This window comes from Phyllobacterium lublinensis (genome assembly GCF_020164435.1).
In the GTDB taxonomy this organism is placed as follows: Bacteria; Pseudomonadota; Alphaproteobacteria; order Rhizobiales; family Rhizobiaceae; genus Phyllobacterium; species Phyllobacterium lublinensis.
Map to the genome: position 1 here is coordinate 172682 of NZ_JAIUDQ010000001.1, position 56027 is coordinate 228708.

At 57.2% G+C, this 56027-nt stretch carries 60 protein-coding genes (3 of these 60 only partly in view); 36 read left to right on the forward strand and 24 right to left on the reverse strand.

Annotated elements, in window-relative coordinates; translation table 11 throughout:
* Positions 1 to 545: the 3' portion of a pyridoxamine 5'-phosphate oxidase family protein gene (locus K9U38_RS00810; protein ID WP_224492437.1), read on the forward strand. 67 nt of this gene lie to the left of the window's left edge; only the last 545 of its 612 coding nucleotides appear in the window; its start codon lies off the left edge, out of view; the stop codon is at positions 543 to 545.
* 3 nt (positions 546 to 548) lie between these two features.
* Here the strand turns inward: K9U38_RS00810 and phnF are convergent, their stop codons facing one another.
* Positions 549 to 1295 (reverse strand): phosphonate metabolism transcriptional regulator PhnF, encoded by a 747-nt coding sequence (gene phnF / locus K9U38_RS00815; protein ID WP_224492438.1) that lies wholly within the window; start codon positions 1293 to 1295, stop codon positions 549 to 551.
* Between the two features lie 102 nt (positions 1296 to 1397).
* Between phnF and phnG the strand changes: the two genes are divergently transcribed.
* From phnG to phnN, 14 genes are all read left to right on the forward strand, one after another.
* Positions 1398 to 1868, forward strand: a complete 471-nt coding sequence (gene phnG / locus K9U38_RS00820) for a phosphonate C-P lyase system protein PhnG (protein ID WP_370631810.1) — start codon at positions 1398 to 1400, stop codon at positions 1866 to 1868.
* Entirely contained in the window at positions 1868 to 2479 is a 612-nt protein-coding gene (gene phnH, locus K9U38_RS00825; protein ID WP_224492440.1) for a phosphonate C-P lyase system protein PhnH, read from the forward strand. Before phnG ends, phnH begins: the two co-directional genes overlap by 1 nt.
* A gap of 3 nt (positions 2480 to 2482) precedes the next feature.
* Positions 2483 to 3589, forward strand: a complete 1107-nt coding sequence (locus tag K9U38_RS00830) for a carbon-phosphorus lyase complex subunit (RefSeq protein ID WP_224492441.1) — start codon at positions 2483 to 2485, stop codon at positions 3587 to 3589.
* Positions 3586 to 4467, forward strand: a complete 882-nt coding sequence (locus K9U38_RS00835) for an alpha-D-ribose 1-methylphosphonate 5-phosphate C-P-lyase PhnJ (RefSeq protein ID WP_224492442.1) — start codon at positions 3586 to 3588, stop codon at positions 4465 to 4467. Before K9U38_RS00830 ends, K9U38_RS00835 begins: the two co-directional genes overlap by 4 nt.
* On the forward strand, positions 4464 to 5240 hold the full coding sequence (phnK, locus tag K9U38_RS00840) for a phosphonate C-P lyase system protein PhnK (RefSeq protein WP_224492443.1): 777 nt from the start codon (positions 4464 to 4466) through the stop codon (positions 5238 to 5240). Before K9U38_RS00835 ends, phnK begins: the two co-directional genes overlap by 4 nt.
* Before the next feature lie 68 nt (positions 5241 to 5308).
* Positions 5309 to 6019 carry a phosphonate C-P lyase system protein PhnL gene (gene phnL, locus K9U38_RS00845; protein ID WP_224492444.1) on the forward strand — a complete coding sequence of 237 codons (711 nt, stop codon included), beginning with the start codon at positions 5309 to 5311 and terminating at the stop codon, positions 6017 to 6019.
* On the forward strand, positions 6016 to 6630 hold the full coding sequence (locus tag K9U38_RS00850) for a DapH/DapD/GlmU-related protein (RefSeq protein WP_224492445.1): 615 nt from the start codon (positions 6016 to 6018) through the stop codon (positions 6628 to 6630). Before phnL ends, K9U38_RS00850 begins: the two co-directional genes overlap by 4 nt.
* Before the next feature lie 98 nt (positions 6631 to 6728).
* Positions 6729 to 7562, forward strand: a complete 834-nt coding sequence (gene phnC, locus K9U38_RS00855) for a phosphonate ABC transporter ATP-binding protein (protein ID WP_224492446.1) — start codon at positions 6729 to 6731, stop codon at positions 7560 to 7562.
* 82 nt (positions 7563 to 7644) lie between these two features.
* Positions 7645 to 8556: a phosphonate ABC transporter substrate-binding protein gene (phnD, locus tag K9U38_RS00860; protein ID WP_224492846.1), complete on the forward strand. Its 912-nt coding sequence runs from the start codon at positions 7645 to 7647 to the stop codon at positions 8554 to 8556.
* 68 nt (positions 8557 to 8624) lie between these two features.
* Positions 8625 to 9593 (forward strand): phosphonate ABC transporter, permease protein PhnE, encoded by a 969-nt coding sequence (gene phnE, locus K9U38_RS00865; RefSeq protein WP_224492447.1) that lies wholly within the window; start codon positions 8625 to 8627, stop codon positions 9591 to 9593.
* On the forward strand, positions 9590 to 10924 hold the full coding sequence (gene phnE / locus K9U38_RS00870) for a phosphonate ABC transporter, permease protein PhnE (RefSeq protein ID WP_224492448.1): 1335 nt from the start codon (positions 9590 to 9592) through the stop codon (positions 10922 to 10924). Before phnE (K9U38_RS00865) ends, phnE (K9U38_RS00870) begins: the two co-directional genes overlap by 4 nt.
* A gap of 66 nt (positions 10925 to 10990) precedes the next feature.
* Positions 10991 to 11698 (forward strand): DUF1045 domain-containing protein, encoded by a 708-nt coding sequence (locus tag K9U38_RS00875; RefSeq protein WP_224492449.1) that lies wholly within the window; start codon positions 10991 to 10993, stop codon positions 11696 to 11698.
* Between the two features lies 1 nt (position 11699).
* Positions 11700 to 12839, forward strand: coding sequence for an alpha-D-ribose 1-methylphosphonate 5-triphosphate diphosphatase (locus K9U38_RS00880; protein ID WP_224492450.1), 1140 nt, complete (start codon positions 11700 to 11702; stop codon positions 12837 to 12839).
* 11 nt (positions 12840 to 12850) lie between these two features.
* The gene (gene phnN / locus K9U38_RS00885; RefSeq protein WP_224492451.1) at positions 12851 to 13465 is read left to right on the forward strand and encodes a phosphonate metabolism protein/1,5-bisphosphokinase (PRPP-forming) PhnN; all 615 of its coding nucleotides are present in this window, start codon (positions 12851 to 12853) and stop codon (positions 13463 to 13465) included.
* 74 nt (positions 13466 to 13539) lie between these two features.
* Here the strand turns inward: phnN and K9U38_RS00890 are convergent, their stop codons facing one another.
* The gene (locus K9U38_RS00890) at positions 13540 to 14583 is read right to left on the reverse strand and encodes a porin (RefSeq protein WP_224492452.1); all 1044 of its coding nucleotides are present in this window, start codon (positions 14581 to 14583) and stop codon (positions 13540 to 13542) included.
* Positions 14584 to 14847: 264 nt separating this feature from the next.
* On the opposite strand from K9U38_RS00890, the gene dusA reads away from it, so the two are divergent.
* The gene (dusA, locus tag K9U38_RS00895; RefSeq protein ID WP_370631796.1) at positions 14848 to 15873 is read left to right on the forward strand and encodes a tRNA dihydrouridine(20/20a) synthase DusA; all 1026 of its coding nucleotides are present in this window, start codon (positions 14848 to 14850) and stop codon (positions 15871 to 15873) included.
* Here dusA and K9U38_RS00900 read toward each other — a convergent pair.
* From K9U38_RS00900 to K9U38_RS00910, 3 genes are read right to left on the reverse strand one after another with little or no spacing between them, the layout of a single operon-like run.
* Positions 15870 to 16574: a TIGR02281 family clan AA aspartic protease gene (locus K9U38_RS00900; RefSeq protein WP_224492454.1), complete on the reverse strand. Its 705-nt coding sequence runs from the start codon at positions 16572 to 16574 to the stop codon at positions 15870 to 15872. The two genes, dusA and K9U38_RS00900, sit on opposite strands and share 4 nt — an antisense overlap.
* Before the next feature lie 6 nt (positions 16575 to 16580).
* Positions 16581 to 16814 (reverse strand): DUF1289 domain-containing protein, encoded by a 234-nt coding sequence (locus K9U38_RS00905; protein ID WP_224492455.1) that lies wholly within the window; start codon positions 16812 to 16814, stop codon positions 16581 to 16583.
* Positions 16815 to 16832: 18 nt separating this feature from the next.
* On the reverse strand, positions 16833 to 17606 hold the full coding sequence (locus tag K9U38_RS00910; protein WP_224492456.1) for an adenosylcobinamide-GDP ribazoletransferase: 774 nt from the start codon (positions 17604 to 17606) through the stop codon (positions 16833 to 16835).
* Between the two features lie 123 nt (positions 17607 to 17729).
* Between K9U38_RS00910 and cobT the strand changes: the two genes are divergently transcribed.
* Positions 17730 to 18746: a nicotinate-nucleotide--dimethylbenzimidazole phosphoribosyltransferase gene (gene cobT / locus K9U38_RS00915; protein ID WP_224492847.1), complete on the forward strand. Its 1017-nt coding sequence runs from the start codon at positions 17730 to 17732 to the stop codon at positions 18744 to 18746.
* 44 nt (positions 18747 to 18790) lie between these two features.
* Here cobT and K9U38_RS00920 read toward each other — a convergent pair whose 3' ends face one another.
* On the reverse strand, positions 18791 to 19237 hold the full coding sequence (locus tag K9U38_RS00920) for a DoxX family protein (RefSeq protein WP_224492457.1): 447 nt from the start codon (positions 19235 to 19237) through the stop codon (positions 18791 to 18793).
* Positions 19238 to 19323: 86 nt separating this feature from the next.
* The gene (locus K9U38_RS00925; RefSeq protein ID WP_224492458.1) at positions 19324 to 20847 is read right to left on the reverse strand and encodes a sensor histidine kinase; all 1524 of its coding nucleotides are present in this window, start codon (positions 20845 to 20847) and stop codon (positions 19324 to 19326) included.
* Between the two features lie 223 nt (positions 20848 to 21070).
* Between K9U38_RS00925 and K9U38_RS00930 the strand changes: the two genes are divergently transcribed.
* The 4 genes from K9U38_RS00930 (at position 21071) to K9U38_RS00945 (ending at position 23472) form a co-directional block, all read left to right on the forward strand.
* A complete protein-coding gene (locus K9U38_RS00930; RefSeq protein ID WP_224492459.1) occupies positions 21071 to 21646 on the forward strand; it encodes a thermonuclease family protein in 576 nt (191 codons plus the stop codon).
* The gene (locus tag K9U38_RS00935) at positions 21643 to 22254 is read left to right on the forward strand and encodes a glutathione S-transferase (protein WP_224492460.1); all 612 of its coding nucleotides are present in this window, start codon (positions 21643 to 21645) and stop codon (positions 22252 to 22254) included. Before K9U38_RS00930 ends, K9U38_RS00935 begins: the two co-directional genes overlap by 4 nt.
* 2 nt (positions 22255 to 22256) lie before the next feature.
* Positions 22257 to 22889 carry a uracil-DNA glycosylase family protein gene (locus K9U38_RS00940; RefSeq protein ID WP_224492461.1) on the forward strand — a complete coding sequence of 211 codons (633 nt, stop codon included), beginning with the start codon at positions 22257 to 22259 and terminating at the stop codon, positions 22887 to 22889.
* Between the two features lie 103 nt (positions 22890 to 22992).
* The gene (locus K9U38_RS00945) at positions 22993 to 23472 is read left to right on the forward strand and encodes an Lrp/AsnC family transcriptional regulator (RefSeq protein WP_224492462.1); all 480 of its coding nucleotides are present in this window, start codon (positions 22993 to 22995) and stop codon (positions 23470 to 23472) included.
* Positions 23473 to 23493: 21 nt separating this feature from the next.
* Here K9U38_RS00945 and K9U38_RS00950 read toward each other — a convergent pair whose 3' ends face one another.
* Positions 23494 to 24363, reverse strand: coding sequence for an NAD(P)-dependent oxidoreductase (locus tag K9U38_RS00950; protein ID WP_224492463.1), 870 nt, complete (start codon positions 24361 to 24363; stop codon positions 23494 to 23496).
* Between the two features lie 64 nt (positions 24364 to 24427).
* Here K9U38_RS00950 and K9U38_RS00955 point away from each other — a divergent pair, with 64 nt between their 5' ends.
* Positions 24428 to 26896 (forward strand): penicillin acylase family protein, encoded by a 2469-nt coding sequence (locus K9U38_RS00955; protein ID WP_224492464.1) that lies wholly within the window; start codon positions 24428 to 24430, stop codon positions 26894 to 26896.
* On the opposite strand, the gene K9U38_RS00960 is transcribed toward K9U38_RS00955, so the two are convergent.
* The 8 genes from K9U38_RS00960 to moaA form a co-directional block, all read right to left on the reverse strand.
* A complete protein-coding gene (locus K9U38_RS00960; protein ID WP_224492465.1) occupies positions 26889 to 27509 on the reverse strand; it encodes a glutathione S-transferase family protein in 621 nt (206 codons plus the stop codon). The genes K9U38_RS00955 and K9U38_RS00960 overlap by 8 nt on opposite strands.
* Before the next feature lie 30 nt (positions 27510 to 27539).
* A complete protein-coding gene (locus K9U38_RS00965; RefSeq protein WP_224492466.1) occupies positions 27540 to 28376 on the reverse strand; it encodes an ABC transporter permease in 837 nt (278 codons plus the stop codon).
* A complete protein-coding gene (locus K9U38_RS00970; RefSeq protein ID WP_224492467.1) occupies positions 28373 to 29086 on the reverse strand; it encodes an ABC transporter permease in 714 nt (237 codons plus the stop codon). The genes K9U38_RS00965 and K9U38_RS00970 overlap by 4 nt, the downstream gene beginning before the upstream one ends.
* 129 nt (positions 29087 to 29215) lie before the next feature.
* Positions 29216 to 30007 (reverse strand): ABC transporter substrate-binding protein, encoded by a 792-nt coding sequence (locus K9U38_RS00975; protein ID WP_224492468.1) that lies wholly within the window; start codon positions 30005 to 30007, stop codon positions 29216 to 29218.
* A gap of 231 nt (positions 30008 to 30238) precedes the next feature.
* Positions 30239 to 30760: a molybdopterin-guanine dinucleotide biosynthesis protein B gene (gene mobB, locus K9U38_RS00980; RefSeq protein WP_224492469.1), complete on the reverse strand. Its 522-nt coding sequence runs from the start codon at positions 30758 to 30760 to the stop codon at positions 30239 to 30241.
* A complete protein-coding gene (gene mobA, locus K9U38_RS00985) occupies positions 30757 to 31386 on the reverse strand; it encodes a molybdenum cofactor guanylyltransferase MobA (protein ID WP_370631797.1) in 630 nt (209 codons plus the stop codon). The genes mobB and mobA overlap by 4 nt, the downstream gene beginning before the upstream one ends.
* A 2-nt stretch (positions 31387 to 31388) precedes the next feature.
* Entirely contained in the window at positions 31389 to 32312 is a 924-nt protein-coding gene (locus tag K9U38_RS00990; RefSeq protein ID WP_224492471.1) for a DMT family transporter, read from the reverse strand.
* 105 nt (positions 32313 to 32417) lie between these two features.
* Positions 32418 to 33407, reverse strand: coding sequence for a GTP 3',8-cyclase MoaA (gene moaA, locus K9U38_RS00995; RefSeq protein WP_224492848.1), 990 nt, complete (start codon positions 33405 to 33407; stop codon positions 32418 to 32420).
* Between the two features lie 191 nt (positions 33408 to 33598).
* Between moaA and K9U38_RS01000 the strand changes: the two genes are divergently transcribed.
* Entirely contained in the window at positions 33599 to 33979 is a 381-nt protein-coding gene (locus tag K9U38_RS01000; protein WP_224492472.1) for a gamma-butyrobetaine hydroxylase family protein, read from the forward strand.
* A 245-nt stretch (positions 33980 to 34224) separates the two neighbouring features.
* Positions 34225 to 36141, forward strand: coding sequence for a L,D-transpeptidase family protein (locus K9U38_RS01005; protein WP_224492473.1), 1917 nt, complete (start codon positions 34225 to 34227; stop codon positions 36139 to 36141).
* A gap of 2 nt (positions 36142 to 36143) precedes the next feature.
* On the opposite strand, the gene K9U38_RS01010 is transcribed toward K9U38_RS01005, so the two are convergent.
* The 6 genes from K9U38_RS01010 to K9U38_RS01035 all read right to left on the reverse strand — a co-directional run bounded on the left by K9U38_RS01010 (position 36144) and on the right by K9U38_RS01035 (position 41691).
* The gene (locus K9U38_RS01010) at positions 36144 to 36884 is read right to left on the reverse strand and encodes a proteasome-type protease (RefSeq protein ID WP_224492474.1); all 741 of its coding nucleotides are present in this window, start codon (positions 36882 to 36884) and stop codon (positions 36144 to 36146) included.
* A 32-nt stretch (positions 36885 to 36916) separates the two neighbouring features.
* Complete coding sequence (locus K9U38_RS01015) at positions 36917 to 37714, reverse strand: transglutaminase family protein (RefSeq protein WP_224492475.1); 798 nt, start codon at positions 37712 to 37714, stop codon at positions 36917 to 36919.
* A gap of 5 nt (positions 37715 to 37719) precedes the next feature.
* A complete protein-coding gene (locus K9U38_RS01020) occupies positions 37720 to 38661 on the reverse strand; it encodes an alpha-E domain-containing protein (RefSeq protein WP_224492476.1) in 942 nt (313 codons plus the stop codon).
* A 68-nt stretch (positions 38662 to 38729) separates the two neighbouring features.
* On the reverse strand, positions 38730 to 40142 hold the full coding sequence (locus K9U38_RS01025; RefSeq protein ID WP_224492477.1) for a circularly permuted type 2 ATP-grasp protein: 1413 nt from the start codon (positions 40140 to 40142) through the stop codon (positions 38730 to 38732).
* A gap of 226 nt (positions 40143 to 40368) precedes the next feature.
* Positions 40369 to 40920, reverse strand: a complete 552-nt coding sequence (locus K9U38_RS01030) for a BA14K family protein (protein WP_224492478.1) — start codon at positions 40918 to 40920, stop codon at positions 40369 to 40371.
* Positions 40921 to 41007: 87 nt separating this feature from the next.
* Positions 41008 to 41691 (reverse strand): HAD family hydrolase, encoded by a 684-nt coding sequence (locus K9U38_RS01035; protein WP_224492479.1) that lies wholly within the window; start codon positions 41689 to 41691, stop codon positions 41008 to 41010.
* 187 nt (positions 41692 to 41878) lie between these two features.
* Here K9U38_RS01035 and rpiA point away from each other — a divergent pair, with 187 nt between their 5' ends.
* From rpiA to gor, 3 genes are all read left to right on the forward strand, one after another.
* The gene (gene rpiA, locus K9U38_RS01040; protein WP_224492480.1) at positions 41879 to 42583 is read left to right on the forward strand and encodes a ribose-5-phosphate isomerase RpiA; all 705 of its coding nucleotides are present in this window, start codon (positions 41879 to 41881) and stop codon (positions 42581 to 42583) included.
* Between the two features lie 4 nt (positions 42584 to 42587).
* Positions 42588 to 43142: a DUF2059 domain-containing protein gene (locus K9U38_RS01045; RefSeq protein WP_224492481.1), complete on the forward strand. Its 555-nt coding sequence runs from the start codon at positions 42588 to 42590 to the stop codon at positions 43140 to 43142.
* 115 nt (positions 43143 to 43257) lie between these two features.
* Complete coding sequence (gor, locus tag K9U38_RS01050; RefSeq protein WP_224492482.1) at positions 43258 to 44649, forward strand: glutathione-disulfide reductase; 1392 nt, start codon at positions 43258 to 43260, stop codon at positions 44647 to 44649.
* 21 nt (positions 44650 to 44670) lie between these two features.
* On the opposite strand, the gene K9U38_RS01055 is transcribed toward gor, so the two are convergent.
* Positions 44671 to 45546 (reverse strand): alpha/beta hydrolase family protein, encoded by an 876-nt coding sequence (locus K9U38_RS01055; protein WP_224492483.1) that lies wholly within the window; start codon positions 45544 to 45546, stop codon positions 44671 to 44673.
* Positions 45547 to 45754: 208 nt separating this feature from the next.
* Here K9U38_RS01055 and K9U38_RS01060 point away from each other — a divergent pair, with 208 nt between their 5' ends.
* The 9 genes from K9U38_RS01060 to gltX form a co-directional block, all read left to right on the forward strand.
* Positions 45755 to 47134, forward strand: coding sequence for a class II 3-deoxy-7-phosphoheptulonate synthase (locus K9U38_RS01060; RefSeq protein ID WP_224492484.1), 1380 nt, complete (start codon positions 45755 to 45757; stop codon positions 47132 to 47134).
* Between the two features lie 147 nt (positions 47135 to 47281).
* The gene (locus K9U38_RS01065; protein WP_224492485.1) at positions 47282 to 47860 is read left to right on the forward strand and encodes an ester cyclase; all 579 of its coding nucleotides are present in this window, start codon (positions 47282 to 47284) and stop codon (positions 47858 to 47860) included.
* Between the two features lie 132 nt (positions 47861 to 47992).
* Complete coding sequence (gene nhaA / locus K9U38_RS01070; protein ID WP_224492486.1) at positions 47993 to 49168, forward strand: Na+/H+ antiporter NhaA; 1176 nt, start codon at positions 47993 to 47995, stop codon at positions 49166 to 49168.
* Positions 49169 to 49232: 64 nt separating this feature from the next.
* Entirely contained in the window at positions 49233 to 49652 is a 420-nt protein-coding gene (locus tag K9U38_RS01075; protein WP_224492487.1) for a GFA family protein, read from the forward strand.
* Positions 49653 to 49722: 70 nt separating this feature from the next.
* Positions 49723 to 50073, forward strand: a complete 351-nt coding sequence (locus tag K9U38_RS01080; protein WP_224492488.1) for a diacylglycerol kinase — start codon at positions 49723 to 49725, stop codon at positions 50071 to 50073.
* A gap of 325 nt (positions 50074 to 50398) precedes the next feature.
* Positions 50399 to 52072 (forward strand): NAD+ synthase, encoded by a 1674-nt coding sequence (locus K9U38_RS01085; protein WP_224492489.1) that lies wholly within the window; start codon positions 50399 to 50401, stop codon positions 52070 to 52072.
* A 188-nt stretch (positions 52073 to 52260) separates the two neighbouring features.
* On the forward strand, positions 52261 to 52449 hold the full coding sequence (locus K9U38_RS01090; RefSeq protein ID WP_370631811.1) for a DUF2442 domain-containing protein: 189 nt from the start codon (positions 52261 to 52263) through the stop codon (positions 52447 to 52449).
* A gap of 360 nt (positions 52450 to 52809) precedes the next feature.
* Positions 52810 to 54624 carry an ABC transporter ATP-binding protein gene (locus tag K9U38_RS01095; protein ID WP_224492490.1) on the forward strand — a complete coding sequence of 605 codons (1815 nt, stop codon included), beginning with the start codon at positions 52810 to 52812 and terminating at the stop codon, positions 54622 to 54624.
* A 66-nt stretch (positions 54625 to 54690) separates the two neighbouring features.
* On the forward strand, positions 54691 to 56027 hold the 5' portion of the coding sequence (gltX, locus tag K9U38_RS01100; protein ID WP_224492491.1) for a glutamate--tRNA ligase. The gene runs 37 nt beyond the window's last position; the window shows 1337 of its 1374 coding nt (coding positions 1–1337); the start codon lies at positions 54691 to 54693; its stop codon lies off the right edge, out of view.
* Positions 55982 to 56027 carry the 3' end of a DUF2865 domain-containing protein gene (locus tag K9U38_RS01105; protein ID WP_224492492.1) on the reverse strand. Its footprint extends 998 nt past the window's final position, so the window shows 46 of its 1044 coding nt (coding positions 999–1044); its start codon lies off the right edge, out of view; its stop codon occupies positions 55982 to 55984. The two genes, gltX and K9U38_RS01105, sit on opposite strands and share 83 nt — an antisense overlap.

Genomic DNA, 56027 nt, shown 5'->3' on the forward strand with positions numbered 1-56027 from the left:
CAAAGGTGACCGACCGAATCACACCGGAATACCGGCAATTGATAGAGGGATCGCCATTTGTGGCCCTTGCTACGAGTGGTCCGGAAGGGCTGGATTGCTCGCCGCGCGGGGATATTGCAGGCTTTGTTCGGGTTCATGACGATCGGACATTAATGATGCCGGACCGCCGCGGCAACAACCGTGTCGATTCATTGCGCAATATTGTCCGCGACCCCCGCGTGGCCATGCTTTTCTTTATTCCGGGCCTCACCACGACATTCAGGGTGAACGGCAGGGCATACCTCGATACCGACCAGGCATTGCTGGACAGCTTCATGGTCGACGACAAGGCGCCTCGTGCAGTCATGGTGGTCAACGTTGAGGAAGCCTATTTTCAGTGTGCCCGCGCGCTGATCCGCTCGGAATTGTGGAATCCGGTGAAGCATCGATCGCCGAAGGACTTCCCGACGCCTGGCCAAATTCTCGCTGCACTCAGTGAGGACCGGGTCGGCGGCGAAGACTATGATCGTGAATGGCCCGAGCGGGCTGCAAAGACCATGTGGTAGCTCTCAGCCCAGGGTGTTGTTGTCGATGGCGATTTCCATGCGGTCGGCAGCAAAACGGGTCTTGCCATATTCGACGGGACGCCCGTCCATGTCGACATTGATTGCAGTGGCGACAAGGACGATGGCGCCGGGCGACAGACGCAGATGCCGCAGATCCTCTGCGTCGGCATGGCGGGCGGCTATCACCGTCGATTTGCGCAAGTAGTCGTCTATTCCCGCGGATTTGAGTGCAACAGTTATCGAGCCAGAAGCGCGATAGTCTTCAACGATATTCGGCACGCGTTCCGCTTCGAACCAGGCCGTCGCGCATGATACCGGATTACCGTCTGCGGTGTGCATGGTGTCTATCCTGATGACCTGGCCGGATCGCATTGCCAATGCCTCGGCGATTTCCGGCGTTGGATCCTCAAGCCGATGCGCGAGCAGGATGCCTTTGGTCTCGCGGACCTGGGCTGCAAGGATCTGCGAAAAGCGCGTGCGCTCGCCGATGCGATAGGTAAGCTTCTTGCTGTTGGCAACGAAAGTCCCGCGCCCCTGTTCGGTCCGCAGCACGCCTTCCTTGGTGAGTGCTGCAATAGCACTGCGGATCGTATGGCGATTGACTGCAAAGCGGGTCGCCAGTTCAACCTCCGGCGGCAGGCGAGAGCCACTTGCCATCTTGCCTGCCGAGATATCGCCGCGGATCTGATCTGCAATCTGACGCCAGACAGCGACGCCGCTATTGCGAGTGATGAATCTGGCTGAAACCACGTTTTGTCATGCTCCTGTCATTTACCGATCCTATACAACAGTATATTGTCTAGTTGTATAGACGAATAGACAAATTGGAGCGAGGTGTCAATGAGCGATGAAATTCTCGAAGCTTCCCGAAAGGATGATGGCTCCGACGGCGGGCGCAAGGCCGCCATGGCGTTGCTTGCCCAGGCGACCTCGCAAGAATTGCAGGCATTCTGGTCGCAGTGGAACGAAAAGCCTGAAGTCGAGACATTGCGCGGACCCGAAACAGGTCTCGTGATGGTCCGGGGACGGATCGGCGGCGGCGGCGAGCCCTTCAATTTTGGAGAAGCGACAGTCACCCGCGCTACGGTCAGGCTCGGCAATGGCGCGGTTGGCCATGCCTATGCGCTTGGACGCCAGGGTGAAAAGGTCCGGCTGGCGGCGGTTTTTGATGCCCTCTGGCAAGGAGAGACCGAACGTCGGGCTGTCGAGGACAAGGTGCTTGCGCCAATCGCGCGGCGCTTGAGCGACGATCTCGAAAGCAAGCGCTCCGAAACAGCTGCGACCAAGGTCGATTTCTTCACAATGGTACGGGGTGACGATTGATGCGTGCGGCGACACAGGTTTTCGAAGGCGGGTTCAGCGATGCCGTTCTGAATTCGCAAGAAGTATTCCGGGCTCTCATGGACGCCATGGCGAATCCCGGACGGATCATGCTGGTCCGCGATCTCGTCAATGCGCCGGCGCCGTTGACGCCGGTGATGGCTGCAATCGCCGCCACCCTGTTCGATCACGACTCGACAGTGTGGTGTGACAGGGCAATTGCCGGTTCCACGGCTGCAATGGGCTGGCTCAAGTTTCAAACCGGCCTCAAGTTGACATCGGATCCATCGGGCGCGCAGTTTGCCCTTGTTCATGACATCGACGTCATGCCCTCGCTCGAGGCTTTCGCAAAAGGTTCGTCGGAATACCCTGATCGCTCTACGACAATCATTCTGCAGATCGCAGGGTTTTCTGGAGTGGAAGCCCTGACGCTGGAGGGACCTGGCATAGAGAACGCGACATCGTTCACGCCCAGCAATCTGCCGAAGCTCTTCATCGACCAATGGACTGCCAACCGCGCCACATTTCCGCGCGGCGTCGATCTGGTTTTTGCCGGAAGGGGCGCTCTCGCGGCCTTGCCGCGCACGACGCGTGTTTCCAGAGGGGAGGTCTGAACCATGTATGTTGCAGTCAAAGGCGGTGAAGCCGCTATTCGCAATGCGCACACGCTTCTGGCCGATCGACGCCGTGGAGACCGTTCGGTACCGGCCATCCGGTTGGATCAGATCGTTGAGCAGTTGGCACTGGCCGTGGACCGGGTCATGGCCGAGGGCTCCCTTTATGATACGGAACTTGCAGCCCTTGCAGTGAAGCAGGCGCGTGGAGACATGATCGAGGCCATTTTCCTGGTTCGGGCCTACCGAACCACGCTGCCGCGCTTCGGCTATACCAGGCCAGTCGACACGGGGCGCATGGCCATCGAGCGGCGAATTTCGGCCACATTCAAAGACCTGCCGGGTGGACAACTGCTTGGGCCGACATTCGACTATACGCACCGCTTGCTCGATCCCGCACTTGCTGAAGAAACGCCGGTCGAAACGCCCGCTCGCCGTGTCGAGGCACCTGAACAGACACCACGTGTCACGGACATTCTGGGGCAGGACGGCATGATCGAGGCCGATGGTGAATTGCCGGAAGGTTCGGAAACGGGAGACCTCACCCGGGAACCGTTGTCATTTCCGCTGGAGCGTGACTTGCGGCTGCAAGCGCTGTCGCGGGGTGATGAGGGGTTCCTGCTCGGCCTGGCCTATTCGACACAGCGTGGCTATGCGCGCAGCCATCCGTTCGCTGGTGAAATCCGCATCGGGGAAGTCGAAGTGGAATTGGAGGTTGCCGAACTCGATTTCCCGCTGACACTCGGTCGCATCCGCGTCACCGAGTGCCAGATGGTCAACCAGTTCAAGGGGTCATCCAGGCAACCGCCACAATTCACGCGGGGGTACGGCCTGGTCTTCGGTCAGAGCGAACGAAAGTCGATGTCGATGGCTTTGTGCGACAGGGCGTTGCGGGCGCGGGAACTTGGCGAAGACATCACTGCTCCTGCCCAGGACGAGGAATTCGTCATCTCCCACAGCGACAATGTGCAGTCGACCGGTTTCGTCGAACACCTGAAGTTGCCGCATTACGTCGACTTCCAGGCAGAACTTGATTTGGTCAGGCGCATGCGCGCCGAGCACGAGCGCCGCGATGGCGAAACCAGCGATACTCAAGAGGCTGCAGAATGACCGAGCTTGCGACTTACAATTTCGCTTATCTGGACGAGCAGACCAAGCGGATGATCCGCCGAGCGATACTCAAGGCAATCGCCATACCGGGATATCAGGTACCGTTCGCTTCCCGCGAAATGCCGATGCCCTATGGCTGGGGAACTGGCGGAGTACAAGTGACGGCTGCGGTAATCGGGCCGGACGATACGCTCAAGGTGATCGATCAGGGCGCTGATGATACGACCAATGCCGTTTCCATCCGCGCCTTCTTCCAGAAGACTGCAAACGTAGCCGTGACCACCCGCACCGCTGCGGCAACAATCATCCAGACCCGTCATCGCATCCCAGAGGCTGCCTTGCAGACGGGACAGACGCTTGTCTACCAGGTACCGATCCCCGAGCCATTGCGGTTTCTTGAGCCTCGCGAAACGGAAACGCGAAAGATGCATGCGCTCGAAGAGTATGGCTTGATGCATGTCAAGCTCTACGAAGACATAGCGCGTCACGGCCACATCGCGACCACCTATGCGTACCCGGTGAAGGTGGAAGGTCGCTACGTGATGGATCCGTCGCCGACACCGAAATTCGACAATCCGAAAATGCATAATTCGCCGGCACTGCAGTTGTTCGGGGCGGGCCGGGAAAAGCGCATCTATGCCATACCACCCTATACCGAAGTCGTGAGCCTCGACTTCGAGGACCATCCCTTCGAGATACAGACATTTTCCCAGCCCTGCGCGTTGTGCGGCGCCAAGGGCAGCTATCTCGACGAGGTCATCCTCGATGACAAGGGCGGCAGCATGTTTGTCTGCTCGGATACCGATTTTTGTGAAGACCGGCAGGCAAAAGGCCATCGCGGCCACCTTTCGGCCAACCCGGCGGAGGCTGCAGAATGAGCGATCTACCACTCTTGAAAGTCAGTGCGCTGTCGAAATTCTATGGCAGCCGGATCGGATGCCAGAATGTGACGTTCGAACTCTGGCCGGGCGAAGTCCTGGCGATCGTGGGGGAGTCCGGCTCTGGCAAGACAACCCTGCTCAATTGCTTGGCGACGCGGCTTGCGCCATCCGCGGGCTGTGTGGAGTACCGCATGCGCGACGGCCAGTTCCGCGATCTCTATCGTCTGAGTGAGGCTGAACGGCGTTTCCTGATGCGTACAGACTGGGGCTTCGTGCACCAGAACCCCGCCGATGGCCTTCGCATGACGGTTTCGGCGGGTGCCAATGTGGGCGAGCGGCTAATGGCCGTCGGCGACCGGCATTATGGCAAGATCCGGGCGACTGCCACCGATTGGCTGGGACGCGTCGAAATTGCCGAAGACCGGATCGACGACCAACCACGTGCTTTTTCCGGTGGCATGCGTCAACGGTTGCAAATTGCACGCAATCTGGTGACCAATCCGCGTCTTGTCTTCATGGATGAACCGACCGGTGGGCTCGATGTTTCCGTGCAGGCGCGGTTGCTCGATCTCCTGCGTGGCCTTGTCAGCGACCTTGGTCTCGCCGCGATCGTGGTGACGCACGACCTTGCTGTGGCGCGTCTGCTTTCGCACCGGATGATGGTCATGAAGGACGGCCACATCGTCGAGACCGGTCTGACTGATCGGGTGCTTGATGATCCGCAGGCGCCGTACACGCAGCTTCTCGTCTCTTCCATCCTGCAGGTCTGAAAATGCAATTCCTGGAAAAGTGCAGCGGTTTTCCGTCCGGAATTGCGATAAAACAAAGGTTATAAACCATGCCGACACCTCTCGTCGTATCCGACGTCGCCAAGAGTTTTACCATGCACCTGCGCGACGGAATTCGCTTGCCCGTGGTCGCCAATGTGTCCTTTTCGATCAAGGCGGGCGAATGCGCCGTCCTTGGGGGTCCGTCTGGCGCCGGCAAAAGCTCGATCCTGAAGATGGTCTATGGCAACTATGCCGTGGATGGAGGGCAGATCATCATTCCCTATCGTGATCGCCTTGTTGATGTGGCCACCGCTGATCCGCGAACAATGCTCGGCATACGCCGTGACATGATCGGTTATGTCAGCCAGTTCCTCCGCACCGTGCCACGCGTGTCTGCCCTTGATGTGGTCGCCGAACCGCTCGTTGCGCGCGGCACGGATCGCAACGACGCGCGCGACAAGGCAGCATCCCTGTTGGGAGGATTGAACCTGCCGGAACGTTTGTGGTCGTTGCCGCCCGCAACCTTTTCAGGGGGCGAGCAGCAGCGGGTGAATATCGCCCGCGGCTTCATCACCGATCATCCGATCTTGCTGCTTGATGAGCCAACGGCCTCGCTCGATGCCAGAAACCGCGAAGTTGTCGTCTCTATGATCCGGCAGAAGAAGGCGGCCGGCGTTGCCATGCTCGGCATTTTTCATGACGAAGATGTCCGGGAAGCCGTTGCTGACCGCATTATTGACGTCACGGCGTTTTCGGTGTCCGGGGAGGCAGCAGCATGACCCGGCTTTCGGAGACACCACTGGTTCACGAGACCGCCTCGGTGCATGACTGCGAACTCGGGCGCTATACGGAAATATCCGAACGTTGCCGCATCAGCGAGGCGACTCTCGGCGATTACTCCTACATCATGCAGGATGGCTCCGTCTGGTGCGCCCGGATCGGCAAGTTCGCCAATATCGCCTCAAATGTCCGCATCAATGCACCCAACCATCCCACATGGCGTCCGACCCTGCACCATTTCACCTATCGGTCCGGAGACTATTGGGACGGTGCCGGCATCGATGAAGATTTCTTTGAATGGCGCCGCACAAACCTCGTCACCATTGGTCACGACGTATGGATCGGCCACGGAGCAACTGTCCTGCCAGGCGTGAATGTGGGTGATGGCGCAGTCATCGGGGCAGGGGCGGTCGTGTCCAAGGATGTCCCTGCCTACACGATTGTCGGTGGTGTCCCGGCCCGCACGATCCGTGATCGCTTTGATCGGAGAACCGCCGAGCGCCTGCAAGCCTTGGCCTGGTGGGATTGGGATCACGCAAGATTGCGCGATGCTCTCGGAGATTTCCGCAAGCTGGATATCGAGGCCTTCCTCGAGAAACATGCGGGTTGAGCCATCCGTTACACGCTTGTCACGCAACTGAAATGAAACTGCCATCGCACCTTCACACAGGTGTCCTAGGACTGAGCGGCGCCAACAGGGATTGTCTGATGCTGAAGATTGAAAATGTGACACGGCGGTTTGGCAAGTTCACTGCCATCGACGACGTCAGTTTGGAGATCCCGCAAGGCCAGATGGTCGGCGTTATCGGGCGGTCCGGCGCAGGCAAATCCACACTTTTGCGCATGATCAACCGGCTGGTCGATCCGTCAGAAGGATCCATCCTTTTCGAGGGCACGAATGTGGCCCAATTGAAGGGCGCAGCACTGCGCAACTGGCAACGCGACTGCGCGATGATCTTCCAGCAGTTCAATCTTGTGCCGCGCCTCGACGTGTTGACCAATGTCCTTCTAGGCAGGCTCAATCATCGATCCACGTTCAAGAGTTTGCTTGGGATGTTTTCGCGCGAGGAACGTGCGATGGCCATCGCCGCCCTCGAGCGGCTCGACATCGTCAAGACGGCGTTGCAGCGGGCCGGAACCCTGTCGGGCGGGCAGCAGCAACGTGTCGCCATTGCCCGTGCCCTGATGCAGAATCCAAGGATCATTCTCGCCGATGAACCTATCGCATCGCTCGATCCGCGCAATGCACAGGTTGTAATGGAATCGCTGCGTGACATCAACGAGAGGGAAGGCCTGACGGTCATTACCAATCTGCATACGCTTGATACGGCAAGACATTTTTGCTCGCGCATTATCGGCATGCAAGGTGGCAAGGTCGTTTTCGACGGCACGCCCGATGATCTGACCGAGCTTGCCGCGCGTCGGATTTACGGTGCCGACGGTATCAAGGATGCATTTTCAGAAGCCATCACATCGACGAGCATCGGCCGTGGCGCCCCAAAGCCAATTCCCGAGCTTGAGGCCATTCTGGCCGCGCGTTAGCTGCGAGGATCGGCTCGCCCACGTACGGGCCTACATGAACAAAAAACAAACCCATCTGGACGTTTGACAGGAGAGAACTATGTTGCTCAAGAAAGCCCTTCTCGGCGCCATCGCAATTGGCGCCATGCTGGCCGGTTCGATGGCCCGCGCGGAAAATCTCGAAACATTCCGCGTTGGCATCATCGGCGGCGAAAATGAAGCCGACCGCCTGCGCAATTACCAGTGCGTGGTCGACCAGCTTCCGAAAGTTCTCGGCGTAAAGGACGTCAAGCTTTTCCCGGCTACCGACTATGACGGCGTCATCCAGGGTCTTCTCGGCGGCACGCTCGACTATGCTGAGCTCGGCGCATCCGGTTTCGCAAAGATCTACCTCACCAATCCCAAGGCGGTAGAACCGATCCTCACCACAATTCAGACCGATGGCGCGACCGGCTATTATTCCATCATGGTCGCCCGCAAGGACAGCGGCATCAAGACCCTCGCCGACATGAAGGGCAAGAAGCTCGGATTTGCCGATCCGGATTCAACCTCGGGCTATCTCATTCCGGTGACATCGCTGCCGAAGGACATCAAGACTTCGGTCAAGGATTATTTCAGTGAAACCGGGTTCGGCGGCGGTCACGAGAACCTCGTACTGGCCGTCAAGGACGGCAAGTTCGATGCCGGCACCACATTCGGCTCGGGCGTTGGTACATTCGATGAAGGCTATACATCGGGCAATCTGCGCAAGATGGTCGACAAGGGCCTGATCGACATGAAGGACTTTGTAGAACTGTGGAAGTCGCCGCTCATTCCGAACGGCCCCATTGTTGTCCGCACCTCCCTCGACAGCGATCTCAAGGCCAAGTTCAAAGACTATATGATAAACCTGCCGAAGACCGATCCCGCCTGCTTCGCCTCGACGATGGGCGGTGATTTCAAAGGTTATACGGAAGTGAACACCGAATTCTATCAGCCCATCATCGATGCCCGCAAGGCACAGATCGGCGGATAATTTCCGAAGCCTGAGCACGGCCGGCCTCTGGGGGCTGGCCGTGATTTATTGCCCGGAAGGACAATTTGATGAGCCGCGCCATTTCCACCAATCTTTCACCGGATGGCATCCAGATCGAACGGCACTGGCAGGAACTTGCCGGGCGTCGTCGTGCCTATTCCTGGCTGATTTCGATCTGCCTCCTTGTCGCAGTGGCCGGCTCGCTCTGGTTTGCCAATGAATCGAATGCAGGCAAGTTCTTCGATCGCTTGCCGCATTTCTTTGATTTCGCTGGCGATCTCATTCCGCGGGACGGCCGGGAGGTCTGGCGCGCCCTGTTCGACCTGCCGTCACCCTATTTCGATGGAAGTCTGAAATATGATTATCCGGAGGGCCGCGTTTATCTGTTCGCAGGCCTCTACTTTCCGGAATATTTCTACAAGATGCTGGAAACGCTGAACATTGCGATCCTCTCCACGTTGATTGGATTCATCTTCGGTTTCCTTCTCTGCTTTCTCGCCGCCAGGAATCTGGTGAAGAACAGGCTGGTCCGGTGGGTGGTTCGCCGCTACATGGAAATTCTGCGTGCGTTCCCTGAAATCGTCATCGCCGGCTTCTTTGCGGCAATATTGTCGCTTGGACCGATCCCTGCAATGTTCGCCGTGGCCATCCATACGATCGGCGCGCTTGGAAAACTGTTTTTCGAAGTGGTGGAAAATGCCGACATGAGGGCCGATGAGGGGCTTCGGGCTGTTGGGGCCAATTGGTTCGAGCGGGTCGGCTTCGGCATTGTTCCTCAGGTCATGCCAAACTTCATGTCATACGCCTTGCTTCGCCTGGAGATCAATGTTCGCGCCTCGACGATCATCGGTGCTGTCGGAGGCGGCGGTATCGGTGAAGAGTTGCGCTTGTCGATCGGTCGTGGTCACCAGGCAAAGACCCTTGCGATCGTGCTGTTGCTACTGGTTACGGTCATAGCGGTTGATCAGTTTTCTGCGTGGTTGCGTCGCCGCCTGGTCGGCAATCAGGCATTCGCCTTCGGTGGGAAACAATCATGAACACCATTTCTGCCGCGGCCATTGGGGATTTCGAATCCCGATATCCAATGGTCTTCAACCCGCCCGCCTGGAAGCGCCTCATGCCGCTGATGATCGGTGGAGGTGTGGTCCTCTACATTCTCTATTGCTGGTGGTTCTTCTCCATTGGCACCGTTCTTGCGGGCGGCCAATGGCAGCGCGCTGAACTCTATGCTCGCGACTGGGTATCCTACGCAATCAGGACAACCATCCGCATGACACCGGCAGGGACGACCGTATCCTATCCGAGGTTTTCGGAGCTTGGAGATAATCCGAATCCGGACTGGGTAATCCGTAACGGCAATGATGTGACAGTGTTGTTTGGAAGCGCGAAATCGCTTGATATCAATGGCGAGCGTGTGATTGCGACCCGCAATGGCGAGAGCCTGACCATCATGATCGAGGATGACGGCGTGAAGCCTCAGGGGGCGCTGCCCAAATGGGCGATGCTGAAAGAGGACCAGGTGACGGTCGACTTCGGTTTTGCCGGACAGGCGGATATCATACCCGAGCGCGTCGTGGTGAGCCGTCGCTTTCTCGGATGGGCGAATTTCGTCTTCGATACCAGTTCGCCGTTCTGGAACAAATCCTTCAGCGAAGTGGCTTCGCTGATCGTCAGCGGTGAGCGTATCAAGCCGGAAATGTCCAATGCAGCTCTGGCATTCAATAATATCTGGTACAATTCATCGTGGCAGCACGGCGATGTCTGGACGAAGTTGATGCAGACCATCGTCATGGCTTTCATGGGAACCTTGCTGGCATCAGCGGTTGCGTTTCCCCTGGCCTTTGTCGCTGCCCGCAACATCATGCCGAATGTCTTTGCCAATCAGATCACCAAGCGTTTCTTCGATTTTCTGCGATCAGTCGACATGCTCATCTGGGCGCTGTTTTTCACCCGCGCGTTCGGGCCGGGACCGCTTGCCGGTATTGCGGCGATCTTCTTCACCGATACGGGCACGCTCGGAAAGGTCTATTCCGAAACCCTTGAAAACATTGATGACAGGCAGCGCGAGGGTGTCAAGTCTGTAGGAGCCTCGCCCATGAACGTCCAGCGTTACGGCGTCGTGCCGCAGGTTCTGCCGGTCTTTGCAAGCCAGGCGCTCTATTTCTGGGAATCAAACACGCGGTCGGCGACCATCATCGGCGCTGTCGGGGCGGGCGGCATCGGTCTGAAGCTGTGGGAAGCCATGCGCACTAATACCAACTGGCACAATGTTGCCTACATGGTCGTGCTCATACTGGCCGTGATCTTCGTTTTCGACACCATATCCAACGCACTCCGCTCGCGCTTGATGGGAAAGCAACAGCATTGATCCACGATCGGCTCAAAGGCTTGTCATAATCGGACGGTAACGCGAGAGTGCTCTGGAGGAATCAAAATGCGCTATGCAATCTATTTCACACCGCCTTCTAGTGATCCGCTGCTCAAGGTAGCGGCGAACTGGCTCGGCCGGAACGCGTTTACAGGTCAACCGGTAAGGGCGCCGCAGATCCGTGATCTGGCGCATGATGATTTCGCACAGTTGACCGAATCGCCGCGCCGCTATGGCTTCCACGCGACACTGAAAGCGCCGTTCCACCTCGCCGAAGGCGTGGAGGAGCGTGAACTCCTGTCGGCCTTGATGCATTTCGCGTCTTCAATTGATCCTGTAGAAATCCCGAAACTGGAAATCAAATATCTGGACGGGTTTTTCGCGCTGGTTCCGTCCGAGCCGCTCGACAGTCTCAATCAATTGGCGAACGACGTCGTGGTCGCCTTCGATCGCTTCAGGGCCCCGCCCAGTGAACGCGAGATTGCGCGCCGCAATCCGGAAGCCATGACTGTCGTGCAGCGCCGAAATCTTGAACAGTGGGGTTATCCCTATGTTTTTGAAGAGTTCCGTTTTCATATGACGTTGACGGGTCCTGTTCCCGAACGTGACCGTGCGAAGATAGAACACATCCTTGGCGAATTCCTTGAGCCGGTTCTTGAGGAGCCGGTCGAAATAAACAATCTTGCGCTGTTTACGGAAGCGGAACCGGGATTTCCGTTTGAAATCCACTCGCTGCATCCGCTCGCAGGAACCAACCGAAGAAAGACTGCATAACATGTCCGCCGAACTGGTCTTGAACAACGCGAAAATCGTTCTCGAAGATGAGGTAATCTCTGGATCGATCCTGATCCGGGACGGAAAGATTGCCGACATATCGGAACGTTCAGCTACGGGCGGGGAGAATTTCGAGGGCGATTACCTCATTCCGGGGTTGATCGAGCTGCATACGGATCATCTGGAGGGCCATTACGTGCCGCGTCCGCGGGTGCGCTGGAATCCGATTGCCGCGGTGCTCGCCCATGACGCGCAAATCGCGACGTCAGGCATAACGACTGTGCTGGACGCCCTGCGGGTTGGACTGGACGAGGATGCGGAGGTGTCGGCGCCCGAAGTTCGCAAGCTCGCTGATGCCGTCGAGGATAGCGTCAAGCAGGGGCGCCTGCGCGCGGATCATTATTTCCACCTGCGTTGTGAAGTATCTGTTCCGGATTGCCTCGAGGGTTTCCATTATTTCGATGGCGACGACCGCGTGCGGCTGGCATCGCTCATGGATCACGCACCGGGACAGCGCCAATTCGTCAACCTGGAAACATACGCCTATTATTACCAGCGCAAGCTCAAGCTCAGCGACCATGATTTCAATCTCTATTGCGACAGGCGCATGGCCGAGTCGGCGACGAATTCGGCAGTCCAGCGCAAGGCCATATCCGATTTGTGCCGTGAGCGAGGTATCAGGCTCGCGAGCCATGACGATGCAACCATTGCGCATGTGGATGAAGCGGTTGAACAGGGCATTCATGTCGCCGAATTCCCGACGACCCTTGAGGCCGCGGCAGCTTCAAAGCAGGCGGGCATGTCGGTATTGATGGGCGCCCCGAATGTCGTGCGTGGCGGATCGCACTCAGGCAATGTGTCCGCGCGGGAGTTGGCCGAGCAGGGTCATCTCGATATCCTGTCGTCCGATTACATCCCCTTCAGCCTGATACAGTCGACGTTCTTCCTGAGTGAGGCCGTCGACAGCATTAGTTTGCCCGACGCAGTGCGCCTGGTGACGAAGAATCCTGCGCAGGCGATCGGGTTCGATGATCGCGGTGTGATCGAAATCGGCAAGCGGGCGGATCTCGTGCGGGTCCGGGTCGACGAGCACATTCCGGTAGTGCGTACAGTCTGGCGGGAAGGCCGCCGGGTCGTATGATGGCGTCCGCCATGATTGACAAAGTATCAGACGCTGCGCCGGCGCTGTTGGGCAAAGGTGTTTTCGTTGCAGTGGTCGGCCCCAGTGGTGCGGGCAAGGATACGATCATCGATTACGCGCGCACGGCACTCACGGGGCAGTCGGGTTATCATTTCGTGCGCCGCGTGGTGACGCGCCCGTCATCGGCGGACGCGGAAGACCACGATAGTCTGAGCGAGGCGGAATTTTCGGCGGCCAAGCGGGCAGGGGCATTCTGCCACTCCTGGGAAGCCCATGGCTTGCACTATGGGTTGCCAAAGTCCGTCAATATCGAAATTGAACGCGGAGCCGTTGCGATTGCCAACGTTTCTCGGGGAGTGCTGCCCGCGCTTCGCCAGGCCTACGCCAACCTTCTGGTCGTACACATTACGGCTTCGCACGACGCTCTCGCCCGACGACTTGCTTCGCGTGGGCGCGAAAGTGCCGATGATATCCGGCGCCGCCTGATGCGTGCCGCCCCCAATCCGTGTGATCCGTCCGATGCCGTCATGATCGATAATTCGGGCGCAATCAGCGATGCAGGTGAGGCGTTCATTGCCGTGTTGAAAAAGTCGGCAGAACTGGCAGCTGTTTCGGACCGAGCCTGATCGTTCGATTTTCCACGTCCGATGGGGGTGCAGGATCCGGAAGCACTCCCCCGGATCCTGTTTGTATTTGATGCCTAGAAGTCGCGCTGGAAGCGAATGATGCCACCAAAGGCGTCATCATCGCCGCGATCACCATCAAGCTTGGTATAGTCCAGTTCCGGCGTCACCGTGAAGCCCGGGACCAGCATATAGGCCACATTCAGGGCCGCAGCGACTGTCCCCTCGGATTCATATGCCAGCTGAGCGTTTATGGTGGCCTTGTCGGTGACCTTGGCGGCCAGTCCACCCCATGCAGCCCAGTCACCATGCCATGGCGCAAGGAAGTTCCGCTCCGTGCGCGTATCGTCATAGTTGGATTGATATCCACCCATGACCCAGGCGCTTACGGCGTCGGTGATCTTCACGTCGAGACGTGCCTTGCCGGCAAATTCTTCGACGTTGGAGTCATAACCTCCGATGGCCGAGATCGTACCCCACCCCTGTTCATATTTAACACCGGCTAGGACATGCGGCATGTAGTCTTCAATGACATAGTCGGCATAACCCTCGTTGATCGAGCCCTGTTCGGCTGCGACGATTGCCGAGAAGCCATTGCCACCCGAAAAAGTATAGCTGATCTGATTGGTTTCCCAGCTGTTGTAATTGATCACGTCGTCCTGGATGATATCGCCGGCATAACCGTTCCAGGCTCCGAAGATTTCATCGGCGATGCCGACACGGAAGCCCCCCAGCTCGATGAATGCCTGCGGGATGCTTGCTCCTTCGTTGATGCCATCTTCGAAATCGAAGCGGGTCTGGATGTAGGATCGCAATGTGCCGAGTTCGGTTTCTGAACGGGCATCAAAACGGACTTCAGCGCGTGTGTGCTTGACCCAGGTGCCGAGCTCGCCGCCATTGTAGACGTCATCGCCACCTTGGGCATCGTATCGTACGTATCCGCTGACCTTGAGGCAGGTTTCCGTACCAGGGATGTAGAAAAATCCCATGCCATAGGCATCGCAAACCCGAACATATTCTACGGGCTCCGGATCAGTCGCCACGGCGGCATCGGCAGCCCTTGCACCAGATGCTGCAATCAAGGCTGCAGCCGAACCTAGGAGAAGGCTCTTGAGTTTCATTCTTTCAGATCTCCGATCAAAAAAGTTGTCACTTCAGCTCGTCCCCGCGAACTGGATATTCCTGTTCTCTGGCGGATGCAAAACAGATCAATAATCGAACTACGGGTTCGGAAATTGGTGTGGCTGTTTGGTCACGAGACTTTCGTCTAGGCAGCCGTCGTGATCTCAACTGCAGCTTGCCTGGCTACGTGCAGTGGTTTATTTCGGCGTGTGGATATGCTGTACAAGGCGTGTCCGGAATTTGATGAACGACCAGTTTGAAAGATGCTACCGGTGGCCGACAGAGCTGAAACATACAGTGGATACTGGAACGATCGTTTCGCCGTTGCGCCGATGATCGATTGGACGGATCGCCATTGCCGCATGCTGCATCGCCAGTTCACGCGCCACGCCTTGCTCTACACGGAGATGGTGGTCGCCGATGCCGCAATCCATGGCAATCGCGACCGAATTCTGGGTTTCGCCGAGGCCGAGCATCCGGTCGCACTGCAACTCGGTGGATCTGATCCGGCCAAGCTCGCCGAAGCGGCCCGCATCGGCGAAGCCATGGGCTATCGGGAAATCAATCTCAATGTCGGCTGCCCATCCGATCGTGTTCAATCGGGTACTTTTGGTGCGTGTCTGATGCGGACGCCGGACATAGTCGCCGCCTGCGTGGATGCGATGAAGCACAAGGTCGCGGTGCCGGTAACGGTCAAGTGCCGCATTGGCGTCGATGATCAGGACACGGAAGTTGCCCTCGACGCACTTGCGGGACGTGTGTTCAATGCCGGTACCGATGCATTGTGGGTACATGCGCGCAAGGCTTGGCTCAAAGGACTTTCACCGAAGGAAAATCGTGAAATTCCGCCGCTGGACTACGAGCGCGTCTATCGCCTGAAGCGGCAATATCCGAATCAATTCATCGGGATCAATGGCGGCGTTCAGTCACTTGATGAAGCCGTTCACCATTTGAATCATGTTGACGGTGTCATGCTTGGTCGCGCTGTCTATCACAACCCCATGATCCTGCTTGATGTTGATACGCGAATATATGGGGATGGCGCCGCCGCACCATCGATGGATGCGATCATTGATCACATGTGTGCCTACGCGGACGGCCACATTGCGCGGGGCGGGCGACTGTCGCATGTAACGCGCCACATGGTCGGCCTGTTTCATGGGGCTCCGGGAGCCCGCCGCTGGCGGCAGATGCTGTCTACCGACGCCAATCAGACCGGCGCAACCAGCACCGTCATCCGCCGGGCATATGAGATGATCCGGACCGCTGTGACGGAAGAAGCGGCCTAGTCCGAGAGGACCAGGCGGTCGCCCCTGACCGAGAAGCCGCTCAGCGAGTTGAGGAAGTTCATGCCGAGCAGGCTTCCGGCCATGCGTCCATCCTTGACCACCATGGCGCGTATATTGCGCCGTTCGATGGCCCCGATCTTGATACTGTCCAATGTGACGTTCGCTGCTGATGCCATGCCGTTGGCAGTCATGACCGGTACTCCATAGGCAAGTTTATCCGGATCGAGCCCCACTCTTCGCGCATCGGTGGCCGAGAGCACGATGGACGACGCACCCGTATCCACCATGAAGGGCACCGAGGCGCCATTCACCTCGCCCCTGACTTCGAAATGCCCGTTATCCGCCTTGACCAGGGTGACAGTCACAAGCCCGGCATCATCCCGAACGGAAATCGGACTCCCAGGGATGAGCCCCGCAGTGATCCGATGGCCGACATCCTGCAATTCGTAGCGATATTGATAGCCGGCGACGAGCGCCAGAATGATGATGACCCAGATTGCCATGCTGCGAAGGAAGTGGCTGAGCCGAATACCTGAACCGAGGAGGGCAGAGGCAAGAACAATGCCCCAGATGCCCATATAGGCGAACCGGGCAAAATCGTCATTCGCCAGGCCGAGCGTCGACCCACCATCACTATTGGCCATCAACAGCAGCAGCGTGCCGCCTATCAGGGCTATGATGATCCAGAAAAGTCGTCCCATCGTCGTTCAGGCTCCCTGCTGTTTTTCACGGGCCATCCGGCTTCGCCGGGTCTCACGACGAGGACGGCGCTCAACGGTTTCCAGCCTGCCAGGCAGATCGGCCATGATGGTGCGTCGGGTTTCCGGCGACATGACCGACCAGGCACCAATTTCCTCGCGCGTACGTCCGCAACCGAAGCAAAAGCCGGTATTGATGTCGATGGCACAAACGAGAATGCAGGGCGACTCGATGATGGTCATTTGAGAGATTTGGGATGGCTAGAGCGCAATGACAAGTCCGAGCAGGAGTGAAATCGTGGCCAGCTGCTGCACGGCACCCAATGTGTCGCCGGTTTGGCCGCCGATTTTCTCCCGGCACAGCGCGGCAAAGCCATAGAAGACGATGCCAGTCAACAGCACCGCGCAGACGACTGCCAGGAGGCCGCCAGCGATGCCGTAGCCGATGGCAAGGATAATAGCGCCTGTTGCCAGCGCCGCGTTGGCTTCGTCTTCCTTCGGCGTTCCAGCACGATCGGCGACGCCACCGGCGCGAGCAGACGGCAGGCTCTGCCAGAACTTCACCAGAGTTCCACGGCTGGCTGCCTCAGTTCCAATGACTACGATCGACGCAAGAATCGCCCCGACCTCGTCAAGGATGGCGGCTAGGAGCGCCGCTCGAATGAAGACCGACACAATCAGGGCGAGTGCGCCATAGGACCCGATTGAAGAATCCTTCATGATCGAAAGGCGCGTTTCGACCGTATTACCGCCATAGAAGCCGTCAGCCACATCGGCAAGTCCATCCTCATGCAGTGCCCCGCTGGTAAGGATCAGTGCCGCGATCGTCAACAGCGCGTCAACGATGTGCGGCAGGTCCAGCAGGGCCGAAATCAGCAGGACGATCGAAGCGGGGAGGGCGATGATAATACCCGCAAGCGGAAAGCCACGAACAGTATCGTGGAGAGCGCCATCGTAGCCATTGAACCAGCGTCCCGAAACAGGCAGTCGTGAAAGGAAGGCTAGAGCCCGCATCGTTTGCTGGACCAATTCCATGCTGCAACCTCTGGATCGAAGGGTCGCGACACTGTGCGTCGCGGGATAGGCTTTGCGTTTTCTTCTTGAGCGCTTATAGGACGGGGGTTCCTAATTTGCCATGAAGACTTGATTGCAAGGGATATCATGACCACCGGCCTGCCATTTGACGATTTTCGTACCTTGATCGAGACATTGCCCGGACCCGACGAAGCCGCTGTTGCCGCCGTTCGCAAACGCGATGCGACCCTGACCAAGCCGCCCGGTGCGCTCGGACGCATGGAAGAGATTGTCGAATGGCTTGCAGCATGGACCGGGCGCGCTCGCCCGCAGGTGATACGCCCGCTCGTTGCCGTCTTTGCCGGTAACCACGGTGTCACTGCAAAGGGGGTGTCGCCCTATCCATCATCGGTAACTGCGCAGATGGTGGAGAATTTTGCAGCCGGAGGCGCGGCAATCAACCAGATATGCATTGCCAATGATCTGGGCCTGAAGATTTTCGACCTGGCGCTCGAATACCCGACTGCCGATATCACCGAAGAAGCGGCCATGGACGAAAAGACCTGTGCGGCGACGATGGCGTTCGGCATGGAGTCCATTGCCGGGGGCACGGATCTCCTTTGCATCGGCGAAATGGGCATCGGCAATACGACGATTGCAGCTGCCATCTTCCATGCACTTTATGGAGGCGCGGCGGAAGACTGGGTTGGGCCGGGCACCGGGGCCGACAGTGAGGGGCTGAAGCGTAAGACCAACGCGGTGCAGACCGCCGTGGCCCTGCATTCATCGCACCTGAAGGATCCCCTGGAGGTGCTTCGGCGCCTTGGCGGCCGCGAGATCGCGGCCATGGCAGGCGCGATCCTTGCGACGCGCGTGGAGAAGATCCCGGTCATCATCGATGGCTATGTCGCAACCGCAGCGGCGGCGATCCTGCATGCGGCCAATCCGGAGGCCATCGACCATTGCCTTTTCGGTCACGTATCTGCGGAGCCCGGTCACCGCAAGGTGCTGGAGAAGTTGGGCAAAAGGCCGCTTCTTGATCTCGGCATGCGGCTTGGCGAGGGAACGGGCGCCGCACTTGCGGCGGGCATCGTGAAGGCTGCCGCACTGTGCCATAGCGGCATGGCGACGTTCGATCAGGCCGGCGTAAGCAACCGGTAGAAATGAAAAAGGCCTGCAAATGCAGGCCTTTCTTCTTCAGGTGATCAGAATTCCTTGCCGATCCTGGCGTCTACCGAGTGGCTACTCGCGCCACGAATGACGAAGAAGAAGAGAATCGCTGTCCAGAGTATGGATTTTTCCGATCCACTCCATCCCTGTCCCTGCACGATGCCGTGGAAATAGATTGTAACGGCGAGGATGATCATTGTCGCGAAAGCGGCCGGTCGCGTAAAGAGGCCGATCGTGAGCAGGATGCCGCCGACAAATTCGGTAACGGACAGGAGCGGCGACCAGAATACGCCCGGGTAGAAGCCCAGACCTTCGACCATGCCCGTTGCACCGAATGGATTCACAATCTTTCCGGACCCGTGCACGATCAGGGCCACACCGGCTATAACACGCAGGATCGTTTCCGAAAGCTCACCGAGATTGTGATAAATGTTGCCAAGGGCAGGGATGATCAGAGGACGGCTGTTTCCGTTAGCGTTCATTGGTTTAGGTTCCCGTGTTGCACTGCAAGGAGCAATGCAATGCCGCTAAATAACGAGCAAATAACAATAAATTGAACTTGAGTTTTCTAGGCAGCTTTTTTTTGGCCGGGTTTCCGCCCGATGGCACGAGTGCTCTGGATAACACGAGACCGCGGGAAAGTGGCAAGCGCTTCTGTGCCTTCGCGCAGCTTGGAAAACAGGTGGAACTCGCCATCGTGGACGTGAACGAGCGCCTGCACGATCGGAAGGCCAAGGCCCGTACCCTGTTCAGCGTTCTTTATCGCGATCGACCCCTGGCCGAATGTGGAAAGCACGACAGGGATTTCGTCGGGCGGAATGCCCGGACCATTGTCACGCACTGAAATGTACTGGCCGCCGCCGGCGGTCCAACCCACCTTGACGTGAATCTTGCCGTGTGGCGGCGTGAACTTCACGGCATTGGCGATAAGGTTAAGCAGGATCTGGCGAATGGAACGTTCGTCGGCCATGATGCGCAGCATTCCCGTCTCGAACTGCGTGATGAGGCTGACATCCTTGTTGCGCGCCTTCAAATTCATCATGTGGATGCATTCATTGGCGATATCGGTCAACAGCAGCGGTTCTTCATTGACGGAATAGCGGCCGGCTTCAATGCGACTGAGATCAAGAATCTCGTTGATCAGATTGAGCAGATGTTCGCCCGACGCATGAATGTCGCTTGCATATTCGCGATAGGTTCCGTTTTGGATCGGACCAAGGACTTCCTTTGCCATGACTTCGGAGAAACCGAGAATGGCATTGAGCGGCGTGCGCAGTTCATGGCTCATGGACGCAAGGAAGCGCGATTTGGCAAGATTGGCTTCCTCAGCGCGTCGCCTTCCTTCATCAGACATGGCGTTGGCGGTCTCAAGTTCGGCAATCAAGGCGTCCTTCTCGGACTGGAGTGCCAGGGTTACCGCCACTGACTGGTTGAGGCGCGTTGCCACGAGATAGAAAAACGCGAGGCCGGAGAAGAGCATTACCACCATGATCGCCGTCAGCGGATCGCCCAGATTGCCGGATGCGAGAAGCGTATAGGTAATGACCGGCAGGGTGAATGCGGCAAGAATAGCGGCGCGCAGGGCCGACGAGACAATCGCGGTGATCGCCATTGCCAGGACGATGACAACTGCCTTTATGACCGGAAACAGGCTGCTGCCGCAGGCGTCACACTGCAGATAGGCGAAATAGGCCCAGCCAATGCTGGTCATGAAATGGCCGCCGAGATAGATCAACTGCCATTGCCGGATATGTTCATTGTCGATGCCCTGCTTGGCGAGCCGCCGTGCAAGGAGGCCGAGCACCGCGTAAAGGGCAATCGTAAAACCAGCCCAGAGAACGACGCTCTTTCCGACACCGGAAACGACGCCGATAAGGGCGATTATGGCGATCAAAAGCGGAATGGTTGCTGAATTGACGATCAGGGCGCGCGTGTGCATGAACAGCAATTCACGCTCGAAATGGTTGACGCCCGTACGCTCCATCAGGCGGTCGCGGGCTCCTCGCATGACGGCCGACAGATCCTTGTTGCGCGGCATTTTCCGGCGATCAACGATGTTCTTGTCTGCTGTGGTCACGTCGAGTAGTGCCATGCGCCTCGTTCCAGATGGCCTCAGATCTGCACTTTCGGCAGCATTGCATCGCAACCCTATTCACAAATGATTAATAGAGCATCAAATCGAATGTGAAGAATCGAATCGTTTTCCAAGCTTGGAGGTTGGTCGTGACGCAGCGTTTTTCCGTGAAGAATCAATGATGCGCAGCTATCGCCGAAGGTGGCATAGTAACTCTGCGCCACGTTCGTTCGGCCGCAAAATGCTGGATTACGTCTTGATGGCGATGTTCTTTGCCCTGGTCATCCTGCTCGTGGCAAGACTCGACCAGAGAGCGCCAGTGCAAGCTCTGGCGGGCAGGGCTTATGTCATCGATGGCGATACGATTTCCATTTCCGGCAACCACATCCGGCTCAAGGGCATCGATGCGCCTGAACTGGTTCAGAGTTGCGGCACCGAGGCGGCAATGAGCGCCTGTGGCCAGGTGTCCAGGCAGACGCTGCTTCGGCTGATCAGTGGCAGGGAAGTTCGTTGCGAAGCATATGGGCGTGACAAGTACAATCGAAGCCTCGCCGTCTGCCGCGTCGGTGAAACCAATATCAATCGCGCAATGATCGAGGCTGGACAGGCCGTCGCATATGGCGATTATCAAGAGGAAGAAGGGAAGGCGCGAGAAGCCAGGAAAGGTCTGTGGACCAGCAGATTTGAAACGCCGCAGGATTGGCGCAGGGAGCACGAAGAAATGCCTGAACAGTTTCAACCGCAACCCGATCGTCCAACATATGGGCTTGATCAGATATTTGACTGGGTTCGTCGCCTGGCTGGAGAATTTTGGTGAAGCTGTATGATGGCGGGCGTGCGCCGAATCCGCGCCGCATGCGAATCTTCCTGGCAGAGAAAGGGGTTGAAGTGCCGCTGATCCCCGTTGACATGGCTGTGATGGCTCACAAATCCGCAGACATCACGGCGCTCAATCCATTTCAGCGACTGCCGATACTCGAGCTTGACGATGGTACGATCCTTACGGAGTCGGTGGCAATCTCACGCTATTTCGAAGAGCTTTACCCGGAGCCCGCGCTCTTCGGCAGGGGTGCCGTCGGCAAGGCCCAGGTCGAAATGTGGAACCGGCGTGTCGAGCTCTACCTGTTGGCCTCGATCACCGCGGCTTTCCGGCATACGCATCCAGCCATGGTTGAATGGGAAGTCCCGCAAGTGGCTGCATGGGGTGAGGTGAACCGTCCCAAGGCCGTGGCCTATATGAAAATCATGGATGACCAGCTCGCAATCAATGAATTCATTGCGGGTAGCGAATTCTCCATTGCCGATATTACCCTTTTGGTCGCGCTCGATTTCCTCAAGCCAGCGAAAATTCTGATCCCGGAAGAATATGTTCACCTCAAACGTTGGCACGCTGCCGTATCGATGCGTGCCAGTGCCAAGGCCTGATTTTGGCTGGCGTTGACAACGCTCTCGAGTACTTGGCGGCCGAAATCAGGGCATGCCGGATATGCCGCGATACACCGCGCTATGGCGCGCCTTTGCCGGACGATCCAAATCCAGTGTGCGTGCTTTCTTCCACGGCACGCATCGTCATCTGCGGGCAAGCGCCGGGTATCAGGGTTCACAACACCGGCGTGCCTTTCAACGATCCGTCGGGAGTCCGTTTGCGTGACTGGCTCGGTGTCGATCGTGAAACCTTCTATGACGCAAACAAATTTGCCATCGTGCCGATGGGTTTCTGCTTTCCAGGGTATGATGCGCATGGCGGCGATCGCCCGCCAAGGCGGGAATGCCGCGAAACCTGGCACGACCGCGTATTCCGGTCCATGCCACAGATCGAACTGATATTGACGATCGGACAATATGCGCAGGCCTATCATCTCGGTAGCCGCCGCCGCGCAAGCATGAGCGAGACGGTATCGAACTGGCGTGCCTATTTCGAAACGGGGATCGGTCCGGCTGTTCTGCCCCTGCCGCATCCGTCTTGGCGCAACAACGTCTGGTTGAAGAAGAATCCATGGTTCACTCAGAACGTTCTCCCGGTGCTGCGGGAGAAGGTCGGAATTCTAATTTCTCGATAGGTCGGATGAAATTTTTTTCATATTTGGAAAGATTAGAATAATTTTCTTGTACGCTGACTGATTATCGGACCATAAAGTATCCCATTCCACAGGGTAGACAATCATGGATAGACTTGACCGAAAGATTCTTCGCCTCCTGCAGGAGGATGCAACGCTTGCCGTGGCCGACGTGGCAAAAAAAGTCGGACTTTCGACGACGCCATGCTGGCGTCGTATCCAGAAGCTGGAAGAAGATGGCGTGATCCAGCGCCGCGTTGCCATTCTCGATCCGGTCCGGGTCAATACCAGGGTGACAGTCTTTGTCTCGATCCGCACGGGATCGCACAGCAATGAATGGCTCAAGCGCTTTTCTGAAGTCGTGCAGGAGTTTCCGGAAGTGGTCGAATTTTACCGCATGAGCGGCGATGTCGATTATCTCTTAAGGGTGGTTGTGCCGGACATCGCAGCCTACGATGCCGTTTACAAGCGCTTGATCACCAAGATCGACATACGTGACGTATCATCCGCATTCGCCATGGAGCAGATCAAGTATACGACGGAATTGCCGCTCGATTACATGAGCATTGAGAAGGAGCCGGCCTGATTTGACAGGCAGGCCTGTCTTTTATTTTTCGAGACGTGCCAGCAACGATGACGTATCCCAACGATTGCCGCCCATGATCTGGACATCCTTGTAGAACTGATCGACCAAGGCCGTAACCGGCAGCTTTGCATTGTTGCGATCGGCTTCTGCAAGGCAGATTCCAAGATCCTTGCGCATCCAGTCCACCGCAAAGCCGAAATCATATTTCCCGGCGTTCATCGTCTTGTGGCGATTTTCCATCTGCCACGAGCCGGCAGCACCCTTGGAAATGACTTCGATCACCTTCTCGATGTCAAGGCCAGCCCTCTTGCCGAAATGGATGCCTTCAGCAAGGCCCTGGACCAGTCCGGCGATACAGATCTGGTTGATCATCTTCGTCAATTGGCCGGCGCCGGCAGGTCCCATCAGGCCAACCATCTTGGCAAACGACTCGATGACTGGCTTGGCCCTGTCGAATGGTTCCTGCTCGCCGCCGACCATTACGGTAAGAGCTCCATTCTCAGCTCCCGCTTGACCGCCGGACACCGGCGCGTCCAGAAAATGGATGCCTTTCTTCCGGGCCTCGGCGTCCAGTTCGCGGGCCACCTCGGCAGATGCCGTAGTATTGTCGATGAAGACCGCTCCCTTCTTCATCGAGTGAAATGCGCCGTTTTCACCGATCGTTACCGAGCGCAGGTCGTCATCGTTGCCGACACAAGAAAACACGAAGTCCTTGTCGGCCGCAGCCTCCTTCGGCGTTGGTTCGTATGCGCCTTTGAACTGCTCCGTCCACTTCCTTGCTTTTTCTGTGTTGCGGTTAAAGACGGTAACGTCATGGCCGCCGCGTGATTTCAGATGACCCGCCATCGGGTATCCCATGACGCCAAGACCAATAAAAGCGACTGTTGCCATTCCGTAGTTTCCTCTGTCAGATAGGCCAAATTGTTGAGTAACAGGATTGAGGGACGTTAGGACAATGCGGCGGATCGTCAAAGGCCTATTGTGGATTGTTTTCTCCCTTCTCCCTATCGCAATACTGGCCTCGATCCTCGGCTATGTCTGGTTGGCCCGTTCAGTGGTACCCGCCACAGGCGAGATCTCCCTCGCCAATCTGTCAGGTCCCGTTACGGTTACCCGAGACAAGAACGCCGTCCCGCACATCAGCGGCAACTCCACAGATGATGTTTTGATGGCGCTCGGTTTCGTGCATGCGCAGGAACGTCTGTGGCAAATGGAAATGAACCGCATGGCCGGGCAGGGGCGTCTTTCCGAGATTTTCGGCGACAAGACTATATCGACCGACCGCTTCATCCGATCGATTGGTCTATACCAGGCGGCAGAGAATTCAGTTGCAACGCTGGACGATGCGGACCGCCAGAAGATCGAGGCCTATGTACGCGGCATCAACGCCTTCATCGCCAGCCCAGGCCCGGTTTTCGGGTCAAAGTATTCGCCTGAATTTGTCATTCTCGGACACTCGCCGGAAAAGTGGACGCCAGCCGATGTCATCGTGACGTTGAAACTCATGTCCGTCACTCTTGCGGCCAATATCGACAGCGAGGTGCTGCGGTTGAAATTTGCGCGCCTCGGCATGAGTGATGCTGAGATGACAGACTTGCAACCCCCTGTGCCGGGCGACAATCCACTACCATTGCCGGACTTGCGGCAACTGCTCGGGTTGTCCACCGGAACGCTCAAGGCCGGTGCCGTCGAGACAGAGGGGAAGTTTGCATCCCTGGACCAGGTCATGGGCAGCGGCGCCTCGAACAACTGGGTCATTGGCGGGGCGCGCACCGAAAGCGGGAAGCCGATTCTGGCCAACGATCCGCATCTTGGGCTGACTGCGCCGGGGATATGGTATCTGGCACATCTTCAGGTCAATAACAGCGATGGAACATCGAAGAACCTCGTAGGCGTCACCTTGCCTGGAGCGCCGCTGGTCCTGCTGGGTCGCAACGACAGGTTGGCCTGGGGCTTCACCAATGCGGGTGCCGATGTGCAGGACATTTTCATCGAGAGGCTCAACCCCGGCGATCCGAACCAGTACCAGGCGCCTGAGGGTTTCAGATCATTCGAGAGGAATGCCGTTACAATCAACGTCAAGAATGGTGATGCCGTCCATTTTGACCGTCTTGTAAGCCGGCACGGCCCTGTCCTGCCGGCCGACTATCGTGGCCTCGACCATTACCTTCCCGATGGCACCGTCGCATCCCTGTCCTGGACTGCGTTGGCTGGCGACGACAAGACGATTTCAGCGGGCCTGAAACTCTGGGATTTCGCCAGCGTTGCGGACTTCCAGGACGGAATGCGCGATTTCGTGACGCCGATGCAGGCGATCGTCATTGCCGATGCGGCTGGCAATATCGGCCTTATCGCGCCGGGCAGGGTCCCTGTTCGTGACCCGGCCAACCAGATCATGGGCCGCGCTCCATCACCGGGCTGGGACGGCACCTATGACTGGAAAGGTTTCATCCGTTATGAAGAATTGCCGCGCGCCTATAATCCCGTCGAAAACGCGCTGGCCACGGCCAACACCAAGCTGGTCGATGGGGCTTACCCTCATTTCCTGACCTTCGATTGGGATGAACCGTGGCGGCTCGAGCGGATCAAGTCACTCGTCTATGGCGCAAACCAGCAAACGCTTGAAACCAACCGCACTGTTCAGGGCGACACCTACGACAATGCCTATGCCACGTTGGCTCCTATCATGCTTGGGCTGGTGGAGGGACGAAAGGATGTGGACCTGGACGTTCTCAATTCGTTGAAAGCCTGGGACTTTGTCGAGGACCGGGCACGCGTCGAGCCCTTGTTCTTCGATGCCTGGCTCAGAATGGCGGTCAAGCGAATCCTGGAAGATGATCTCGGCGATGCCTTTCCCTCATTCTGGCAAGGCCATGTCGACGCGATGCTGCGCTGGCTGGGGCCTAATCCCGCGCGCGACTGGTGCGACGACCGGCGCACGCCGGAAAGGGAAAGTTGCGGCGATGTGCTCGCGCTGGCGCTTGGCGATGCGATCAAGGACCTGGAAACGCGGCTCGGGCCAGATCGCTCAAAATGGAGTTGGGGTGTGTTGCATTATGCCTATGGCGCGCACCGGCCATTTTCACAGGTCAGTCCGCTCGACCGGCTTTTCAACATCACTGTACCGGCGTCTGGCGGTGCCTATACGCTTGATCGCGGCAAGTCCTCGTTCACGGATGACAGCAATCCATTCCGTGTGACGCACGGCACCAGCTATCGCGGACTGTTCGACCTGGCCGATCTTGACCGATCTACCTATATCCAGACCACCGGCCAGTCGGGCAATGTTTTTTCCGCAAACTATCGGGATTTTGCGCAGAGATGGGCGAACACCGAAGCGATCGCCATTCCTGTTGACGCGAAACTCTACGAAGACGACCTGCTCGGCATATGGCGCCTGAATCCCCAAAACGAGGTCAGGTGAGGGGTATCATCACCGCTTTCTGGTAGGCCGGACGCTGTTGCAGGCGTTGGTACCAGGCCAGGAGATGCGGCTGGTCTGGCCGCTCGATCGCCATTTCGAACCAGGCATATACGAAACCTCCCAGCGGGATATCGCCGATTCCGAAGGTCTCGCCTGAGAGATAGGGTTGCGATTCAAGTGTGGCGTCAACGATCCCAAACAGATCGCTGCAAATCTGGCGGCCCTTTTCGATGGCGGCATGGTCCCGCTTGTCCGGTGCCGTGCGTACCATGTTCAAGAAGACATCGCGAAATGGGGTGATCAACGTCGATGTTGTCCAGTCCATCCACTTTTCGGCTTTGGCCCTGGCCGCTGTATCCTCGATCCAGATCGTGTCGCGGCCGTATTGGGCGGCAAGGTAGCGAACGATTGTATTGCTCTCCCAGAGAACAAGGTCGCGATCCTGAAGTGTCGGTACCAAGCCGTTCGGATTCATCGCCTTGTACGCCGGATCGGAGACCACACCGAATGTCCCGCCTGCCGCGATGTTTTCGTAGGGAACCCCCACTTCTTCGGCAGCCCAAAGCGCCTTCTTGACATTATTGGAGTTTGTCCGGCCCCAAATCTTCAGCATGTGGTGTGTCTTTCGATGGAGGATTGATTGCTAGCGAATCAGATGGCGGGTAATCCGCCGCTCCATCCAATCCCACAGATGTCGGAGAATTTCCACCAGGATCAGATAGATGATTGCGGTCCACAGATATGTCTGGAAATCAAACGTGCGTGAGTAGGCAAGCTTCGTATACCCCATCAGATCGTAGACGGAGATCAATGCCACGATGGCCGATCCCTTGATCATAAGGATCACTTCATTGCCATAGGGGCGCAGCGCGACGATGAGCGCCTGTGGAAGGATGATCTTCCGGAAAGTGACGGATTTCGAGATGCCAAGTGATGCCGCACCTTCCCATTGTCCCAAGGGAACGCTGCGGATCGCGCCGCGCAGTATCTCGGCCTGGTAAGCTGCTGTGTTCAATCCGAATGCAAGCAAGGCACAAAACCAGGCCTCACGGAAGAATATCCACAGGCCGACCGACTGAAGCTCTTTGCTGAACGAGCCAACGCCATAGTAGATCAGGAATACTTGGGCGATCAGCGGTGTCCCACGGAAGAAATAGACATAGAAATAGGCAATCGAAGAAATGATGCGGTTCTTGCTCAGGCGGCCCAGAACGACGGGGATGGACAGCACGGCCCCCAGGATGATCGAACTGCCGACGAGGGAAATCGTGGTCCATAGGCCAGACAGATATGTCGGCGCGTATTTCTTTACGAGTTCAATGTTCCAGGCACTGTAAAGATACAACACGAGGCCAAGCAGGAGTGCGAACCAAAGTCCGACCAGCAGATGACCCAACACGCGCGAACGGGTCCAGCCCCTGGGCGGGATCGGTGGCCGCAGCACAGCGGGTGTCCGTGCATTGATGAAGCTCTCCGTCATCGCTTCACTCCACTCTTGGCGGCCCAGCGATCGATACCATCGATGACGAACGAGGACAGGATGGCAAGTGCAAGATAGATCATGCAAGCCGTGCCGTAGAAGAGGAACGCATGTTTCGTCACCCGTGCTGCGACGGCAGTCTGGCGCAGGATGTCGGCGAGCCCAATGGCCGAGACGAGCGCCGTATCCTTGAGCAGGATCATCCAGAGATTGCCAAGCCCGGGAAGCGCAATGCGGATCAGCTGCGGCAGGATGATCTTGCGCATTGTCTGGCCGCTGGACAGGCCGATGGCATACCCGCCTTCATACTGGCCTTTAGGTATCGCCCGGAACGCCGACAGAAACACTTCGCTGGCATAGGAGGAAAAAACGGTTCCCATTGCAAACATGCCGGCGATGAAGGAATTGATCTCGATTGTACCGGTATAGCCGAAAAGCTGGCCCAGCTTCTGGATACCAATCTGCCCGCCAAAATAGACCAGAAACAGCGTGAGCAGTTCGGGCAGGCCACGAAAAATCGTGGTGTACATGTTTGCAGCAAGCTTGACGGATGGTTCCGGTGATTGCTTACCCAGCGCGACGAAAAAGCCGATTGCCAATCCTAGCGGCAGCGTTGCCAGGGCCAGGCTGACCGTGACAAGTATCCCGCTGGCAATGCTCGGGCCCCATCCGCCTTCGCCAAAACCAAGTAGCGCTATCGAGCCTTCCATAGGCAACTTTCATGTCTTGCGGGCTATTCCCCTTGGCCCTTGTGAGCCGGCCCGTCATTATTTGAAGTTCAGAGTGTAGATGGCGGCGTGGCCGCCATCTACCTTTTTTATCAAGTCAGATCGTTGGGCTCAATCCTCGCCGCCGTACACGTCGATCTTGAAGTACTTGTCGTTGATTTCCTTGTACTTTCCGTTCGCGCGGATCGCGGCAATGGCGGTGCTGAACTTGTCAGCCAATTCCGTATTGCCCTTCTTGACGGTTACACCGGCGCCAGGTCCGTGGATCTTGACATCAGGCTCGATGGTTCCGAGGAGCTTGCAGCAGGCGCCGGCATCGCTGTCCAGCCACTGGCCAAGCACGATCACGTCATCCATTGCAGCGTCGATACGGCCACTGGCCATCTCGAGTTTGTATTCGTCCGCAGTCGGATACATCTTGATTTCGGAGTCGCTGTACTTGGCCTCCGCAAAATTCGAGTGGCTGGTGGAGGCCTGCACGCCAAGCGTCTTGCCCTTCAGCGCCTCGGGAGAGATGTCCTTGATGTCGGAATCCTTCGGCACGACGATGGCCGGTGGCGTGTTGTAGTACTTCTTCGAGAAATCGACCTTTTCCAGCCGCTCCGGCGTGATCGACATGGACGCGATGATAGCGTCAAACTTGCCAGCCTGAAGGGCCGGAATCATGCCGTCCCAATCCTGGGTGACGAAGGTGCAATCGGCCTTCATCTCTGCACAGAGTGCCTTGCCGATATCGATGTCAAAGCCTTCCAGCTTGCCATCTGGAGTCAGGTTGTTGAAGGGAGGATAAGCCCCTTCGGAAGCGATTGTTAGCTTAAGGGCGTCCTGTGCGTGTGCCGCACCCATTGTCATGGCAAGGGCTGCAGCGGAAATCGCGAGTGCGAGACGCTTGGTGATACGCATTATTTGAACCTCTCTTTTATGGCCCGGCTGTTCCCCTGTTCTTTTGGACAGCCTTCCGGGCAAGTCGCAGTGTTTTGCTGCTACTGGGCCGGATATTCCCACTAGTTTTCAGCCAAATGCAACCGGGAATCGTGCGTCACCGAACGAATCTAAAGGGCAAAATCACATAAATATTCCGCTCTTATACTTTTGTTGCGCGCGTTCTGGTTGAAACGGCATTTTCTGATGCGGCTATCGCGAAAGTTCGCTCTCGCGCTCAACAAGATCAGCAAGACCGGAAATATCATCCAGGTCATAAACGGGGACGTGTTCCCCCGCGATCGCATGATCGCTCGCTATGGCCACGATGGTTGGGTCGTTCAGCGTCAGGCGGTCGCCTGACCTGCCTTCTAGCCTTCTTGTCTCGATCTTCTTGTGCTGTTCACGCTTGTAACCTTCCACCAGTACAAGGTCGCAAGGGGCGAAGCGACCAACGATATCGAGCAGAGACGGCTCGTTTTCATCGGACAATTCGTGCATCAGGGCCCAGCGCTGGTCGGAGACGATTGCAACTTCGCCTGCACCGGCCTTGCGGTGCCGATAGGAATCCGTGCCTTCCTTGTCGATATCGAAATCATGGTGGGCGTGTTTCACAGTCGATACGCGCCAGCCTCGCCTTGTCAGCTCGGCGACAAGCTTGACGGTCAGTGTCGTCTTGCCCGAATTTTTCCATCCGGTAATACCGAAGATGCGATGCTGTGTCCTGGCGGTCATCGTGCAGCGGTCCATTGTTGCCGGGCGGTCGTCAGTTCCTGTGGCGTGTTGATGTTAAAGAACGGGTCGAGGGGGACGCCCGATTGCGTCGCAACAACGGGAAATTCCGCGACCCTGTGTGGATGTCCCTCAATCCAGGTGACGACGCGGCGGTTCGTTTCATCGCTCAACCAGCGGCGCAGATCCGCCTTGAGGAAGACGGGCCACAGTGCGAATACAGGATGCAGCCTGTTGCCGGAAGAGGCCACGCCAATATGATCCGGCGCGTCGACGATGGAGCGGCGAAGCGTATCAACCAGATCTTCCGGGAAAAACGGCGTGTCTGCTGCCACAGTCACCACGTGCGAGAACGGTGTCGCCTCACCGGCAGCCCATTCCATCGCGGCAAGGACACCGGCGAGCGGACCGGCAAATCCACCGACATCATCAGGTATGACGCTCGCCCGCAGGTCAGCAAGCCGCGATGCATCACCATTGCTGTTCACCGCGACGGTGTCGATCTGGCGAGCCAGCCGTTCATAAACATGATCGATGAGGCGGTGGTTACCGAAAGGCAGCATTGCCTTGTCTTGCCCACCCATCCGGCTGGACTGCCCTCCCGCCAGTATCACACCTGCAATTCGCACGCTCAAACTCCGTCAGGCGATGTTGCGGTTGCTTCAGCCGTCGTTGTTACCGGCTTCATGCGATCAACAATCCGCTCACGGTAGAGCGTATAAAGGCCGCTGCCAATGACGATGACCGAGCCGACGATCATCGGGATGTCGGGCAAGTCGCCGAAGAATACGAAACCGAGCAGAATAGCCCAGAGAAGACTTGTGTAGCGGAATGGGGCGACGAAGGAAATCTCGCCCTCCTGCATGGCAAGAATGATGAAGTGATAGGCGACGATCACGCAGCAGGCGGCAAGCGTCAGAAGCAGGGTGTTGACCAGCGACATCGGTGTCCAGCCGCCAAGCGGGCCGATCATCGCTACGCCGGCAAGGGAAACTCCGACTGACGTCAATGCGGAGATCATCAATACGGGGATCGTTCTCGGGACCTTGCGGGTGGCAAGATCGCGCAGCGCGGCAAAGATCACGGTCACGACAATGAGGAACAGGTAAGGACTTACGCCTTCACCTCCGGGCCGCACGATGATGAGGACCCCGACAAACCCGACGGCGATGGCGACCCAGCGCCGCCAGCCCACAGGCTCACCGAACAGCATGGCCGCCCCCACGGTCACGACCAGAGGCAATGCCTGAAGGATTGCCGATGTCAGGGCGAGGGGGACATGAACGAGTGCAACAAGGAAGCTCACGGTGCCGACGACTTCGCCGACAACTCGCAGAACTGTCATCTTGTGGAGGGCGTGGCGCAGCGGTATCAGCATGCCCTTGTGCCAGGCTAATGCCAGGATCAGCACGGTGGCGATAGACCCCCGCACGAGCATGACCTGTCCCATGTTCATGTGCTCGCCGACATATTTCACCATGGCGTCATTGAAGGTGAAGCTGGCCATGCCAATGGCCATGAACAGGCTGCCACGCAGATTGGGAGAAAGCGCCAAGATGATCATTCCAGTTGAGGACGGCGATTCTCCTCCGGAATCGCGTGAGTTGATATATCAACCCTCGTGCGCCAAAGCACTCGCTATGTTTGCAGGGCAGTTATTCTAGCCGCCGGTGACGCTCATATGCCGCGAGACTGCTGGACGGTTGTGGCGTCGATCGATGATGAAATCGTGTCCCTTGGGCTTGCGGCCGATGGCTTCGTCGATGGCATTGTTCAGAAGTTCATTGCCTTCGGACGCGCGCAAGGGTTCGCGCAAATCGGCAGCGTCCTCTTGGCCAAGGCACATGTACAGCGTTCCGGTGCAGGTCAGGCGAACGCGATTGCAACTCTCGCAGAAGTTATGGGTCATTGGTGTAATGAACCCGACGCGTCCGCCGGTTTCCTTGACCTCGACGTAGCGTGCGGGCCCCCCGGTCTTATAGGGGATGTCTTCCAGCGTGAATTGTTCGCCCAGTTTGGCACGCAGCAAGGACAGAGGCAGGTATTGATCGGTCCGATCGAGATCAATCTCGCCCATGGGCATGGTCTCGATCAGCGTCAGATCCATGCCGCGACCATGCGCCCAACGGATCATCTCGGGGATCTCGTGATCGTTGAAGCCTTTAAGAGCAACCGCATTCAGTTTGATGCGGATACCGGCACGCTGGGCTGCGTTGATGCCGTCCATGACGCGGTTGAAATCGCCCCAGCGTGTAATTGCATGGAACTTATCGGCATCGAGCGTGTCCAGCGACACGTTGATGCGCCTGACACCATTTGCGGCCAGTTCGTCGGCATACCGGGCCAACTGTGAACCGTTGGTGGTCAGCGTCAATTCCTCAAGGGCGCCCGATCTGAGGTGACGGGAGAGTTCACAGATCAGGTGCATGATGTTTCTGCGCACGAGTGGCTCGCCACCGGTAAGGCGAAGCTTCTTTACCCCTTTTTCGATGAAGGCGGTGCAGAGGCGATCCAGTTCCTCGAGCGTGAGCAGATCTTTCTTGGGCAAGAAGGTCATGTGTTCCGACATGCAATAGGTGCAGCGGAAATCGCAGCGATCCGTTACGGAAACGCGCAGATAGTTGATCGTTCGACCGAACGGATCAATCATCGGTGTTTGTGGTGTGGCGCTGTCGAGCAATGAAACGTGGTCCAATCGTATCCTCCTCTGAGGAGAGATAAGGTGCCGCCGCCTGCTTGTCCAGTCACCGCTCGCAACATGCTGTTTCAAGGAAAACTATATGCAACCTTGCCGTTAGGCTTCGTGGTGCTTACACAGGGGGCAGCTACGAGGATCATATCATGACAAACGCTTGGCCGACAGAACTGCGGGTCAGCAAAGATCGGCGATCTCTGACGATCACCTTCGACAATGGCGAGAGCTATGACTTGACTGCCGAACTCCTGCGTGTCGCGTCCCCGTCGGCTGAGGTGCAGGGCCATTCGCCCGAACAGCGTGTAACCGTGCCTGGCAAGATGAACGTCGCGATTGCAAGGATGGAGCCCGTTGGCAATTATGCCGTGCGCATCGTCTTTGACGACATGCATGATACGGGTCTGTTCAGCTGGGATTACCTTCTGGACCTCGGCCGAAACAGGGATGCCCGCTGGGACAGTTACCTCGATGAGCTTCGCGAGAAAGGTCTTAGCCGGGAACCATTTGCGCCACGTGGCGCTCCCTGAGCGGTCGTTTTCGTCTGAAACTATTAGGAATCAACTGTTTACGCTGACGTTGATGCAGAGTGAGAAGGTGTTGCGGCTGATGTGTCGAAATCGGCACACAGCAGAAAAATGTGACGCCGGAGAATATTCCATGCGGTACGGGGCATTGTTAAAAGTTTCTAAATAGGATGCGGTGAAACTGGCCACACACCAAATCCTGGCCCATGTTCACCCGTGGGCATGACAGTACCTTCCGGGCGGAAAACATGACTTCCAATTCAAAAAAACGCGCATTCTTTCTGGCCGCCATGTTGTCGGCGACGGCAATCCCGATGACGTCTGCTTCAGCCGCCAACAATCTGATGGAATTGTTGTTCGGTAGCCGCCGCATCGCATCCCAGCCGGTCATGCAGCCCCATCAGGTTCGCCCCGACGGGAGTGAGGCAGCAAGGCGCCCGTCCGCTCCTATCAAGCGCGTCACCGTAACCGCGCCGTCAAATTATGATTACAAGCCCGAGGCGCTCGTCCAGGTAGATTTTGCCAAGGTCGATCCGCAACTCACAGCTTCGGCCGATCACGGCATCGTCGCGCCGCCGCAAATGGAACAGTTCGGTCTCAAGATCGATCATCTGAGGGATGCACATGTTCTGGCGGAGAAGGAAATCGCCGACGCCATCGTATCCTACTATGCCACGAAGCAGCGTCCCATATGGACGGCATCCTATGATGTAACAGCAAAGGCCAAGGCTGTCGTCGCGCTGTTTGCCAAGGCCGCCGATGATGGTCTTGATCCTGCAGATTATGCGGTTTCGTTGCCGAGCGATGACTTTGACCGCTCGAATATCCCAGCGCGTTTGAAAGAACTTTCGGCGTTCGAGTTGATGATGTCAGCCCGCGCGCTACGCTATGCGATGGACCAGGGTGACGGCCGCATCAATCCAAACAGGCTCAGCGGTTTCCACGATTTCGCTCTCGGCCGTGTCAAGCCGCGCGACGTGATGGACCAGCTCGGCTCTTCGAACGACCCAAGCGCGACCCTGCAGGCATTCGCACCCCAGAACAAGTGGTATGCAGAACTCAAGCAGAAGCTTCAGGGCTTAAGTGAAAGCAACGAGCCCGTGGTGCGCGTCGCTCCCGGCACGATGATCCGGCCCGGCGAGGAGAATCCGGAAATCAGGAATGTCGTTGCCTTGATCAGGGCCAAGGCGCCGGAGGACTATCTGCTGGCGCATGAGGCCGTTCTCCAGGCCCATGAAAATTCGAATGTTTATGATGATAGCCTCGTCGAAGCCGTCAAGGATTTCCAGAAGAGCCAAGGTCGCAAGCCGGATGGCGTAATCGGCAACAATACCATTTTGGCCCTGCAGGGCGAAACGAACGCGTCCAAACGCGATCGCATTGTCTATTCCATGGAGCGCTTGCGTTGGCTCCCGCATGATTTCGGCACACGCTATGTTTTCATCAACCAGCCTGCCTATCGGGCGCAGTATTTTGATGACAATGCCGAAAAGCTGGCGATGAATATCGTGGTCGGATCGCCGACGAACCAGACCTATTTCTTTAACGATACGATCGAAACGGTTGTTTTCAATCCATCCTGGGGCGTACCGCGTTCGATCATCCTCAATGAAATGATGCCGAAGATTCTAAGTAACCCGTCCTATCTCGAGAACAGCGGCTATGAGGTTTACGACAAATCCGGCCGTGTCATTTCGTCAAGTGCAGTGAACTGGTCGCAGGTTGCAGCCAATGGCGGCGGGGTAGGGATCCGGCAAAAACCCAGTCTCGACAATGCTTTGGGCGAGCTGAAAATCCTGTTTCCCAACAGCCATGACATCTACATGCACGATACCCCGGCCAAGTCCTATTTCAAGCGGGACATGCGGGCCCTGAGCCATGGTTGCATCCGGTTGGAACGCCCGCGCGAAATGGCAGCGGCTGTACTCGGTGTGCCCGTCGATGATTTGAAACAATATTTCGGCAAAAACGAGCGCAGTGTCAGGCTGAAGGACCAATTGCCGGTTTATGTTTCCTATTTCACGGCGTGGCCCGACGCGGCGACAGGCGATATCCAATATTATGACGACGTCTACCAGCGCGACGCCTATCTCGAAAAAGCATTCGTGAAGACGCGGGCCGTCAGGCAGGCCGATGCACAGGCGGCGCAGACGGCAAGGCTATAGGGCTATTTTCGCGGCTCTATCTCGAATGGTGGCAGGCTCTGCAACGCGAGTTTCAGTGCCTGTGACCAGCCATCGGAGATGATCTCGTAATAGGGATCGTGCCGTTCTATCCGTTTCTCGAAGCCGAGCCGTAGGCTGTCCGCTTCATAGAACTGCAAGTCGAGCGGCAATCCCACAGACAGATTGGATTTCAAGGTAGAATCGAAGGAAACCAGCAAGAGCTTGGTTGCCTCTTCAAACGTCAAGCCAGAATCGTAGGAACGCACGATGATCGGCTTGCCGTACTTGTGCTCGCCGATCTGGAAGAAGGGCGTATCCGGCGTCGATTCAATGAAATTGCCCTCCGGGTAAATCAGGAACAGGCGCGGATCGCCACCCTTGATCTGCCCGCCGAGGATAATTGAAGCGCCGAAGGAATCGGCCCGCTGTCCGCCCGTATCCACCTCCTCGATCACATGCCTTATCGTATCCCCGACAAGTCTTGCGGTCTGGAACATGGAGGGCATGTCGTAGATCGACGGAGATCGTTCAGAGGGTATCTTGGTCCGCTCGTTCAGAATGCTGATCACAGCCTGGGTCGTCGCAAGATTGCCCGAGGAGAGCAGCGTAATGACGCGATCACCGGTTTTGGCCCAGGTGTACATTTTCTTGAACGTCGAAATGTTGTCGAGCCCGGCATTGGTCCTGGTATCGGACATGAAAACAAGGCCGCGGTCCAGTTTAAGGCCCACACAGTAGGTCATAACGAATCCCAAATCTGAAATACTCAGACCGATTACTGCTCTACATTGACTTCCACGGCAAGTGATTCAATGCCCGGACCAAAACGCACGCCTGAAATCGGCGCCGCCTCGCGATAGTCCAGGCCGCAAGCGAGACGGACATAGCCTTCATTGGGACAAATATCGTTGGCCGCATCAAATCCTACCCAGCCCAGCCCTTCTATGTGAGCCTCGGCCCAGGCGTGGCTGGCGGTCTGCTCAATGGAATTGTTCAACATCAGATAGCCGGAAACGTAGCGCGCCGGGATATTCAGGTGGCGTGCGACTGACAGGAATATGTGCGTGTGATCCTGACAAACGCCCTTGCCGCCGATCAGGGCTTCTTCTGCTGTGGTAAGGATGCTGGTTGCGCCCGGCGTATACTGGACTCTCTGATGCAGCGATCCCATCAGTTCGTGCAGCGTCGCAAGTTTGTCGGAGCCGACCGGTAGGCTCTCCGCAAAGTCGCGAATCGCATCGCCAGCTTTCGTAAGCAGCGTCTCACGCTCGTAGAGCCAGGTCGGCGTGAAGTTGTAGATCTTGCCCAGCACGCCGGTGCGATCTTCGGTTTCAACCTTGCCCTCGGCGCGGATGACCAGTTCCTGCACATCGCGTTCAAGACTGATCAGCATGGTGCGATTGCCATATCCGTCGCGGTAATTCGCTTCCTGCCTTGCCCCCTCCACCGTCACCGTCCAGTCGATCACTTTCTGGCCAGGGCTGCTTTGCGGATGCATGCGCAACCGCAAGACCGAATAATGCACCGGAGCGTCATAGCGATAGTGGGAGTTATGCTGGATGTTCAGGAGCATGATCTTCAATCGAAGTTGTAGGCTTCAGCAATTTTGCTGCTCAAGCTGTTCGTTTGATAAATGAGGTCGCTGAGGAATTCGTGGAGCCCGTTGTCGAAGATCATCCGGATATCGTTGTCAACAAGACGGGTCATTATGCTTTCCGACATGTCGTGACATTCGTGCCGCTTGCCGTAGTCATTGGCAAGGAATTTCAAGTTGTCGACGATATTCGAATAGCAGAAATTGAGCGATCGCGGCATCCGTGAATTGAGGATGAGGTAATCTGCTATGTTAACCGGGTTGTACTCCACATCATATACCCAGCGATAGGAACGATGGGCCGATACGGAACGCAGGATCGACTCCCATTGGAAATTGTCGAGTGTCGTCCCGACATAGGATATCGAGGGCAGCAGCACGTAGTATTTCACGTCCAGAATGCGCGCTGTGTTGTCCGCCCGCTCGATAAACGTCCCGATACGGGCGAAATTGAAGATCTCGTTGCGCAGCATCGTCCCGTGAAAGGCACCGCGAATGATTGCTGTCTCTCGCTTGATCTGGTCGAGAACGCGTGGAAGATCGGTTTCCGGAATGGACTGCGCCAGCGTTGATTTCAGGATCATCCATGTCTCGTTGACGCTCTCCCACGCTTCGCGGGTTAACGCGGTGCGGACCATGCGGGCATTCGATCGGGCGGTTTCAACGCAGGACATGACGCTTGATGGATTGTCGAGGTCACGCAGCATGAAGTCGGATACCAGGCTGGCGTTGTATTCCTTGTATTTGCCGTCATAGCCGATCTTGACGCCGGCGCTCATCAGGACCGAGGACCACTCTTCCGGGGCGTCGGAGGTTTTGGTCAGAGCCATGCGCAATCCGGCATCGATCAGCCGTGCCATATTCTCTGCCCGCTCTATGTAGCGGAACATCCAGTAGAGACCATTCGCGGTACGACCAAGAAGCATTTTCCGGTGTTATCCCTCTTTATTTCTGGAACCGCCTTGAGCGGTTCTCGTTCCCCTCGGGCTCTCGGCTAGTCGTCAAGTACCCACGTATCCTTGGTGCCTCCTCCCTGACTGGAATTTACGACCAGCGAGCCTTCCTTCAATGCGACCCGCGTCAATCCTCCGGGTGTGATGCGAATGCGATCAGAAACGAGGACGAACGGCCGCAGGTCAACATGGCGGGGGGCCAGACCTTTTTCCGTCATGATTGGCGTTGTCGACAATGCCAGTGTCGGCTGCGCGATATAATTCTTGGGATTGGCCTTCAGCTTGAGCGCAAACGCTTCGCATTCCTTTTTCGATGCGGCTGGACCAACCAGCATGCCGTAACCGCCAGAACCGTGAACTTCCTTGACAACGAGGTCGGGAAGATGCTCGAGGACGTATTTGAGCGTATCCGGCTCCGAACAGCGATATGTCGGAACGTTCTCAAGGATCGCCTTTCGTCCGGTGTAAAATTCAACGATCTCGGGCATGTAGGAATAGAGCGCCTTGTCGTCGGCTATGCCGGTCCCGGGAGCATTGGCTATGGTGATGTTTCCGGAACGGTAGACGTCCATGATCCCGGCGACGCCCAACGCCGAATCCCGGCGGAAGGTGAGGGGGTCAAGGAAGGAATCGTCGACGCGACGGTACAGAACATCGATGGCGCGGTTACCCTCGGTGGTCCGCATGACCACCTTGCCGTTTTCGATTTTCAGGTCGCCGCCTTCAACGAGTTCCACGCCCATCTGATCGGCAAGAAACGCATGCTCGAAATAGGCGGAGTTATAAATGCCAGGTGTCAGTACCGCGATTGTGGGTGTGCCCTTGCAGCCGGGCGGAGCCACTGCCGCGAGTGATTGCCGCAATTGCTTGGGATATGTCTCGACCGGGCGAACCTTGATCTGCTGGAACAGTTCCGGAAACAGCTGCATCATCGTTTCGCGGTTTTCCAGCATATAGGAAACCCCGGATGGCGTACGTGCATTGTCTTCGAGAACGTAGAATTGATTCTCCTCCGTCCTGACGATGTCCACGCCGATGATGTGCGTATAGACATTGCCGGGAGGGCGAAAACCGATCATCTCCGGCAAATAGGCGTCGTTGTGAATGAACAGTTCGCGCGGAATGCGGCCAGCCCGGATAATCTCCTGCCGGTGATAAATGTCGTCGAGAAAGGCGTTGAGAGCCATGACGCGCTGTTCGATGCCCTGCGACAGTCGGCGCCATTCGTTGCCAGTAATGATGCGTGGAATAATGTCAAAGGGAATGAGGCGCTCAGCCGCCTCTTCATCGCCATAGACGGCGAAGGTTATGCCAGTCTTTCGGAACACATTTTCCGCATCGAGCGCCTTTTGCGCCAACCGCTCCGGGTTCTGGGTATCAAGCCAGCACTTCAGCTGTCCGTATGGCGGGCGAACCTGACCGCCGGATTCGATCATCTCGTCAAATGGCTTCACTCAGAACCCCCTTCACATCTCGATCATTCAAGCGGGTTCAGGAAAAAAAGCAAGCACATTCCATTGTTTAACGTCACACGGTCCCTTGGCGTTCAAAAAATAGGCACCAAGCTCGGCATTGAGGCAATCTCGATGCAAGCTTCGTCTATTTCATTTGCGCCAGGCCGAACAGAAAACCCGGAAGCAGACCCCCGGGTTTGTTGAATCACAGCCGTTGCGACGCCTGTCAGTAGTAGGGCGAAATGCACTGGCGGCGGGGCCCGCCATAGGGCTGGTAGGTGTTGTCATAGTCCCTGTACGACCGATACCGGTTGTAGCACCATTGCGCATGGGAACCGCCGGTCTGGTAGACCGGAGCAGGCTGGTTGATTGCATTTCCAATGATCAGCCCGGTTCCAAACGCAGCAAGCGGAAACCATGCATCGTTATAATAGCGGTATCCCGGACGGTAGTAGCGGTAGCCACGATGTCCATTGTACCAATAGCGATCGCCGCCGCGGTACCCGCGATAACGGTAGCCGTCACCCCGGTAGTAACCCCCTCGATATCCGCGATCACTACGCCATGCACGATTGTCGCCGCCCCGGTTGCGATGGTAATACTTGGGTGGCAGGTACGGCGATCTCATCACGCGGTTATCTTCATTAACCGTTTGAATCATAGAAGGCATATCGACGGAGACGGGGCCCAACGGCGCCGAATAACCTGGAATCGTTCCAGCCGACATCACGCCAACCGACATGGCTGCTGCCGTCAGTATGGATGTGAGCTTGTTCATGTTTCCTCCTGAAATCGGGGCGTCAGCCTCGCTTGGCATCAGTCGATCGGATAACGTTCCTTGTTTGTTTTGGTTCCCGTACAATGCTCAGGCATTGACTGAACCTATCAAATCGTCCGCAAGTTCCACCTTCAACTCACGATAGTGTGAGATAACCCGGCTTGGGTCATAGGTTTCCACCGGCAAATCTGAATATCCGAAATCGACGGCCACAACCGGTATTCCGGCAGCCTTTGCTGTCGCAATATCCGTGCTGCTGTCTCCGATCATGACCGCGCGCTCAGGGTCACCGCCAGCTTTTCGGATTGTCTCGAAAAGATGGCGCGGATCAGGCTTGCGAAACGAGAACGTGTCCGAGCCGCAGATTGCACTGAACCGGTCCGACTGTCCGAGACCTTTGAGGAGGTTGACTGACAGACCTTCGAATTTGTTCGTGCAGACAGCAAGAAGGTATCCGGCCTTGGACAAATCATCCATCGCCTGCTCGGCGCCTTCATACAGAGCCGAATGCCCCGGCATGTTGGCACTGTAGTGCTCAATGAAAATGTCGACGAGCCAATCGAGCTGTTCCGGGCTGAGAAGCTTTTGCTGTGCCTCGAAGGCCCGCTCGATCATGACGCGGCCGCCCTGACCGACATAGCGGCGCAGCGTAACGGGATCCACCCTCTGCATTCCGGACTGGTCGAGGCAATGGTTCAGGCTGTCGAGCAGGTCGGGCGCTGTATCCACCAAAGTTCCATCAAGATCAAAAACAACGATTGGTTGAGGCATTTGTTTTCCTGTAACTTCCGGGGTCGAGGCGGAATTTCGCCGGTTTCTTGTGTAACCTGCCCATACTCAAGTATCGGGCCGGGATTAAATCGAACAACGAGTCTTGACCCGATTGTCTGACGTGTTAGGGAGCCCAGTGTCACGTCAAAGCGATGTCGAGTCAAAGCTACAAGAGGGCGCACCATCGATGGATGCCAGATCACTTAAAATCAAGGCTGCTGCCGAAGCGCTGACCTATATCGAGGATGGCATGCGCCTCGGTATCGGCACGGGCTCGACAGCCGAAGAATTTGTCCGGCTTCTTGCTGAAAAAGTTGCATCAGGATTGAACGTCGTCGGGGTGCCGACTTCCGAGCGTACGGCAGCGCTTTGCCGCGAGCTCGGTGTCAGGCTGACGACGCTGGATGAAACGCCGTCGCTTGATCTGACCATAGATGGCGCCGACGAGATTGATCCGCAACTGTCGCTGATCAAGGGAGGCGGGGGTGCCTTGCTTCGCGAAAAGATTGTCGCGGCGGCCTCAACCAAAATGGTTGTCATTGCGGATGAATCGAAACTCGTGGGAACTCTCGGGGCCTTTCCGTTGCCGATCGAGGTCAATCGCTTCGGTCTTGCGGCAACACGACTGGCTATCGAGCGGGCTGCGGCAAAACTTCATCTTTCCGGGCCCATCACATTAAGGATGACGGGGACTGATGCTTTTGTTACAGACGGCGGGCATTTGATCCTGGATGCATCTTTTGGCCGCATTCCGGATACAAGAGCTCTATCAGACGCTTTGCACGCCATTCCCGGTGTGGTGGAGCACGGAATCTTTCTGGAACTGGCGCGTGTGGCCATTCTGGCCGGTGCAGACGGTATCCGGACACTAACAACGAAAACGGAGCGATAAATCCATGAACCGAGCAACTGGCTTCCGCCGCTTGATTGCACCTTTGTCTGTCGCAATTATGCTGGGCGGCCTTTATTCTGCACAAGCACAGGAAATTACCCCGGCACATCTTGCAGCTGCCCGTGCTGCCGTCACCGCCATCAAGACGACAGATCAGTTCGACTCGTTTCTGCCTGCTACTGCGCAGCAGCTGAAAGCGGAATTGATCCAGAAGGATCCTAATCTGGAGGCAATCATCAGCGCCACTGTTGACGAGCAGGCCCTTGCGCTTGCATCGCGTCGTGGCGACCTGGAAAATGAAGCGGCTCGCGCCTATGCCATATCGTTCACCGAAGAAGAACTGAATGCCATCACCGGCTTCTACACGTCGCCTGCGGGCAAGAAGCTGTTGTCGGAAGGCCCGATCGTTTCGCGTGAAGTAGCGAAGGCGGCAGGTATCTGGCAGCGCGGCATTGCGCGTGACCTTGCCCAGTCGGTCGCCGAGAAGGTGGTTGCCGCTGCGGCCGCCACATCGCCAGCTCCAGCTGCCCCGGAAGCACCGGCGAAGCCCAAGCCCTGATCCTCTTGTTTTCTGACTGTATTGCAAAGCCCGGCTTAATGCCGGGCTTTGTTCTTTTGAACAGCCGCGATACAACCCATATGGATTGATTGCTGACAAAATCGGAGTGCTTCCCATGACAACCTATGACTACGACCTTTTCGTCATTGGCGGCGGATCGGGGGGTGTTCGCGCGGCTCGCCTTGCCGGCGCCATGGGCAAGAAGGTGGCACTCGCCGAAGAATATCGAATGGGCGGTACCTGCGTGATCCGTGGTTGCGTTCCCAAGAAACTCTTCGTCTATGCATCACAGTTTCCCGAGCATTTCGAAGCAGCTGCCGGGTTTGGCTGGACCGTCGACGAGACCAAGTTCGACTGGCCGACCCTCATTGCTAACAAGGACAAGGAGATCGCGCGGCTGGAAGGGCTGTATCGGAGCGGGCTCGACAATTCGGATGTCGAGATTGTGGACAGCAGAGCCGTCCTGATCGATGACCATACGATAGAAATCCTCAAGACGGGTAAGCGAGTCACCGCGGATCAGATTCTCGTTGCTACCGGCGGTCACCCCAATCCGCATGCCGCGTTGCCCGGCCATGAATTGTGCATAAGCTCAAACGAAGCCTTTCATCTGCAGGAACTGCCAAAAGCCATCGTGATTGTTGGCGGTGGCTACATTGCCGTGGAATTTGCCAATATCTTCCATGGTCTTGGCGTCGAAACGACGCTCATTTATCGAGGCAAGGAAATCCTTTCGCGCTTTGACCATGATTTGCGGCAGTTGCTACATGCATCGATGGTGGACAAGGGCATCCACATTCGCTGTGTCGAAATGATCCGGGAAGTGAAACGGCAGGATGACGGGCGGCTCGCCATTCAGCTGTCGTCGGGTGGCGAACTGGTTGCCGACCAGGTCATGCTGGCCATTGGCCGCGTACCAAACACACGGTCCCTTGGACTGGAAAAGGCGGGCGTCGAAGTCGATGAAATCGGCGCCATCAGGGTGGACGAATATTCCCGCACCAGCAAAGCCAATATCTGGGCCGTCGGGGATGTAACAAACCGCGTCCAGCTGACACCCGTTGCCATCCATGAAGCCATGTGTTTCCTCGAAACGGTGTTCAAGAACAACCCGACCAAACCGGATCACCGGCAGATTCCGACGGCCGTATTCTCTCAGCCAGAAATCGGAACGGTGGGGCTTACCGAGGAAGAGGCAGCCAAGGAAATCAAGGAACTGGAGGTTTATCGCGCCTTGTTCCGGCCGATGCGCAATACGCTCTCCGGCGCCAAGGACAAGATGTTGACGAAGCTCATTGTCGATGCCGCCAGCCGCAAGGTTGTGGGAGCGCATATTTTGGGACCCGACGCTGGGGAAATGGCGCAGCTTCTCGGTATTCCCATCAAGGCCGGCTGCACCAAGGACGATTTCGACAGGACCATGGCCGTGCACCCGACTGCATCGGAAGAGCTGGTCACCATGTACAGGCCGAGCTACCGCATAGTAAATGGCACGCGGATCGATTGACGTGCGAGAGGGGCGATCCGCTCAGGCGACCTGAGCTTCCTGGCGCAGGATCGCTCCTTGCGGCTCGTGTCCGTGCAAGAGCCAGTCGATTATCGGCGGCCAAAGCGTTGATTCATGTTGCTTGCGAAAGAAGCCCAGATGACCGACCGGATCCTGCTGCGGCGCCAGCCACAATTCGCGGATTGGGGCGTTGGTATAATGGACAAGCAGGTTCTCGACAGCCTTGCGCGTGCCCCAGACATCGTCGCTGACCCCGACCGACAGGATTGGCGTCCGAACCGACTTGAAGTGCCGAGCTTCGGGGACTTTCGGGTCTGCAAACAGGAAATTGGGGTTTCTGCACCATCGGGCCCAATCACGAAACACGCTGCCGGGCAAGGCTTCGCCCAGTCCGCCCCATTTCGGCAGCTTGCCAAATGGTATTGTCAATGGAACGCCAAGGAGATTCATCTTGGCAAACACCGCGAGGGGCTCCGCCGTATTGCGGTAGTAACCCGAAAGCGAGGCGAGCATCGTATAGCGCTGGAATTCGCTTGAGCGATTGCTGAGACCTAGGGCGACGCCGCCGAAGGAATGCCCGATGCCGACGATTGCCCGCGTGCCGGCAACATGTTTCAGCGTATCCAGCGCGGCCGGCAAATCCAGTGTGCCCCAATCCTTCATGTTGATCCGGGCCTTCCATCCTTTCGGCTGGATGGATCTGGCAACCCCCCGGTAATCATAGGTCAGCACTTTCGATGCACCGAGTTGGATCAGCCGGTCGGCAAAATGCCTGTAGAATCGCCCAGGCACGGCTGCTGCAGGCGACATGAGAACGGCAGGGCCATCGCCATTGCCCTCGAGCAAGGTGCCATGAAGCGGAAAGCCATCAGAGGCTTCGAAAATAAAACTGCGCATTGGGCCGTTCCGGTTTTGACTTGAACGTCAACGTAATTCAAATGGGGCATCCGGGCAACGGCGAACATGCCATGAAGTCGCTGCAGTATTTCCGGCAGTTTTGATACTGGTATAACTGTCCCGATTGGACTATATGAGCGCCTTCCGGCATGACCGGATAATTCCGAACAATCGCTACCAATATGGAAAGCAAATAACAGGTGCAATAATGAGCAAGAACTGGACACCGACTTCCTGGAGAGGCAAACCCATCAAGCAGATGCCTTACTATCCGGACGCTCAGGCTCTGAGCGATGTCGAGGCCCGTCTTCGCACCTATCCGCCACTGGTATTTGCAGGCGAGGCGCGCAAGCTGAAGAAGCAGCTCGCAGCCGTCTCCAAGGGCGAAGGATTCTTGCTCCAGGGCGGTGATTGTGCCGAGAGTTTCGCCGAACACGGCGCGGATAATATCCGCGATTTCTTCCGTGTATTCCTGCAAATGGCCGTTGTGCTGACGTTCGGCGCCTCGCAGCCGGTCGTGAAGATCGGCCGCATTGCCGGTCAGTTCGCCAAGCCCCGTTCGGCCGATACTGAAACGAAAAACGGTGTCGAACTTCCGGTCTATCGCGGCGATATCATCAACGGCACGGAATTCACCGCTGAGGCGCGTGTCCCCGATCCAGCCCGCCAGGAAATGGCATACCGCCAGTCTGCGGCAACGCTTAACCTCCTGCGCGCGTTCGCACAGGGTGGTTATGCAAACCTGGAGAACGTAAACCAGTGGATGCTGGGTTTCGTTGCCGACAGTCCGCAAGGCGAGCGTTATGGTTCGTTGGCGCGTCGCATCTCGGACACGATGGACTTCATGCGTGCTGTCGGTATCACGTCGGAGACCAATGCGCAGTTGCGGGAGACGGATTTCTACACCAGCCACGAAGCGCTGCTACTGGGATTCGAAGAAGCCCTGACGCGCGTCGATTCCACTTCTGGTGACTGGTACGGCACGTCCGGTCACATGATCTGGATCGGTGACCGTACGCGCCAGGCTGATCATGCCCACGTCGAATACTGCCGTGGCATCAAGAATCCGCTTGGCCTCAAGTGCGGCCCGACCCTGGAAGCCGATGATCTCATCCGCCTGATTGATTTGCTCAATCCAGCGAACGAGCCCGGCCGACTGACGCTGATCAACCGTTTCGGCCACGACAAGGTTGGCGATCACCTGCCGAAGCTGATCCGCGCGGTACAGAAGGAAGGTCGCAATGTGGTCTGGTCCTGTGATCCGATGCATGGCAATACGATCACGGCCAACGGCTACAAGACCCGGCCATTCGACCGTATCCTGAAGGAAGTCGAGACCTTCTTCGCGGTCCATCACGCCGAAGGAACCTACCCGGGCGGCATCCACGTCGAGATGACGGGCAACAATGTTACGGAATGCACTGGCGGTGCGCGGGCGATTTCGGCAGAGGATCTCTCCGATCGCTACCACACCCATTGTGATCCGCGTCTCAATGCCGATCAGGCGCTGGAACTTGCGTTTCTGGTCGCCGAGCTCCTGAAGAGGGAGCGTGACAGCCATCCGCAGCAACTGGCCGTCAACGCCTGACCGACAGGCTGTTCACTGATATTTGGCGAGGGCGGTCTTTAAGGCCGCCCTTTGCTTTTGTAGATTGCGCTTCTCACGAGTCCGGCACTGTCCGCCTCGTCAGATTTTTTATGTTGCCCAATTTATTTGATGAAAAGGATATTCACTGTGAATTTTAGGATTTTTGTTGCCGTGGCAGGATTTGCCATCGGAACCGGCCTGAACCATGTCCATGCGGAAGAACCAGCAAAGGGAGCCGAAAAAGCTCTTCCCGCATTGATGCAGGAACTCGCCAGGTATCAGGATGCGGAGAAAACAATCGAACAGAACCTGAAGACATTCGATACGCTGGATTTCGATGTTTACAGCAATCAGCAGTGGGATCGCATGCCCGAAAGCCATGCCGAGGACATACTTGTGCATTATCCCGATGGTCATACCAGCAAGGGTCTGCATGACCATATACAGGAGTTGAAAGGGCTTTTCGTATTTGCGCCTGACACCCACATCGATGTCCATCCGGTCAAATTTGGTCAAGGCGAGTGGACAGGTGTCATCGGTGTGCTCGAGGGTACGTTCACCAAGCCGATGCCGACAGCGGATGGAAAGACCATTGCGCCTACCGGCAAGGCCTTCAAGCTCACCATGGCCACACTCGGTCACTGGACCAAAGCGGGCGTGATGGATGAAGAATATCTCTTCTGGGACAATCTTGCATTCATGCAGCAGCTCAGTATCGCACCGTAGATCTGGCCTGCGAACTCGCGGCCCGTCATGGCGAGTGGCGCGGGCAGGGGCGTGGTGACGCCCAAAAAGACAACGCGGTGGAGCGTTGTGGTTTGGGCTGGAGTTTTGCTTTTCAGGATTCTATCAAGACACATGGATCCAAAACCCTCCCGCCGAATCCGTCTGACTGCATCGTTCCGTTCATTCATGGAGAATGAGGCGGCGGGGGGCATCATCCTGATGGTCGTTGCCGCCTTGGCGCTGATCATTGCCAATTCGCCGTTGAGCGACGATTATTTCGGTTTGCTGAAAACCTATGTCGGCGGTCTCAGCATCCTGCACTGGATCAACGATGCACTGATGGCGGTGTTCTTCCTGCTGGTGGGACTGGAAATCAAGCGGGAGATGATCAGCGGCCAGTTGTCGAGCTGGTCGCGCCGCGCCTTGCCCGGATTTGCCGCGGTGGGGGGCATGGTCGTTCCGGCATTGATATTCCTTCTCTTCAACGAGGGAGACACGATTCGCGGGTGGGCGATTCCGTCTGCCACCGATATCGCCTTTTCCCTTGGAGTGTTGTCGCTGCTTGGGTCGCGCGTTCCGCTTTCCCTGAAAGTATTTTTGACCGCGCTTGCGATCATCGATGACCTTGGCGCAGTCATCATCATCGCGCTGTTCTATTCCGAAGGGTTGAATATCCCGGCACTGGCGGGCGTGGCCGTCGTTTTCGGCATCCTGGTTGCGATGAACTATCTCGGCATGGTGCGTCTGTGGGCCTATCTCGTGCTCGGCATCATCCTGTGGATCCTCGTGTTCAAGTCAGGCATTCATGCAACCATTGCCGGCGTCCTGCTGGCTCTGGCCATCCCGATGCGCGGCGAGAAGGGGCAGGCGGATTCACCGCTGCTCCAACTCGAGCATGCCATCCAGCCATGGGTCGGCTTCCTGATCGTTCCCATCTTCGGCTTTGCAAATGCAGGCGTGTCGTTCAGGGGCCTTTCACTGTCGAGCCTTGCTGATCCGGTTCCTCTTGGCGTGGCGGCCGGCCTGTTCCTTGGCAAACAGGTAGGGGTCTTTGCCTTTGCCTGGCTGGCGATCAAGATGCGGCTTTCGGAACGTCCGGTCGGCGCCAGCTGGCTGCAGATCTATGCTGTTGCGATGTTATGCGGGATCGGCTTCACGATGAGCCTGTTCATCGGCTTGCTCGCCTATGCCAATTCGCCAGTATTACAGGATGAAACCAAGGTTGGCGTCCTGCTGGGATCACTGCTGTCGGCTGTCGTTGGCGCCCTCCTGCTGCGTGTGTCGTTGTCGCGTCCGGCGAAGGCGTGAATGCGAAAGGCGCCGCCTGCGGCGTTGCCTAGATTTGAACTTTGTATGATGGGAGGCCGTGATTGTGAGCGAGTTGCACCGAGGTTCGTGTCTGTGCGGGAAAGTTCGGTTCGAGACCAGGGGTGAACTGCGCGGCGTCGTCTACTGCCATTGTTCGCAGTGCCGCAAGCAAACGGGCCACGTCGTTGCCGCGACCAATGTCTCGGATGACCGCATCCATATTTCCGGCGAGGACGAGCTCAACTGGTACGAGGCGAGTGACTTTGCGCGCCGCGGATTTTGCAAGACCTGCGGCTCTGTACTCTTCTGGAAACACAATACGCGCGACTACATTTCCGTCATGGCGGGTGCGTTCGATCTGCCAACTGGCTTGCGCGGCCAAAGCCATATTTTCGTGGCGGACAAGGGTGACTATTACGCGATCGACGATGGTCTGCCTCAATACGAAAAAAGTGGTGGTGGCGTCGTGGTAGCCGGGGACTGATCGCTCAAACTATTGACGCGCGCCAATCTGGTCTTAATGCTGCCGTCGCAGACAAACATGGGGGCGTGGCATGCATCGGCTGGTTCTGGCATTCATCAATTCCATGCGCGCACTGAGACATTTGGCAAAGCATGAAAAAGCCGTCCAACAGGAACTCATTCTGTTCATGCTGTCGATACCTCTGGCCGCGGTCGTTGCCCCCAGCACCCTGTCGTTCCTGCTTTTGACCGGCTCGGTTCTGTTTCTCATCATGATCGAGGTGCTCAACACCGGCATCGAGGCCGCTTGTGACGCGGTTTCGAGGGACTTCCACCGCGAAATCCAGATCGCCAAGGACTGCGGATCTCTGGCTGTGCTGATCTCCATCATCCTGGTTGCAACCACCTGGTGCTATACAATCTGGACCGTGTTTTTTTCCTGATGCATGCTAGGCTGCACATTGTTTATCGAACAACGAGTTGTTAGAGCCTTTCATGGTCGCACGAAGTCATTCTGTTTCTCGTTTGGGGCGGCGACCCATCAGGAAGGATGCGAAGCTCGATGTGGTGCATCGGGCAAGCGGCCCGACGCCGTGGGCGCCCATCAAACGGAAACCCGAAGGGCCGGGCCGGTTTGGGCCAAATCCTTCGGCCTCCGGCTCGACCGGGCGGCCAGCCAGCCGTCGGCTGGCCCGAGGACAGGCCAAGTCCCAAACCCTCACCGGCAGAATGGTTGCGTGTGACCATGAAAGGCTCTAAATACTCATTATGAGCAAAAATCCCGACATTCTTCGTATCGCCATCGCCCAGCTCAATCCGGTGCTGGGTGATATAAAGGGCAATCTGGCGAAAGCGCGCGAGGCGCGTGCAGATGCTGCGCGTCAGGGTGCTGACCTTGTCCTGTACACCGAACTTTTCATTTCGGGTTACCCGCCGGAAGATCTGGTATTGAAGCGGGCTTTCATTGAAGCGTGCGAAAAGGCAGTCCAGGATTTTGCCCTGGATACGGCCGATGGAGGACCCGGCGTCATCATCGGTACTCCGTTGAAACGCGAGACCGGACTGCACAACTCGGTCATGGTGCTTGATGGCGGTAAGGTCATTGCCGAGCGCTTCAAGGTCGACCTGCCGAATTATGGCGAGTTTGATGAAAAGCGGGTGTTCCAGGCTGGCCCCATGCCCGGTCCGGTCAACTTCCGCGGCGTGCGTATCGGCATCCCAATCTGCGAGGACATATGGGGTGATCACGACGTCTGCGAAACGCTCGCAGAGAGTGGCGCGGAAATCCTTTGTGTGCCGAATGGCTCACCCTACTACCGCGGGAAGGTCGATGTCCGCTATCAGGTTGCCCTGCGCCAGGTGATTGAAACCGGCCTGCCTCTCGTTTTTGCCAATCAGCTCGGCGGACAGGACGATCTGATCTTTGACGGCGCTTCGTTCGCATTCAATGCAGACAGGGGCCTGGCATTCCAGATGTCGCAGTTCGAGGAACAGCTGACAGTCACCACATGGCGGCGTGGAGCTGACGGCTGGTCGTGCAGCGAAGGCCCGATGTCGAGAATTCCTGAGGGCGAGGAAGCAAATTACCGCGCCTGCATGCTGGGACTTCGCGATTACGTCAACAAGAACGGTTTCAAGGATGTCGTGCTCGGTCTTTCCGGGGGTATCGACTCGGCGATTTGTGCCGCACTTGCTGTGGACGCATTGGGCGAAGAACGCCTGCGTGCCGTCATGATGCCCTATACCTATACGTCGAAGGATTCGCTGAAGGACGCGCAGGACTGCGCGCGCATGCTTGGCTGCCGCTACGATATCGTGCCGATTTTCGAGCCGGTCCAGGGGTTCCTCAAGGCTCTCGGACCCACGTTCGAGGGTACCAGGGAAGGCATCACCGAAGAAAACTTGCAAAGCCGCGCCCGCGGCACGATCCTGATGGCGATTTCCAACAAGTTCGGCTCCATGGTGGTGACAACGGGCAACAAGTCGGAAATGTCCGTCGGCTACGCCACACTCTATGGCGACATGAATGGCGGCTATAATCCCATAAAGGACCTCTACAAAATGCAGGTCTATGCCATGTCCGAATGGCGCAACAACAACGTGCCTGCTGGCGGGCTCGGGCCCTCGGGCGAGGTGATCCCCGTAAACATCATCAAGAAGGCACCCTCGGCCGAGCTGCGCGAGAACCAGACGGATCAGGATTCGCTGCCGCCTTATCCTGTCCTCGACGATATTCTCGAATGTCTTGTCGAGCATGAGATGGGAGTCGATGAAATCGTCGAGCGGGGTCACGACCGCGCTACCGTCGAGCGCATCGAGCATTTGCTTTACATCGCGGAATACAAGCGCCGGCAATCCGCGCCGGGCGTGAAGGTGACGAAGAAGAACTTTGGCCGCGATCGCCGCTACCCGATCACCAACCGGTTTCGGGACCGGGAGTAGGTTACACCATTTTATGCTCTCTCTCCGTCATCCTCGGGTCAGGCCCGAGGATGACGGAGAGGGAGGTGCTATTATGACAGAGTGTGCGTTAACGAATAAGGCAGGAGCCTGGCATGAATTCTTTGGTAAAAGCTGAGAGTGTCCGCCTAGACGAGGATAGCATGTGGGTTGGACTATCAGATGGTCGTATGCTTGGTGTGCCGCTGGTCTGGTTTCCCCGTCTTCTGGACGCGACAGCTGAACAGCGTGGCACCGTACGGATAAGCAGTCGAGGTTGCATTGGGACGCATTGGATGAGGATATTTCGACTGCCGCTCTTTTGGCTGGATATGGCGATCAGACCAAGCCGCGCCATCCAACGAAAGCAGCCTGAGTAACCTGACTGTTGTAATATTGGCGCACACATCGCAGTCGTAACAAGCCGCGAGAAAAAGCTCTTGGCTCCGAATGGCGATTCACATATAAGCGCAGCTCCGGCAATGAAGACCGGGAGGTTTTCGAATGGCAGCTTTCACCATGTCCCTACGGGGCGGCGTTCGTTCCTGACACGTGATGATAAAGGGCCTCTGGGCTCTTTGATTACCTTCACAAGTTAAGGTAACCCATCGCCGATATTGGCCTTTCCTGTATTCAGGCGAGCCGCCAAATAAACCATGCCGTACTGATACCAAGCTTTTCCCACGGCACTTTTGTCTTACATTCCCATTGAGGCCGGCGTTTAGGCTCCGGACATCATCATGACTTTTTTTCGATTCGACCTGCGCGGAGGTGCATTCCGCAGCGTTCTTGGATTCACTTGGAAACACTGGCAAAAACAGCCGGTGCGTCTGGCCGTCATTCTCGTCGCGGTGTTGCTGTCGACATTGGCGGATGTCTTGACGCCTCTCTATTCGGGGCGGCTCGTCGATGCAGTCGTCAATGGACAGGCGAGCGAGGCAATTGTCTGGAACGCTGCGATCGCCGCGTTCTCGACGCTGCTTGCTTTGTCGCTGGGTGCAATCATCCTGCGCCACATCACGTTCATTGCTGTAGTCAACCTGACACTCAAGATGATGTCCGATATCGCTTCGGGTGCGTTCTACCGTATCCAGCGCTTCTCGACCGACTGGCATGCCAATAGCTTCGCGGGCTCTACGGTGCGCAAAGTGACCAGAGGCATGTGGGCGCTTGACCTGTTGAATGACACGCTGCTCCTGGCGCTGTTTCCCTCCATCGTGATGCTTGCTGGTTCCACCGCGTTGATGGCCTGGTACTGGCCTTTGATGGGCGTGATCATCGGTGTTGGATCACTGGTCTTTGTCTCGGTCACGGTGATGATGTCCCTCGGCTATGTCGCCCCCATGGCAAGTCTTGCCAACCGTTGGGATACCAAGCTTGGCGGCTCGCTTGCGGATGCTGTCAGTTGCAACATGGTCGTGAAGGGATTCGGAGCGGAAAACCGCGAGGATGCCCGGCTAGCCAAGGTCCTGGCGAAATGGCGGGACCGGACGGCCCGCACCTGGATACGCGGCACGCGCAACGGCACGACCCAAGGGTCAATGCTGCTTGTACTCCGGGCGGCCGTTATCGGCTTTGCGTTGATCCTGTGGTCCAAGGGGCAGGCGAGTGCGGGCGATATAACCTTCGTGCTGACGTCCTTCTTCATTCTGCAGGGCTACCTGCGTGAAGTCGGGATGCACATCCGCAACCTGCAGCGTTCGGTCAACGACATGGAGGAACTGGTTGATATCCAGGTTCAGCCGCTTGGCATTGAAGATCAGCCCGGCGCAAAACCGATCGGGATCGCCAATGGCAAGATCGAGTTCGACAATGTCACCTTCCTTTATGGTGCGCATCGTCTGCCACTCTACGATCGTTTCTCGGTCACGATCCGGGCAGGCGAGCGGGTAGGACTGGTGGGACATTCGGGCTCGGGCAAGACGACGTTCGTCAAGCTGATCCAGCGGTTGCATGACGTAAAGGCTGGCCAGATCCTGATCGATGGTCAGAATATCGCCAACGTCCGGCAGGCATCGCTGCGGCAGCAGATTGCCATCGTGCAGCAGGAGCCAATCCTGTTCCACAGGTCTCTGGCCGAAAACATCGCCTATGCGCGGCCCGGTGCCACGCAGGAGGAGATCGAAGAGGCTGCAAGACAGGCCAGCGCCCATGACTTCATCTCGGCCCTGCCGAAGGGTTATGGCACGCTGGTCGGGGAACGCGGTGTGAAGTTGTCGGGCGGCGAACGCCAGAGGGTTGCAATTGCACGTGCATTTCTTGCGGACGCGCCCATTCTTATTCTGGACGAGGCCACCTCAAGCCTCGACTCGGAATCGGAGGTGCTGATCCAGCAAGCGATGGAACGGCTGATGCTGGGCCGGACGACCCTGGTGATCGCTCACCGCCTGTCGACCGTACGCTCCCTCGACCGGCTGCTGGTCTTTGACCATGGCCGCATTGCGGAGGAGGGCAACCACGAGGCTCTGATCAGGCTCAATGGCGGTATTTACCGCGGGCTGTTCGAGCGCCAGGCACTCGAACTGACCAAGGGGCTCGTGCTCAACGATGACTGAGAATATGGGCCGCGTGCGAGCGCGGCCCATATTGCCAATCGTAGCGGCATCCGATATGCCGCAGTCATGAGCACGATCGTCCGTTTTGCACCGTCTCCCACCGGCTATATCCACATTGGCAATACAAGAATTGCCTTGTTCAACTGGCTGTTCGCACTGAAAACCAACGGTCAGTTCATCCTGCGCTTCGATGATACGGACGTTGTCCGATCCAAGACTGAGTATGCCGAAGCCACGATCGCCGATCTTGAATGGCTGGGCATCAAGCCCGTCCGCATCGATCATCAGTCGAAGCGGATTCCGATCTACGACGCCGCAGCCGAGAAGCTGAAGGCTGCGGGCGTGCTCTATCCCTGCTATGAAACAGCCGAGGAGCTGGAACGTAAGCGCAAGCTGCGGCTTGCGCGCCGTCTGCCGCCGATCTATGGCCGGGATGCGCTGAAGCTGACTGATGCAGATCGCGCCAAACTGGAAGCTGAGGGCCGGCGTCCCCACTGGCGTTTTCTGCTGCCAAATTTCAAGGGTGACCCGTTTTCAATAGCAAGGACGGAAGTTCATTGGGACGATATCGTCCGTGGCAGGGAAACGGTCGATCTCGCCTCCTTGTCCGATCCGGTACTCGTGCGGGAAGATGGCACCTATCTCTACACCTTCACGTCGGTTGTCGACGACATAGATATGGGGATCACCCATATCATCCGCGGCAACGACCACATCACCAATAGCGGCGTCCAGATCTCGATCATCGAGGCTCTGGGCGCGAAGGCCCCTGATCTCGGTCATATCAACCTCCTGACGACCGCCTCCGGCGAAGGAATTTCCAAACGCACCGGTGCGCTCTCGATCGGCAGTTTGCGCCGCGATGGCTATGAGCCCATGGCGGTTGCAAGCCTCGCCGTGTTGATCGGTACCTCGGAAAGTGTCGTCGCGGTGCCGGACATGGCCTCGCTCGCCGAAATCTTCGACCCGGCCGCAACGTCGAGATCCGCTTCGAAGTTCGATCCGGCCGATCTTGATGCACTCAATCGTGCCCTTATCCACGCGATGCCATATGCTCAGGCCAGGGACCGCCTTGCAGCGCTAGGCGTGGGAGGCGAGCGTGCCGAGGAATTCTGGCTCGCAGTGCGCGGCAATCTTTCACGGGTTTCGGATGCTGCGGCATGGTGGAAAATTGTCAGTGAAGGCCCGGCTTCAGACGAACAGCTTGCCAACGAGGATCGCGATTTCGTGCGTGCGGCCTTCGATGCGCTCCCGCCGGAACCTTGGAACCGCGATACCTGGAAGCAGTGGACCGATGCCGTCAAGGCGCAGAGCGGGCGCAAGGGCAAGCCGCTCTTCATGCCGCTGCGTATCGCGCTTACGGGTCTGACTTCTGGGCCGGAGCTTGCGGATTTGCTGCCCCT

What these genes read in the sequence shown, in the direction of transcription:
- phnH (WP_224492440.1), top strand. Translation starts at nt 1,868, where the DNA reads ATGCGTGCGGCGACACAGGTTTTCGAAGGCGGGTTCAGCGATGCCGTT.
- K9U38_RS00830 (WP_224492441.1), top strand. Translation starts at nt 2,483, where the DNA reads ATGTATGTTGCAGTCAAAGGCGGTGAAGCCGCTATTCGCAATGCGCAC.
- K9U38_RS00835 (WP_224492442.1), top strand. Translation starts at nt 3,586, where the DNA reads ATGACCGAGCTTGCGACTTACAATTTCGCTTATCTGGACGAGCAGACC.
- phnK (WP_224492443.1), top strand. Translation starts at nt 4,464, where the DNA reads ATGAGCGATCTACCACTCTTGAAAGTCAGTGCGCTGTCGAAATTCTAT.
- phnL (WP_224492444.1), top strand. Translation starts at nt 5,309, where the DNA reads ATGCCGACACCTCTCGTCGTATCCGACGTCGCCAAGAGTTTTACCATG.
- K9U38_RS00850 (WP_224492445.1), top strand. Translation starts at nt 6,016, where the DNA reads ATGACCCGGCTTTCGGAGACACCACTGGTTCACGAGACCGCCTCGGTG.
- phnC (WP_224492446.1), top strand. Translation starts at nt 6,729, where the DNA reads ATGCTGAAGATTGAAAATGTGACACGGCGGTTTGGCAAGTTCACTGCC.
- phnE (WP_224492447.1), top strand. Translation starts at nt 8,625, where the DNA reads ATGAGCCGCGCCATTTCCACCAATCTTTCACCGGATGGCATCCAGATC.
- phnE (WP_224492448.1), top strand. Translation starts at nt 9,590, where the DNA reads ATGAACACCATTTCTGCCGCGGCCATTGGGGATTTCGAATCCCGATAT.
- K9U38_RS00875 (WP_224492449.1), top strand. Translation starts at nt 10,991, where the DNA reads ATGCGCTATGCAATCTATTTCACACCGCCTTCTAGTGATCCGCTGCTC.
- K9U38_RS00880 (WP_224492450.1), top strand. Translation starts at nt 11,700, where the DNA reads ATGTCCGCCGAACTGGTCTTGAACAACGCGAAAATCGTTCTCGAAGAT.
- phnN (WP_224492451.1), top strand. Translation starts at nt 12,851, where the DNA reads ATGATTGACAAAGTATCAGACGCTGCGCCGGCGCTGTTGGGCAAAGGT.
- K9U38_RS00890 (WP_224492452.1), bottom strand. Translation starts at nt 14,583, where the DNA reads ATGAAACTCAAGAGCCTTCTCCTAGGTTCGGCTGCAGCCTTGATTGCA.
- dusA (WP_370631796.1), top strand. Translation starts at nt 14,848, where the DNA reads ATGCTACCGGTGGCCGACAGAGCTGAAACATACAGTGGATACTGGAAC.
- K9U38_RS00900 (WP_224492454.1), bottom strand. Translation starts at nt 16,574, where the DNA reads ATGGGACGACTTTTCTGGATCATCATAGCCCTGATAGGCGGCACGCTG.
- K9U38_RS00905 (WP_224492455.1), bottom strand. Translation starts at nt 16,814, where the DNA reads ATGACCATCATCGAGTCGCCCTGCATTCTCGTTTGTGCCATCGACATC.
- K9U38_RS00910 (WP_224492456.1), bottom strand. Translation starts at nt 17,606, where the DNA reads ATGGAATTGGTCCAGCAAACGATGCGGGCTCTAGCCTTCCTTTCACGA.
- K9U38_RS00920 (WP_224492457.1), bottom strand. Translation starts at nt 19,237, where the DNA reads ATGAACGCTAACGGAAACAGCCGTCCTCTGATCATCCCTGCCCTTGGC.
- K9U38_RS00925 (WP_224492458.1), bottom strand. Translation starts at nt 20,847, where the DNA reads ATGGCACTACTCGACGTGACCACAGCAGACAAGAACATCGTTGATCGC.
- K9U38_RS00930 (WP_224492459.1), top strand. Translation starts at nt 21,071, where the DNA reads ATGCTGGATTACGTCTTGATGGCGATGTTCTTTGCCCTGGTCATCCTG.
- K9U38_RS00945 (WP_224492462.1), top strand. Translation starts at nt 22,993, where the DNA reads ATGGATAGACTTGACCGAAAGATTCTTCGCCTCCTGCAGGAGGATGCA.
- K9U38_RS00950 (WP_224492463.1), bottom strand. Translation starts at nt 24,363, where the DNA reads ATGGCAACAGTCGCTTTTATTGGTCTTGGCGTCATGGGATACCCGATG.
- K9U38_RS00955 (WP_224492464.1), top strand. Translation starts at nt 24,428, where the DNA reads ATGCGGCGGATCGTCAAAGGCCTATTGTGGATTGTTTTCTCCCTTCTC.
- K9U38_RS00960 (WP_224492465.1), bottom strand. Translation starts at nt 27,509, where the DNA reads ATGCTGAAGATTTGGGGCCGGACAAACTCCAATAATGTCAAGAAGGCG.
- K9U38_RS00965 (WP_224492466.1), bottom strand. Translation starts at nt 28,376, where the DNA reads ATGACGGAGAGCTTCATCAATGCACGGACACCCGCTGTGCTGCGGCCA.
- K9U38_RS00970 (WP_224492467.1), bottom strand. Translation starts at nt 29,086, where the DNA reads ATGGAAGGCTCGATAGCGCTACTTGGTTTTGGCGAAGGCGGATGGGGC.
- K9U38_RS00975 (WP_224492468.1), bottom strand. Translation starts at nt 30,007, where the DNA reads ATGCGTATCACCAAGCGTCTCGCACTCGCGATTTCCGCTGCAGCCCTT.
- mobB (WP_224492469.1), bottom strand. Translation starts at nt 30,760, where the DNA reads ATGACCGCCAGGACACAGCATCGCATCTTCGGTATTACCGGATGGAAA.
- moaA (WP_224492848.1), bottom strand. Translation starts at nt 33,407, where the DNA reads ATGATTGATCCGTTCGGTCGAACGATCAACTATCTGCGCGTTTCCGTA.
- K9U38_RS01000 (WP_224492472.1), top strand. Translation starts at nt 33,599, where the DNA reads ATGACAAACGCTTGGCCGACAGAACTGCGGGTCAGCAAAGATCGGCGA.
- K9U38_RS01005 (WP_224492473.1), top strand. Translation starts at nt 34,225, where the DNA reads ATGACTTCCAATTCAAAAAAACGCGCATTCTTTCTGGCCGCCATGTTG.
- K9U38_RS01010 (WP_224492474.1), bottom strand. Translation starts at nt 36,884, where the DNA reads ATGACCTACTGTGTGGGCCTTAAACTGGACCGCGGCCTTGTTTTCATG.
- K9U38_RS01015 (WP_224492475.1), bottom strand. Translation starts at nt 37,714, where the DNA reads ATGCTCCTGAACATCCAGCATAACTCCCACTATCGCTATGACGCTCCG.
- K9U38_RS01020 (WP_224492476.1), bottom strand. Translation starts at nt 38,661, where the DNA reads ATGCTTCTTGGTCGTACCGCGAATGGTCTCTACTGGATGTTCCGCTAC.
- K9U38_RS01030 (WP_224492478.1), bottom strand. Translation starts at nt 40,920, where the DNA reads ATGAACAAGCTCACATCCATACTGACGGCAGCAGCCATGTCGGTTGGC.
- K9U38_RS01035 (WP_224492479.1), bottom strand. Translation starts at nt 41,691, where the DNA reads ATGCCTCAACCAATCGTTGTTTTTGATCTTGATGGAACTTTGGTGGAT.
- rpiA (WP_224492480.1), top strand. Translation starts at nt 41,879, where the DNA reads ATGGATGCCAGATCACTTAAAATCAAGGCTGCTGCCGAAGCGCTGACC.
- K9U38_RS01045 (WP_224492481.1), top strand. Translation starts at nt 42,588, where the DNA reads ATGAACCGAGCAACTGGCTTCCGCCGCTTGATTGCACCTTTGTCTGTC.
- gor (WP_224492482.1), top strand. Translation starts at nt 43,258, where the DNA reads ATGACAACCTATGACTACGACCTTTTCGTCATTGGCGGCGGATCGGGG.
- K9U38_RS01055 (WP_224492483.1), bottom strand. Translation starts at nt 45,546, where the DNA reads ATGCGCAGTTTTATTTTCGAAGCCTCTGATGGCTTTCCGCTTCATGGC.
- K9U38_RS01060 (WP_224492484.1), top strand. Translation starts at nt 45,755, where the DNA reads ATGAGCAAGAACTGGACACCGACTTCCTGGAGAGGCAAACCCATCAAG.
- nhaA (WP_224492486.1), top strand. Translation starts at nt 47,993, where the DNA reads ATGGATCCAAAACCCTCCCGCCGAATCCGTCTGACTGCATCGTTCCGT.
- K9U38_RS01080 (WP_224492488.1), top strand. Translation starts at nt 49,723, where the DNA reads ATGCATCGGCTGGTTCTGGCATTCATCAATTCCATGCGCGCACTGAGA.
- K9U38_RS01085 (WP_224492489.1), top strand. Translation starts at nt 50,399, where the DNA reads ATGAGCAAAAATCCCGACATTCTTCGTATCGCCATCGCCCAGCTCAAT.
- K9U38_RS01090 (WP_370631811.1), top strand. Translation starts at nt 52,261, where the DNA reads ATGCTTGGTGTGCCGCTGGTCTGGTTTCCCCGTCTTCTGGACGCGACA.
- K9U38_RS01095 (WP_224492490.1), top strand. Translation starts at nt 52,810, where the DNA reads ATGACTTTTTTTCGATTCGACCTGCGCGGAGGTGCATTCCGCAGCGTT.